The sequence below is a fragment of the Pseudonocardia yuanmonensis genome (assembly GCF_039542425.1).
GTDB lineage: Bacteria > Actinomycetota > Actinomycetes > Mycobacteriales > Pseudonocardiaceae > Pseudonocardia > Pseudonocardia yuanmonensis.
Map to the genome: position 1 here is coordinate 337,341 of NZ_BAABIC010000002.1, position 55,557 is coordinate 392,897.

55 protein-coding genes (1 of these 55 cut by a window edge) are annotated in these 55,557 nt (G+C 75.4%); 28 read left to right on the forward strand and 27 right to left on the reverse strand.

All coding sequences use genetic code 11. The features are described 5' to 3' along the window. Positions 1-111: 111 nt before the first annotated feature. Both ABD990_RS04030 and ABD990_RS04035 read right to left on the reverse strand, forming a co-directional pair. On the reverse strand, positions 112-996 hold the full coding sequence (locus ABD990_RS04030) for a sulfite exporter TauE/SafE family protein (protein WP_345378398.1): 885 nt from the start codon (positions 994-996) through the stop codon (positions 112-114). Beyond that, positions 996-1,337, reverse strand: a complete 342-nt coding sequence (locus ABD990_RS04035; protein ID WP_345378399.1) for a rhodanese-like domain-containing protein — start codon at positions 1,335-1,337, stop codon at positions 996-998. The genes ABD990_RS04030 and ABD990_RS04035 overlap by 1 nt, the downstream gene beginning before the upstream one ends. A gap of 300 nt (positions 1,338-1,637) precedes the next feature. On the opposite strand from ABD990_RS04035, the gene ABD990_RS04040 reads away from it, so the two are divergent. After that, positions 1,638-1,829 (forward strand): hypothetical protein, encoded by a 192-nt coding sequence (locus ABD990_RS04040; RefSeq protein ID WP_345378400.1) that lies wholly within the window; start codon positions 1,638-1,640, stop codon positions 1,827-1,829. Positions 1,830-1,865: 36 nt separating this feature from the next. On the opposite strand, the gene ABD990_RS04045 is transcribed toward ABD990_RS04040, so the two are convergent. Continuing rightward, positions 1,866-3,323, reverse strand: a complete 1,458-nt coding sequence (locus ABD990_RS04045; protein ID WP_345378401.1) for a multicopper oxidase family protein — start codon at positions 3,321-3,323, stop codon at positions 1,866-1,868. A 140-nt stretch (positions 3,324-3,463) separates the two neighbouring features. Beyond that, positions 3,464-4,084 (reverse strand): universal stress protein, encoded by a 621-nt coding sequence (locus ABD990_RS04050; RefSeq protein ID WP_345378402.1) that lies wholly within the window; start codon positions 4,082-4,084, stop codon positions 3,464-3,466. A gap of 368 nt (positions 4,085-4,452) precedes the next feature. On the opposite strand from ABD990_RS04050, the gene ABD990_RS04055 reads away from it, so the two are divergent. Both ABD990_RS04055 and ABD990_RS04060 read left to right on the forward strand, forming a co-directional pair. Next, complete coding sequence (locus tag ABD990_RS04055; RefSeq protein ID WP_345378403.1) at positions 4,453-4,635, forward strand: hypothetical protein; 183 nt, start codon at positions 4,453-4,455, stop codon at positions 4,633-4,635. Positions 4,636-4,669: 34 nt separating this feature from the next. After that, a complete protein-coding gene (locus ABD990_RS04060) occupies positions 4,670-7,150 on the forward strand; it encodes a glycoside hydrolase family 65 protein (protein WP_345378405.1) in 2,481 nt (826 codons plus the stop codon). Positions 7,151-7,213: 63 nt separating this feature from the next. Here the strand turns inward: ABD990_RS04060 and ABD990_RS34285 are convergent, their stop codons facing one another. Further along, entirely contained in the window at positions 7,214-7,501 is a 288-nt protein-coding gene (locus ABD990_RS34285; RefSeq protein ID WP_425569395.1) for a universal stress protein, read from the reverse strand. Here ABD990_RS34285 and ABD990_RS04065 point away from each other — a divergent pair. The 6 genes from ABD990_RS04065 (at position 7,492) to ABD990_RS04090 (ending at position 11,955) form a co-directional block, all read left to right on the forward strand. Beyond that, entirely contained in the window at positions 7,492-7,812 is a 321-nt protein-coding gene (locus ABD990_RS04065; RefSeq protein ID WP_345378406.1) for a hypothetical protein, read from the forward strand. The genes ABD990_RS34285 and ABD990_RS04065 overlap by 10 nt on opposite strands. Positions 7,813-7,881: 69 nt before the next feature. Continuing rightward, positions 7,882-8,460 (forward strand): Rv1733c family protein, encoded by a 579-nt coding sequence (locus tag ABD990_RS04070; RefSeq protein ID WP_345378407.1) that lies wholly within the window; start codon positions 7,882-7,884, stop codon positions 8,458-8,460. Next, positions 8,457-9,446, forward strand: a complete 990-nt coding sequence (locus ABD990_RS04075) for a CBS domain-containing protein (RefSeq protein WP_345378409.1) — start codon at positions 8,457-8,459, stop codon at positions 9,444-9,446. The genes ABD990_RS04070 and ABD990_RS04075 overlap by 4 nt, the downstream gene beginning before the upstream one ends. Further along, the gene (locus ABD990_RS04080; protein ID WP_345378411.1) at positions 9,443-10,147 is read left to right on the forward strand and encodes a CBS domain-containing protein; all 705 of its coding nucleotides are present in this window, start codon (positions 9,443-9,445) and stop codon (positions 10,145-10,147) included. Before ABD990_RS04075 ends, ABD990_RS04080 begins: the two co-directional genes overlap by 4 nt. Positions 10,148-10,304: 157 nt before the next feature. Continuing rightward, positions 10,305-10,637 carry a helix-turn-helix transcriptional regulator gene (locus ABD990_RS04085; protein ID WP_345378412.1) on the forward strand — a complete coding sequence of 111 codons (333 nt, stop codon included), beginning with the start codon at positions 10,305-10,307 and terminating at the stop codon, positions 10,635-10,637. A gap of 247 nt (positions 10,638-10,884) precedes the next feature. Beyond that, entirely contained in the window at positions 10,885-11,955 is a 1,071-nt protein-coding gene (locus ABD990_RS04090; protein ID WP_345378413.1) for a TerC family protein, read from the forward strand. 238 nt (positions 11,956-12,193) lie between these two features. On the opposite strand, the gene ABD990_RS04095 is transcribed toward ABD990_RS04090, so the two are convergent. Continuing rightward, positions 12,194-12,661: an Hsp20/alpha crystallin family protein gene (locus ABD990_RS04095; RefSeq protein WP_345378414.1), complete on the reverse strand. Its 468-nt coding sequence runs from the start codon at positions 12,659-12,661 to the stop codon at positions 12,194-12,196. Positions 12,662-12,777: 116 nt separating this feature from the next. Beyond that, the gene (locus ABD990_RS04100) at positions 12,778-13,902 is read right to left on the reverse strand and encodes a CapA family protein (protein ID WP_345378415.1); all 1,125 of its coding nucleotides are present in this window, start codon (positions 13,900-13,902) and stop codon (positions 12,778-12,780) included. 245 nt (positions 13,903-14,147) lie between these two features. Here ABD990_RS04100 and ABD990_RS04105 point away from each other — a divergent pair, with 245 nt between their 5' ends. After that, positions 14,148-15,017: a universal stress protein gene (locus ABD990_RS04105; protein WP_345378416.1), complete on the forward strand. Its 870-nt coding sequence runs from the start codon at positions 14,148-14,150 to the stop codon at positions 15,015-15,017. A gap of 28 nt (positions 15,018-15,045) precedes the next feature. On the opposite strand, the gene ABD990_RS04110 is transcribed toward ABD990_RS04105, so the two are convergent. From ABD990_RS04110 to ABD990_RS04120, 3 genes are read right to left on the reverse strand one after another with little or no spacing between them, the layout of a single operon-like run. Further along, a complete protein-coding gene (locus ABD990_RS04110) occupies positions 15,046-16,794 on the reverse strand; it encodes a SulP family inorganic anion transporter (protein ID WP_345378417.1) in 1,749 nt (582 codons plus the stop codon). Then, the gene (locus ABD990_RS04115; RefSeq protein ID WP_345378418.1) at positions 16,791-17,768 is read right to left on the reverse strand and encodes an Acg family FMN-binding oxidoreductase; all 978 of its coding nucleotides are present in this window, start codon (positions 17,766-17,768) and stop codon (positions 16,791-16,793) included. Before ABD990_RS04115 ends, ABD990_RS04110 begins: the two co-directional genes overlap by 4 nt. After that, positions 17,768-18,331: a flavodoxin domain-containing protein gene (locus ABD990_RS04120; RefSeq protein WP_345378419.1), complete on the reverse strand. Its 564-nt coding sequence runs from the start codon at positions 18,329-18,331 to the stop codon at positions 17,768-17,770. Before ABD990_RS04120 ends, ABD990_RS04115 begins: the two co-directional genes overlap by 1 nt. A gap of 255 nt (positions 18,332-18,586) precedes the next feature. Between ABD990_RS04120 and ABD990_RS04125 the strand changes: the two genes are divergently transcribed. The 4 genes from ABD990_RS04125 to ABD990_RS04140 are packed head-to-tail and all read left to right on the forward strand — an operon-like array spanning position 18,587 to position 22,387. Then, on the forward strand, positions 18,587-19,477 hold the full coding sequence (locus tag ABD990_RS04125; RefSeq protein WP_345378420.1) for a universal stress protein: 891 nt from the start codon (positions 18,587-18,589) through the stop codon (positions 19,475-19,477). Between the two features lie 38 nt (positions 19,478-19,515). After that, a complete protein-coding gene (locus ABD990_RS04130) occupies positions 19,516-20,436 on the forward strand; it encodes a universal stress protein (RefSeq protein ID WP_345378421.1) in 921 nt (306 codons plus the stop codon). Further along, a complete protein-coding gene (locus tag ABD990_RS04135; protein ID WP_345378422.1) occupies positions 20,433-21,347 on the forward strand; it encodes a universal stress protein in 915 nt (304 codons plus the stop codon). Before ABD990_RS04130 ends, ABD990_RS04135 begins: the two co-directional genes overlap by 4 nt. Before the next feature lie 38 nt (positions 21,348-21,385). Then, positions 21,386-22,387: a zinc-dependent alcohol dehydrogenase family protein gene (locus tag ABD990_RS04140; RefSeq protein WP_345378423.1), complete on the forward strand. Its 1,002-nt coding sequence runs from the start codon at positions 21,386-21,388 to the stop codon at positions 22,385-22,387. A gap of 31 nt (positions 22,388-22,418) precedes the next feature. Here the strand turns inward: ABD990_RS04140 and ABD990_RS04145 are convergent, their stop codons facing one another. The 5 genes from ABD990_RS04145 to ABD990_RS04165 form a co-directional block, all read right to left on the reverse strand. Continuing rightward, complete coding sequence (locus ABD990_RS04145; RefSeq protein ID WP_345378424.1) at positions 22,419-22,604, reverse strand: hypothetical protein; 186 nt, start codon at positions 22,602-22,604, stop codon at positions 22,419-22,421. 166 nt (positions 22,605-22,770) lie between these two features. Beyond that, on the reverse strand, positions 22,771-23,772 hold the full coding sequence (locus ABD990_RS04150; protein ID WP_345378425.1) for an Acg family FMN-binding oxidoreductase: 1,002 nt from the start codon (positions 23,770-23,772) through the stop codon (positions 22,771-22,773). Between the two features lie 136 nt (positions 23,773-23,908). Then, complete coding sequence (locus ABD990_RS04155; RefSeq protein ID WP_345378426.1) at positions 23,909-25,363, reverse strand: bifunctional aminoglycoside phosphotransferase/ATP-binding protein; 1,455 nt, start codon at positions 25,361-25,363, stop codon at positions 23,909-23,911. Next, positions 25,360-26,220, reverse strand: a complete 861-nt coding sequence (locus ABD990_RS04160; protein ID WP_345378427.1) for a universal stress protein — start codon at positions 26,218-26,220, stop codon at positions 25,360-25,362. The genes ABD990_RS04155 and ABD990_RS04160 overlap by 4 nt, the downstream gene beginning before the upstream one ends. Beyond that, a complete protein-coding gene (locus ABD990_RS04165) occupies positions 26,217-27,221 on the reverse strand; it encodes an Acg family FMN-binding oxidoreductase (protein WP_345378428.1) in 1,005 nt (334 codons plus the stop codon). Before ABD990_RS04165 ends, ABD990_RS04160 begins: the two co-directional genes overlap by 4 nt. 158 nt (positions 27,222-27,379) lie before the next feature. Between ABD990_RS04165 and ABD990_RS04170 the strand changes: the two genes are divergently transcribed. Beyond that, complete coding sequence (locus ABD990_RS04170; protein WP_345378430.1) at positions 27,380-29,140, forward strand: sensor histidine kinase; 1,761 nt, start codon at positions 27,380-27,382, stop codon at positions 29,138-29,140. A gap of 6 nt (positions 29,141-29,146) precedes the next feature. Here ABD990_RS04170 and ABD990_RS04175 read toward each other — a convergent pair whose 3' ends face one another. After that, entirely contained in the window at positions 29,147-29,794 is a 648-nt protein-coding gene (locus tag ABD990_RS04175) for a response regulator (protein WP_345378431.1), read from the reverse strand. Between the two features lie 223 nt (positions 29,795-30,017). Between ABD990_RS04175 and ABD990_RS04180 the strand changes: the two genes are divergently transcribed. The 4 genes from ABD990_RS04180 (at position 30,018) to ABD990_RS04195 (ending at position 35,351) form a co-directional block, all read left to right on the forward strand. After that, the gene (locus tag ABD990_RS04180) at positions 30,018-32,369 is read left to right on the forward strand and encodes a phosphoketolase family protein (protein WP_345378432.1); all 2,352 of its coding nucleotides are present in this window, start codon (positions 30,018-30,020) and stop codon (positions 32,367-32,369) included. Continuing rightward, complete coding sequence (locus ABD990_RS04185; protein ID WP_345378433.1) at positions 32,366-33,457, forward strand: acetate/propionate family kinase; 1,092 nt, start codon at positions 32,366-32,368, stop codon at positions 33,455-33,457. The genes ABD990_RS04180 and ABD990_RS04185 overlap by 4 nt, the downstream gene beginning before the upstream one ends. A gap of 2 nt (positions 33,458-33,459) precedes the next feature. Next, positions 33,460-33,918, forward strand: a complete 459-nt coding sequence (locus ABD990_RS04190; protein ID WP_345378435.1) for a pyridoxamine 5'-phosphate oxidase family protein — start codon at positions 33,460-33,462, stop codon at positions 33,916-33,918. Positions 33,919-34,040: 122 nt separating this feature from the next. After that, on the forward strand, positions 34,041-35,351 hold the full coding sequence (locus ABD990_RS04195) for an acyl-CoA dehydrogenase family protein (RefSeq protein WP_345378436.1): 1,311 nt from the start codon (positions 34,041-34,043) through the stop codon (positions 35,349-35,351). Positions 35,352-35,414: 63 nt separating this feature from the next. On the opposite strand, the gene ppk2 is transcribed toward ABD990_RS04195, so the two are convergent. Together ppk2 and ABD990_RS04205 are read right to left on the reverse strand one after the other, a co-directional pair. Next, positions 35,415-36,245, reverse strand: a complete 831-nt coding sequence (gene ppk2, locus ABD990_RS04200) for a polyphosphate kinase 2 (RefSeq protein ID WP_345378437.1) — start codon at positions 36,243-36,245, stop codon at positions 35,415-35,417. Positions 36,246-36,267: 22 nt separating this feature from the next. Further along, positions 36,268-38,706 (reverse strand): HAD-IC family P-type ATPase, encoded by a 2,439-nt coding sequence (locus ABD990_RS04205; protein WP_345378439.1) that lies wholly within the window; start codon positions 38,704-38,706, stop codon positions 36,268-36,270. Positions 38,707-38,867: 161 nt separating this feature from the next. Between ABD990_RS04205 and ABD990_RS04210 the strand changes: the two genes are divergently transcribed. Then, positions 38,868-40,238, forward strand: coding sequence for a PQQ-dependent sugar dehydrogenase (locus ABD990_RS04210; RefSeq protein ID WP_345378440.1), 1,371 nt, complete (start codon positions 38,868-38,870; stop codon positions 40,236-40,238). Between the two features lie 34 nt (positions 40,239-40,272). Here the strand turns inward: ABD990_RS04210 and ABD990_RS04215 are convergent, their stop codons facing one another. Together ABD990_RS04215 and ABD990_RS04220 are read right to left on the reverse strand one after the other, a co-directional pair. Beyond that, on the reverse strand, positions 40,273-40,470 hold the full coding sequence (locus tag ABD990_RS04215) for a hypothetical protein (protein ID WP_345378441.1): 198 nt from the start codon (positions 40,468-40,470) through the stop codon (positions 40,273-40,275). Positions 40,471-40,584: 114 nt separating this feature from the next. Next, positions 40,585-41,328, reverse strand: a complete 744-nt coding sequence (locus ABD990_RS04220; protein ID WP_345378442.1) for a GAF and ANTAR domain-containing protein — start codon at positions 41,326-41,328, stop codon at positions 40,585-40,587. 111 nt (positions 41,329-41,439) lie between these two features. On the opposite strand from ABD990_RS04220, the gene ABD990_RS04225 reads away from it, so the two are divergent. The 6 genes from ABD990_RS04225 to ABD990_RS04250 all read left to right on the forward strand — a co-directional run bounded on the left by ABD990_RS04225 (position 41,440) and on the right by ABD990_RS04250 (position 51,029). Beyond that, a complete protein-coding gene (locus ABD990_RS04225) occupies positions 41,440-41,802 on the forward strand; it encodes a DUF1330 domain-containing protein (protein ID WP_345378444.1) in 363 nt (120 codons plus the stop codon). Positions 41,803-42,043: 241 nt separating this feature from the next. Further along, positions 42,044-42,742: a response regulator transcription factor gene (locus tag ABD990_RS04230; RefSeq protein ID WP_345378445.1), complete on the forward strand. Its 699-nt coding sequence runs from the start codon at positions 42,044-42,046 to the stop codon at positions 42,740-42,742. Between the two features lie 51 nt (positions 42,743-42,793). Next, positions 42,794-44,167: a sensor histidine kinase gene (locus tag ABD990_RS04235; protein WP_345378447.1), complete on the forward strand. Its 1,374-nt coding sequence runs from the start codon at positions 42,794-42,796 to the stop codon at positions 44,165-44,167. A 96-nt stretch (positions 44,168-44,263) separates the two neighbouring features. Next, on the forward strand, positions 44,264-45,550 hold the full coding sequence (locus tag ABD990_RS04240; RefSeq protein ID WP_345378448.1) for an MFS transporter: 1,287 nt from the start codon (positions 44,264-44,266) through the stop codon (positions 45,548-45,550). A 181-nt stretch (positions 45,551-45,731) separates the two neighbouring features. After that, a complete protein-coding gene (locus tag ABD990_RS04245) occupies positions 45,732-50,492 on the forward strand; it encodes a Pls/PosA family non-ribosomal peptide synthetase (protein ID WP_345378449.1) in 4,761 nt (1,586 codons plus the stop codon). Positions 50,493-50,621: 129 nt separating this feature from the next. Continuing rightward, positions 50,622-51,029 (forward strand): STAS domain-containing protein, encoded by a 408-nt coding sequence (locus tag ABD990_RS04250; RefSeq protein ID WP_345378451.1) that lies wholly within the window; start codon positions 50,622-50,624, stop codon positions 51,027-51,029. Positions 51,030-51,264: 235 nt separating this feature from the next. Here the strand turns inward: ABD990_RS04250 and ABD990_RS04255 are convergent, their stop codons facing one another. From ABD990_RS04255 to ABD990_RS04270, 4 genes are read right to left on the reverse strand one after another with little or no spacing between them, the layout of a single operon-like run. Beyond that, a complete protein-coding gene (locus ABD990_RS04255; RefSeq protein ID WP_345378453.1) occupies positions 51,265-52,125 on the reverse strand; it encodes an energy-coupling factor ABC transporter ATP-binding protein in 861 nt (286 codons plus the stop codon). Next, the gene (gene cbiQ, locus ABD990_RS04260; RefSeq protein ID WP_345378454.1) at positions 52,122-52,862 is read right to left on the reverse strand and encodes a cobalt ECF transporter T component CbiQ; all 741 of its coding nucleotides are present in this window, start codon (positions 52,860-52,862) and stop codon (positions 52,122-52,124) included. The genes ABD990_RS04255 and cbiQ overlap by 4 nt, the downstream gene beginning before the upstream one ends. After that, positions 52,862-53,179 (reverse strand): energy-coupling factor ABC transporter substrate-binding protein, encoded by a 318-nt coding sequence (locus tag ABD990_RS04265; RefSeq protein WP_345378456.1) that lies wholly within the window; start codon positions 53,177-53,179, stop codon positions 52,862-52,864. The genes cbiQ and ABD990_RS04265 overlap by 1 nt, the downstream gene beginning before the upstream one ends. Then, positions 53,176-53,886 carry an energy-coupling factor ABC transporter permease gene (locus ABD990_RS04270; RefSeq protein ID WP_345378457.1) on the reverse strand — a complete coding sequence of 237 codons (711 nt, stop codon included), beginning with the start codon at positions 53,884-53,886 and terminating at the stop codon, positions 53,176-53,178. Before ABD990_RS04270 ends, ABD990_RS04265 begins: the two co-directional genes overlap by 4 nt. A gap of 139 nt (positions 53,887-54,025) precedes the next feature. Between ABD990_RS04270 and ABD990_RS04275 the strand changes: the two genes are divergently transcribed. Beyond that, positions 54,026-54,181, forward strand: coding sequence for a hypothetical protein (locus ABD990_RS04275; protein ID WP_345378458.1), 156 nt, complete (start codon positions 54,026-54,028; stop codon positions 54,179-54,181). Here the strand turns inward: ABD990_RS04275 and ABD990_RS04280 are convergent. After that, positions 54,178-54,675, reverse strand: coding sequence for a MarR family winged helix-turn-helix transcriptional regulator (locus ABD990_RS04280; RefSeq protein WP_425569403.1), 498 nt, complete (start codon positions 54,673-54,675; stop codon positions 54,178-54,180). The two genes, ABD990_RS04275 and ABD990_RS04280, sit on opposite strands and share 4 nt — an antisense overlap. A gap of 48 nt (positions 54,676-54,723) precedes the next feature. On the opposite strand from ABD990_RS04280, the gene ABD990_RS04285 reads away from it, so the two are divergent. Next, positions 54,724-55,122, forward strand: a complete 399-nt coding sequence (locus ABD990_RS04285; RefSeq protein ID WP_345378459.1) for a DUF5313 family protein — start codon at positions 54,724-54,726, stop codon at positions 55,120-55,122. A 55-nt stretch (positions 55,123-55,177) separates the two neighbouring features. Here ABD990_RS04285 and ABD990_RS04290 read toward each other — a convergent pair whose 3' ends face one another. Beyond that, positions 55,178-55,357 (reverse strand): zinc transporter Slc39a7, encoded by a 180-nt coding sequence (locus ABD990_RS04290; RefSeq protein ID WP_345378460.1) that lies wholly within the window; start codon positions 55,355-55,357, stop codon positions 55,178-55,180. Between the two features lie 160 nt (positions 55,358-55,517). Further along, positions 55,518-55,557, reverse strand: partial view of a helix-turn-helix transcriptional regulator gene (locus tag ABD990_RS04295; RefSeq protein ID WP_345378462.1) — the final stretch only. 782 nt of this gene lie beyond the right edge of the window; only the last 40 of its 822 coding nucleotides appear in the window; the start codon falls outside the window, past its right edge — the gene reads right to left on this strand; it ends in the stop codon at positions 55,518-55,520.

The window sequence follows — 55,557 nt, forward strand, 5'->3', positions numbered from 1 at the left end:
GCGGCGTGCGACGGACCCTGCGCGGGGTGTGGCCGGAGGGCCCCGTCCCGGCCGGACCGGCCCGCGAGCTCCTGCGTCTCGCCGGCGCGCACCTGACGGGTCGGCGGGTGGTCAGAGGGCCAGCAGGTTCTGGACGCCGACGAACGACCCGACCGCGACGAGCAGCCACGCGAACGCGATCCCGAGCGTGCGCCCGGAGAGCCGGTCGGAGATCCGCTTGCCGAGGAGCGTGCCGACCACGGCGGCCAGGGCGAACGGTACGACGACCCGCCAGTCGAGGTGCAGGGCGCCGAGGCGCGAGACCATCGACGAGGCCGAGTTCACCGCGATGATCAGCAGTGATGTGCCGATCGCGAGGGACATCGGCATCCGGAGCATGATCACCAGCACCGGCACCACGAGGAACCCGCCGCCGACGCCGAGGAAGCCGGTGAGAAAGCCGACCGACGCCCCTCCCACGGCGATCTTGGCCGAGGTGGCGAGGAGCGGACCGGCCCGCGATCGCCTGTCCGTCGCCAGGGCCGTTCCGGCCGTCCCCGGTTCGGGGGCGGGTGCCGTCGCGGCGTCGCCGCGCTCGTCCGGGTCGTCGCCGGTCGGGTCCGCCGCGGCGGGCTCGGCGGGCTCGGCGGCTCGTCGCCTGCCGCGGGCGTCGAGCAGCATCGCCACCGCGGCGACCAGGGTCAGGCCGGCGAAGGCGAGCATGAGGGTGGGGTGGTCGACGCGCTGGTTGAGGGAGGTGCCCAGCCAGGCCGCCGGGATCCCGACGACGCCGAACATCACGCCCGTCCGCCAGTCGACGCCTCCGGACCGGCCGCGCGCGATCACGCCGACGGTGGCCGTGACGCCGACGATGACCACGCTGGCCGTGGTCGCGGCCTGGGCCGACTGCCCCAACAGGTAGACCAGCGCAGGCACCGTGAGGACCCCGCCACCGCCGCCGAGGCCGCCGATGACGGCGCCCATGACGAGCCCAAGCAGCGCCGCCAGGACGACCATCAGGCCACGCTGCCCGGCGTGCCGTCGTCCCGGACGACGGCACCGCCCTGCGCCGCCCACGCCTGCATGCCCCCGGCGAGGTTGCGGACGTCCCTCCCCGCGGCGGCGAGCAGCCGCGCGGCCTCCGCGGAGCGGCGGCCGGAGCGGCACACCGCGACGACGACCCGGTCGGTGGGGACGGCCGCCGGATCGACCGCGGCCAGTGGCAGGTGGACCGCGCCGGGGATGTGGCCGGCCGCCCACTCGGCGGGCTCGCGGACGTCGAGCAGGAGGGCCCCCCGCGCGGCGAGTGCCTGCGCCTCGGTGGGGTCGACCTCGCCGACCGGGTCTGCTGCGCTCATGATGCGGTCCTCAGTCGTGTCTCAACAAATGAGAGAACGTCTCTTTAATGTACGGTCATTTGACGGGTGCGGCAAGCGCCGAGACCCGGATCGTCACATCCCCTTGTCGTCGGGTGGTGGCGGATGGTGAGCTGGTCACGTGAGTTCCCGGGGCAGGTCGACGCCGCACGCGTTCTGCGTGTGCCTCCTGGCGGCGGACCAGCTCTCGGTCGACGACCGGCGCTGTCGCCCGCAGTCGTAGCGCCGCTCGAGCCGGGCCGGCGCCCGTCGTCCGTACCGACCAGACCCCGAGGACCCGCCGTGCCCGCCGACGCCCGCTCCACCGCCACCCCTCGCGTGCCCGTTCCGGGCGCCGGGCGGGACCGCCCGACGCCCGACCACCACACCACCGTCCCCGAGTCGTCCCGTGGCCTGCCGGCCCGGTGGGTGTCGCTGCTGTGGCGCATCGGCGCCGCGGTCCGGGCGGCGCACTCGTCGTCCGTCCCCTTCTGACCGCCCGACCCGGAGCGGCCCCGCCCGGTCGAGGTCTCACCGGACCACGACCGTGGCCATCATCCCGGCGTCCTCGTGATCGAGGATGTGGCAGTGGTACACGCTGCGGCCGGTGTGTGTGGTGAAGGCGATGCGCACCTTCACCCAGCCGCCCGCCGGCACGAGCACCACGTCCTGGGGAACACCGGCAGTCGGTCGGCCGTCGCTGGCGGCCACCACCGTGAACGGCCAGACGTGCAGGTGGAACGGGTGGGCGAGCGGACCGGAGTTGAGGACCGTCCACTCCTCCACGGTGCCGGCCGCCACGATCTGGTCGTCACGGTCCGGATCGAACGGGCGCCCGTCGATGGTCATGACCGCCTGCCCGCCGCCCATCATGGGACCGCCCATGCCCATCCGGAACGTCGTCGAACGCCGCGCGGTGGCGGGCGCGACCGCGGACTCGGCGGGCAGCGTGACCGGCAACGCGGGCGCGGGGGCCGCCTGCCCGTCCACCACGAGGGTGGCGAGGGTGATCGGGCCGCCGGACCGGGTGCCGCCCATCATGGCGTTCCCGCGGTCGAACGGGTCGAGGATCAGTGCGAAGCGCCCGGCCACCACGGGCGAGACGACGACGTCGATCCGGTTGCCCGGGGCGAGAACCGCGCGCCCTTCCGCGACCGGGCCCGGGAGGAAGGTGCCGTCCTGCGCGATCTGCGCGAGCGTGTGGCCCTCCAACCGCAGCGCGAGCACCCGCGAGGTGCAGGCGTTGACGATCCGCCAGCGCTGGGCCTCGCCGGACGTGGCCGGCACCACCGGACGGTGCTGCCCGTTGACCAGCACCAGGTCACCCTCGCGTCCCCGCATCCGGTCCATGGGGCCGACGGCGGCGACGGAGCCGTCCGGTTCGAGCGTGATGTCGGTGACGAGCAGGACCCGGTCGTCGGCGACGGGGAGCGCCGGACCGCCGTCGACGAGCAGGGCGCCCGCGAGGCCACCGAAGAGCTGATCGGCGACCGTGCGGTGGTGGTGCGGGTGGTACCACTGCGTGCCGGGCGGGTGGTCGGGGGGAACGCGGTAGCGGTAGTCGAACGACGCGCCCGGCTCGATCCGGACGAAGGCGTTGTCGCCGTCGCCCTGCGGGGAGACCCGCAGGCCGTGCGTGTGCAGGTTGGTGGGCTGGTCCAGGTGGTTGGTCATCCGCACCGCCAGCTCGTCGCCCGGCCGCACACGCAGCGTCGGCCCCGGTGACGAGCCGTTGAACCCGAGGGCCCGGGTGTCACGGCCCGCGATCCGGACCCCCGCAGCCGCAACCAGCTCGACGTCCAGCCGGCCGTCCCGCCCGACCAGCTCCGCAGGCCGGGCGAGCTCCTCGTCCGGGGAGCCGCCCTGGACCCGGTCGCCGACCGGGGTGATCGGGCCGTCGGTGGCCACCCAGCCGGCGGCGCCGGCGATCGTGGCCGCGACCCCCGCACCGCCGAGCGCCAGTGCCCGGCGGCGGCTGATGCGTGTCATCGCACGTGCTCCCTCCACCCGCCACGGTGTCCGCGGATCGAGTCCCGGAGCAGGGGAGAAGGGCCCGGATGCCGACCCTGTCCGGTGCGCCTGACGCCGCGGTGCGTGACGTCCTCGCCACCCGGGAGGGCGCTACGCGCTCAGCACGCCCGCGGCACGACCAGCACCGAGCAGGGCGCGTGGACGACGGCGGCGCGGGCGGTCAGCCCGAGCTCGTCCGGGCCGTGCGGGCGCGGACCACCGACGACCAGGAGATCGGCGTCGAGGGTCTCGTCGAGGACCTCGTGCGGCCACGCACGGACGAGCTCGCGGCCGACGGGCACACCCGGCTGCTCGACCGTGCCGACGGAGGTCACCAGTCGGCGCCCGCGCTCCACCGCCTCGGCGAGGCCGATGCTGCGCTCACCGAAGGAGCGGGGCACGGCGTGGACGATCCGCAACCGCGCGCGGCAGGCCGCCGCCGCGGAGGCCGCCGCCGCGACGACGGGCCGGTCCGCGTCGTGCTCCTGGACCGCCGCCACGATCCGGCGAGGCGGGGAACCGCCGTCGTGACGCAGGAGCAGCACCGGTCCGCGGCGGGTCCGGTACGCCCGCGCGATCGCGACGTCGTGCGCGCCTGCGGGGGCCAGCTCCGCCGTCGCTCCCGCGTGGTCCACCCAACCGCGGACCCAAGTGGGGAGCGCGGGCGTGTCGACCTCGTCGGCGGGCAGCACGAGCATCGTGCCCAGGCCTGTGGGGACGGACTGGTCCAGCACGGTCATCGGGCGCTCCGGGGCGTCGGTTCGGTACGGGTCCAGGGTGGGTCACCGGAGGCGGTCGTGGCAGGGCCGGTGGGCCCGTCCACCCCGATCGGGGACGGGGCCGCCCTGCCGGGTCCAACGTCCCGTCACGACGGGTCGATGCGCAGCGGCGCCCCGACGACCGGACGTCGCATCCTCGGATCCACGGAACGGAGGCGGCCATGACGGAGCGCGCCCGGCAGTCCCCGGGACCGGGCGGTCGTCGCGGGGATCGACGGCTCCCGGACGTCGATCGACGCCGCGACCCGGGCGGCCCGGGAGGCGGACCGGCGAGGCGCCCCTGCGTCCGGCACCACGGGGTGACCCGAACAGATCCGGGAGGAGCGGTCATGGTCGAGCTCAGGTTGACCCACGAGGAGGCGGAGACGGTCCACGAGGTCGTCAGCGCGCTCCTCGGACGCATGTCCATGGAGATCGCGGACACGGACAACCCGCGATACCGGACCTACCTCAGGCAGCGGCGGGAGATCCTGCTCCGGGTGCGCGACACCCTGGCGAACGCGGTCCTGTGACCGTGCGTGGACCGAGGGCCGGGCGGTCCCGCTCGTGACCGCCGCCGCGCGGGTGCAGGACGACTGGACCCTGGTCCTCGAGGGGTTCGATCCCGCCGACGAGGGCCGGCGCGAGGCGCTGTGCACCCTCGGCAACGGCTACCAGGCGGTGCGCGGCGCCGCGCCGGAGAGCCCCGCGGGCGGCCCGCACTACCCGGGCACCTACGCCGCCGGGTTCTTCAACCGGCTCCGCGACGAGGTGGGCGGCGCGGTCGTCGAGACCGAGAGCATGGTCAACCTGCCCAACTGGCTGGTGCTGCGGATCGCGGTCGAGGGCGAGTGGATCGACCCGCTCGACCCCGCCCACCTGCTCGACCACCGGCTCACCCTGGACATGCGACGCGGGCTGCTGAGCCGGGTCCTGCGGTTCACCGACGGGGCGGGCCGCCGAACCGCGGTGCGCCAGCGCCGCTTCGTGCACATGGGCCTGCGGCACCTCGCCGGCCTGCAGACCGTCGTGACACCGGAGAACTGGTCCGGGCGCCTGCGCCTGCGCTCCGGCCTCGACGGCCGGGTCACGAACAGCGGCGTCGCGCGGTACCGGGACATGGCGGACCGGCACCTGCGGGTCGCGAGCACGGAGGAGGTCGACCCCGAGACCCTGCTGCTCGTCGCCCGGACCACCCAGTCCGAGCTGCTGGTGGCCGAGGCGGCCCGTACCCGCGTGGACGCCGGCACCGGCATCGCGACCGGCCGCCGCACCGTGCGCGAGCGCGGACGGATCTCCCACGACCTGGAGGCGGACGTCGCCGAGGGCCGCGCGCTGACCGTCGAGAAGATCGTCGCGCTGGTCACCTCCCGGGACGTCGCGGTGTCCCACCCGGCGCTGACGGCCGTCGAGCAGCTCGCCGAGGCCCCGTGCTTCCAGGCCCTGCTGACGAGCCACGAGCTGGCGTGGGACCAGCTGTGGCGGCGCTTCCGCGTCGACCTCACCGACGGCCGGGGGACCGCGACGGCCGAGACCCTCCGCACCCTGCGGCTGGACCTGTTCCACGTGCTCCAGACCGTCTCGCCGCACGACCTCGATCTCGACGCCGGCATCCCCGCGCGCGGCCTGCACGGCGAGGCGTACCGCGGGCACGTGTTCTGGGACGAGCTGTTCGTGCTCCCGGTGCTGACGCTGCGCATGCCGCAGCTCGCGCGGGCGCTGCTGCACTACCGCGTCCGCCGGCTCGACGCCGCCCGCCATGCCGCCCGGGTGGCCGGGCACCGCGGGGCGATGTACCCGTGGCAGTCCGGCAGCGACGGTCGCGAGGAGAGCCAGCGGGTGCACCTCAACCCCCGCTCGGGCCGGTGGATGCCCGACACCAGCCACCTGCAGCGCCACGTCGGGCTGGCGGTGGCCTACGACGTCTGGCAGTACTACCAGGCCACCGGCGACCTGGACTTCCTCGCCGGGCACGGCGCCGAGGTCGTCCTCGAGGTCGCCCGGTTCTTCGCCGACCTCGCCCGGCACGACCCGGCGTCGGACCGTTACAGGATCCGGGGCGTGATGGGGCCGGACGAGTACTCGACCCGGTATCCCGGGGCGGCCGAGCCCGGCATCGACGACAACGCCTACACGAACGTCATGGCCGTGTGGCTGTGGCACCGGGCGCGGGACACCCTCGCCGTGCTGCCCAGCACCCGGCGCGCCGAGCTCGTCGAACGGCTCGGGCTGACCCCGGCGGAGCTGCTGCACTGGGACGACCTGTGCCGGCGCATGTACGTGCCCTTCCGGGCCGACGGCGTCCTCGAGCAGTTCCACGGCGCGAGCCTGCTCCCCGAGCTCGACTGGGCGGACTACCGGCGCCGCTACGGCGACCTGCAGCGGCTCGACCGCATCCTGGAGGCCGAGGGCCGGTCGGTGGACGACTACCAGGTCACCAAGCAGGCCGACGCGCTCATGCTCTTCTACCTGCTCTCGGCGGACGAGCTGCGCGAGCTGCTCGGCGGGCTCGGATACGCGCTCCCGCCGGAGGTCATCCCGCGCACCATCGACCACCACCTCGCGCACACGGCGCACGGCTCGACGCTGAGCGCCCTCGTGCACGCCTGGGTGCTGGCCCGCGCCCACCGCGAGGACGCCCTCGACCACTTCGAGCGCGCGGTGCGCAGCGACCTGGCCGACGTGCAGGGCGGCACCACAGCCGAGGGCGTGCACCTGGGGGCGATGGCCGGATCCGTCGACCTGCTCCAGCGCTGCTTCGCCGGGCTGGAGACCCGTGCCGACGCCCTCTGGTTCAACCCGCACTGGCCGGCCCGCTACGGGGCGCTGGAGTTCACCGTGGAGTACCGAAGCCACACGCTCGACGTCCAGGTCAGCGGCCGCGAGGTCCGGGTCGCCGCCGCCCCCGGGCCCGGCACGCCGGTGCGGGTGGGATGCGGCGACGACGTCCGGCTCCTGCGCCCCGGCGAGGCGCTCCGGTTCGTCGCGATGTCCGGTGCGACCGACCGACCTGCCGCGGCAGGACCGGGCGGCGTCGCCTCCCGATGACGGCCGACCGACCTCATCGAGCACGTCGGCACGGATCTCGTCGTCGAGCGCAGGAACGCGCGGTCAGGCCGGTCGCCGGGCCGGCCGTGTCCTGCGACCGGCGGCCGGGCTCCGGCGCGCGGGCTCCGGCACGACGAGGACCGGACAGCGGGCGGCGGCCACGACCGCGGCGGCGGGCGCGCCCGCGAGGGTCCGGGTGGGCGACCCGCGCTGCGAGCGACCCAGCACGAGCAGCTCCGCGTGGGGTCGGGCGCCGTCCCACCCGAGCGGTACCGATCGGCGCGCGGTCGGCGGACCTTGGGCCCTGCCCGGCTCGTCGGCGGCGCCGAACCCTCGGCGGCATGAACGCACTGCTGTCCGGCCGGCCCGAGCGGACCGGGCCGGAGGACCGCGACGACGGGACCCGCGGGACCGGCGGCGACGGGCCGAGGGGCCACCCGGGAACGGGCAGCACGGCCCTGCCGTCGCGCGCCCCCGAGGAGGAACGTCGGCCGTGGATCGACGCCTCCGACGGCCCGGACGCCTGGGGCGACCTCGACGGTGAAGCCGGCGACGAGGAGCACGTCCTCGCCGCCCTGTACGGGGACGAGGCCGACCTCGACGCCCCGTCGACGCGGCGCTCCTCGCGCAGCCGGACGCGCCGGGGTGTCGACCCACCATGACCAGTACGGACGACAGGACGCGTACCGACCTCGCAGGCCCGGCGGTCACGCGCGGAAGGGTGACCCGCAATGCGCGCCGATGAGCACACCAGCCCGCCCCGGCCGGAGCGCCGCGGCCGCCGGCTGCCCCGTCGCCGGTCCGACCGCGTCGCCGACCTGACGGCCTGGGCGGTCTGTGCCGCGGTCCTGCTCGTGCTGGGCGTCTCCGTCGTGGTCGGCCTCCGGGTGCACGACGGCCTGTCCGAGCGGGTGACCGCGGAGGCCCGGGACCGCACCCGGATCACCGCGGTCCTGACCGAGGACGTGCCCGTCCTGCCCGAGGGCGGCAACCACGTCCCGGCCGACGTGCGCTGGACCGATCGCGACGGGGTCGAGCACGTCGGCCGCACCGAGGTGACGGGCCCGAAGCAGGCCGGCGACCCGGTCGTCGCCTGGGTCACCACGGACGGCCGGCTGGTGCGGTCCCCGCTGACCACGACCGAGGCCTTCTTCGTGACGGCGGCGACCGTGGCCGGCGTCCTGCTGGTCGGCGAGTTCGTGGTGGCCGCGCTCGGACACCTCGCGTTCCTCGGGGTCGGCCGGATGCACGCGGCCGAGTGGGAGCGGGAGTGGGCCGACGTGGAGCCGCGCTGGCGGAGCACCCGATGACCGCCGGTCCGGGCACCGGACTGCGGGCCGACGACGTGATGAGCAGCCCGGTCGTCACCGTGCGGACCGGGACTCCGATCGCGCCGGCCGCCGCGCTGCTGGCCGCGCACGGGTTCACCGCGGCACCGGTGGTCGACGCGGACGGGCACCTGCTCGGCCTCGTGACGGAGGCCGACCTGGTACGGGACCGGTTCCGGCCCGAGGGGTGGCCCGAGGGGGAGGCACCGGAGGTCGTCGACGAGGTCATGTCCGGGACGCCGCTGGCGATGCGTCCGGAGGACGACCTCGCGGACGTCGTGTCGCTGATGCTCAGCTCGCACGTGCGGTCGGTGCCCATCGTCGACGACGGCGACCTGGTCGGCATCGTCACCCGCCGGGACGCCCTGCGGGTCGTCGCGCGCGCCGAGCACGGGGCGGAGGAGGTGCGCCGCCGGCGTGGCCTGCCGCAGCGCCCCACTTCCCGCGTCGAGTCACCGCGGGGCCGCGTCGTCGTGGGCGACGACGGGTCGCCGGGTGCGGCCGCCGCGCTCCGGTTCGCGCTGCACGAGGCAGCCCGGCGGGGGGCCGTGCTCGAGGTGGTGTCCGCCTTCACCGTGCCGGCGCCCTGGCCGGTCGTGTACGGCGTGCCGCAGGTCCCCACGCCCCGCGGGTTGGCCGCGGAGATCGAGCGCGAGCTGCGTGTCCGCGCGGCCGTGGCCGCCGAGGAGCTGCGCGCCGGGCCGGTGTGCGAGGTCGTCCCCGAGATCGCGGTGCGGGCGGTGCCGGGGGATCCCGGGCAGGTGCTGAGCGGTGCCTCGCTCGGTGCGGACCTGGTCGTGGTCGGGTCCCGCGGCCGCGGGGCCGGGGCGAGCCTGCTGCTCGGGTCGGTGGGCCTGCATTGTGTGCTGCACGCATCCTGCACCGTCACGGTCGTGCAGTCGCCGACCGTGCCCGACGAGGCCGCGCGGCGTGCCGCCGCGCCGGCGGCCGTGGAGGTGGCTCGATGACCTCACTACGCCGGACCCTGGTCGCGGAGGTCATGACGACGGACGTCGAGGCGGTCGGTCCGGACGCCCCGGTCGCCGAGATCGTGGCGGCGCTGCGCCGACGCGGTGTGCGCGCGCTGCCCGTGGTCGACGGGGAGTACCTGCTCGGCGTGGTGTCCGAGGCGGACGTGCTCCTCCTGGCCGAGCACGACGACGTGGAGCGGCCCGTGCTCCACCGGCGCCACCGGTGGCACCACCGGCCGGACATCCCGCCGCGCACCCGCGCATCCGACCTGATGACGACGGACGTCGTCGCCGTCTCGCCGGGGACCGGGGTGGCCGAGGCCGCGCGCCTCATGGCGGCGCACCGGCTGGGCTGGCTCCCCGTGGTCGACGGCCCGACGGGTCACCTCGCGGGCCGGCCGGCCCACCTCCGTGGCGTGCTCGGCCGCTCGGACCTGCTGCGGGTGTTCGACCGCCCGGACGAGGACCTGGCCCGCGAGGTCCGGGACGAGGTGCTCGGCCGCATCCTGCTGATCGACCCCGGGGACGTGGACGTGACGGCCTCCGGCGGGGTCGTGACGTTGGAGGGCCGGGTGCCCACGCACGCCGACGCCATGGTCGCCACCGCCCTGACGCGCCGGCTCGAGGGTGTCGTCGACGTGGTGGACCGCCTCACCCACGACGTGGACGAGCGGAAGGTCGACGTGAAGACCCTCTAGCTGCCGGGGCCGTCGTCGTACGTTGCTGCCTACGCGAATCACAGTTCGTCTGTCCGGGGAGACACCGGGAGATGAGCTAGGATCGCCGCGAGCAGCGAGGGGCTCGTGGGTCGTACCGGTCGGGAACGGCCACGGCAGGCGATCCGGGGGTGGCGGCATGAGCTCGCCCGGGCGTCGTCTCCCCGAGTGGACGTTCCTGACCAACCACGGTCACGTCCTGCTCGCGCTGGCCCGCGACCCCCAGGCCCGGTTGCGGGACGTGGCGACCAGGGTCGGCATCACGGAGCGGTCCGTGCAGGCCATCGTGGCCGACCTCGAGGACGAGGGCTACCTCACCCGCATCCGGGTCGGGCGGCGCAACGTCTACCAGCTGCACCCCCATCGCCGCTTCCGGCATCCGGCCGAGGCCCGGCACCGGATCGGCGAACTCCTCGCACTGTTCGCCGACCACGACGGCCCCGCGCCGGGGACCGACCCCGACGACGCCTGAACCGGGCGCCGCGCCGGTCGACGCCCCTCTCCCGTCCGGAGGGCCCGCCGGGACGCGAGGGGTTGCCGAAAAATACGAAGTGCGCTTCACTCGTTGGTGTTGGTGGAGGGGAGTATCCCCAGCCGTCCTCGTCGTCAGTCCGGCCGTGCGCGGCCCGGCGAGCGGGGCCGGGCCGGCGCGTCGACGCGGGTTCCGGCCGGGAGAGACCTCCGGAGTCGCTCGTGCTGCGCTGCCGGAGGTGTCGTCGGTGTCCGTTCCGTTGTGGGCATGGTTCGCCGTGCTCGGTGTCGTCCTCGCCATACTCGCCGTCGATCTGTTCGCCCACCGGCGGGCCCACGTCATCGGGCTGCGGGAGGCCGCGGCGTGGTCGACGGTGTGGGTGCTGCTCGGCGTCGGGTTCGGCGCCCTGATCTGGTGGATCCACGGCGCCGAGTTCGGCCAGCAGTACTTCGCCGGCTACGTGATCGAGAAGTCCCTCGCGGTCGACAACGTGTTCGTCTGGGCGATCATCTTCAGCTGGTTCGCCGTGCCCGCCGAACTGCAGCACAGGGTGCTCTTCCTCGGAGTGCTCGGCGCCCTGGTCCTTCGGGGGATCTTCATCGCCGCCGGCGCAGTGCTGATCGCGAACTTCTCCTGGGTGCTGTACGTGTTCGCGGCGTTCCTGGTCTGGACCGGCTACCGGATGATCCGCCGCCGCGACTCCCACCTCGACCCGGGATCCTCGCGAGTGCTGCGGCTGTTCCGCCGCTGGATCCCCCTGAGCGACGCCTACCACGGCCGGCGCTTCCTCGTCCGGCGCGACGGGACGCTGCTGGCCACTCCGTTGCTCGCGGTGCTCGTGTTGATCGAGGTCACCGACGTCGTCTTCGCCGTCGACTCCATCCCGGCGATCTTCGCGGTGACGGAGGAGCCGTTCCTGGTGTTCACCGCGAACGCCTTCGCGATCCTCGGGCTGCGCGCGATGTACTTCCTGCTCGCCGACCTCGTCCACCGCTTCGTGTACCTGAAGGTGGGGCTGGCGGCGGTCCTGATCTGGGTGGGGATCAAGATGCTGCTCAAGGTGGACCTGTACTACATCCCCACCACGGTCTCGCTGGCGGTCATCGCGACCATCCTCGGCGTCTCGATCGTCGCCAGCCTGCGCGCCACCCGCGGACAGGAACGCCGCCCGCTCGCCGCGCCGACCACGCCCCCGTTCCGCACGGCCACACCCGAGGAGATCGCGGCCCTCGAGCCGGTCCTCACCCGCCGCCACCGCGTCGACCGCCGCACGCCCGGCACGAACACGGAACCGACAGAGCCGAGGCCCCCCGCGTAACCATCGGCTCGCGGCGGGATCGGTGACCGGCGCGGTGCGGCCCTCGACGGTCGGGACCAGTGCTCGACCACGCCGAAGCCGCTGTGCAGCGGGGCCAGGAGGGCCGCGGCGCGCCGGTGCGGACCACGATCTCCACGTCGGCGGCCGCCCTCGATGTCGCGGACGCGCATGGCGGTTCCTCCCGTCCGCAAGCGGGGTGAGACCCCCCGAGGGCGTGGCACCCCGTCGGATCGAGGGGTCAGGAGCTGCTGACCGGGATGGTGGTCGGCTTCTTCGCCTCGGGCTTCGGTGGCATCGGGACGCGGATCTCGAGGGTCCCGTTCCTGTAGCTCGCGGTGATGTCGCCCTCGCTCACGCCCTCCGGCAGTGGGAGGGTGCGGGTCATGGAGCCGTAGCGGATCTCGTGGCGGGTGTAGCCCTTGTCCTCGCGGTCCTTCTCGATGCGGCGCTCGGCCTTGATGCGCAGCATGCCCTCGGCGGCGGTGATCTCGACGTCCTTCGCCGGGTCGATCCCGGGCAGGTCGGCCTTGATCACCTGGGTGTCGCCGTCGCGGTACTCGTCGACGCGGATCAGCTCCTCGCCCGTCCAGTCCAGCCCGAACGGGCGGCGCATCGGCAGCGACCGGAACCACTCGTCGAACAGGCGGTCCATGCGGCTGAACGGTGCGACATCGGTGCCCTTGTCGCGGCGCGAGATCATGCTCATGGAAGGTCCTCCTCCTCGTCCGTCCCGGGTCCTCCCCGTCGGGACGTCCCCGACACTCCGCTCCCGTCGCGCCGCTGCGCAGGGCCGTCCGTCCCGGGGCCGGACGCCGGACGTCCTCACACGACCTCGAGGTCGAGCAGCCCGTCGGCGCCGACCCGGATCCGGCATCCGAAGGGTCGGCAGACCCGGTCGAGCGTGTGGGCCAGCCAGTCGGCATCCTCGGCGGGAGCTCGTTCCAGCCGCAGATGGCGGGCCCGCAGCGGGATCATGCGCAGCCGTCGCAGGGCACCGGTGGCCCCGTCGAGCGTGGCCAGGTACGCCGCCCGCAGGTCGGGCCGGTACTGCTCGTAGCCGCTGATGCCCTCGTAGTCGTCGACGAGGTCACCGCAGCCGTGGAGGACGAGCCGGCCCCGGTGGACCTCGATCGGTCGCGGGTGGTGGGAGGAGTGTCCGTGCACCAGGTCGACCCCGGCGTCGACGAGGTCGCGGGCGAACCGCCGCTGCTCGGCGGCGACCTCGTAGCCCCAGTTCGACCCCCGGTGCACGGACACCAGCGTGAGATCGCCCCGGGTGCGCACCGCTGCCAGACTCCGCACCACTGCGTCCACGCCGCGGTCGCCGGACTCGGGGAGCAGGGCGACCCCCGGCGTCGTGCCGGTCGCCGCCCAGCCGGGCGGGACCCCGCTCGAGGTGTGCGCGACGGAGAGCACGACGAGCCGGGCGCCGGTGTGGAGCGGGAGCACCGCGGGGCGCCAGGCCTCGGTCGCATCCCGCCCCGCGCCGGCGGTCCGCAGCCCGGCCGCGGCCAGGACGTCGAGCGTCTCCCGCAGACCGTCGGCACCGAAGTCCAGGACGTGGTTGTTCGCGAGGCAGCACAGGTCGGGGTCCAGGGCACGCAGGGTGGATAGGTTGGCCGGGTGCATCCGGTAGTGGACCGCCTTGTGCGGAGCGAACGCCGATGCGGTCGTCACGGCGTTCTCCAGGTTGACGATGCGCACGTCCGGGCCGGTCCTGTCGAGCAGCGCGAGCAGGTCGCCCCACGGCCATCCGGGAGCAGCCTGCCGGGGCACCGCGCCAGTCGCGGCCTCGGCGAGCTCCACGTACGTGCGGGCGTCGCGCACGAACCGTTCGCGCAGCTCCGGGCTGCCGGGGTGGGGGAGGATCTGGTCGATGCCGCGTCCGAGCATCACGTCGCCGGTCAGGAGGATCGTCACCTCGTCGTGCGCCCGCGCTGCGCCCATGCCCGGCACACTCGCCGCACCGGGCGGGCAGCGGCACGGGCGAAGGTCCCCGGGGTCGACCGGGTGCCACGCGGCTCGCCACAGGGCGGTCCGCCCACCGCGGGCGCCCGATGAGCGGGCGCCCGGTAGGGCCGGACGCCCCTGGTTGCCGGGTGAGGTCCGGAACGGGCACCGTGCCGCCGTGCCCTGTCGCACACGGCCCCGCGCTGTCAGCCTGGTGGGGACCGGGAGACGAGGGGGACACCGTGGCGGACTCGGAGAAGGGCGCAGCCGGGCGTCCGGTGGTCGTGGGTGTCGACGCGACGCCGTCCGCGGAGGCCGCCGCCACGTGGGCGGCCGAGATCGCGGACGCCCGCGGCGCACCACTCCACCTGGTGCTCGTCGGGGCCGACACCTCCGCGCCCGGCTGGTTGACCGCACTGGCGGCGAGCCTCGGCGCGCACGCCGACGTGGTACCGGGGCCGGGTGAGCCGGAGACCGTGGCGGACACCCTGCTGGCCCGGGCCGACGGCGCCGACCTGCTGGTGGTGGGGAGCCACGGCACGGGGAGTTCGGGGGGACTGCTCGCCGGCACCGCCGCCCTGCGGCTGGCCGGGTCCTCGCCCTGCCCGCTCGCCGTCGTGCGGGGTTCAGAGACCGACCGGACGCCGCCGACGACCGGGCCGGTCGTGGTCGGGGTCGACGGCACCGGGGCGGGGAACGACGCCCTCGACCTCGCGGCCGATCTCGCCCGCGACCTCGGCGCACCCCTGCTCGCGGTGCACGTGTGGTCGGACGTCGTCGCCGGCGCCGGGGGCGGTGCCCACCGCCGCCCCGAGGACTGGTCGGAGCTGGCGGCCCGCGGGGAGGGCATGGCGGCCGAGGCACGCCGACGGGTCGCCGCGCGCGTCCCGGATCTCGCCGTCGAGGCGCGCTCGGTGGAGGGCACGGCCCTGCGCACGCTGCTCGACCTCGCCGAGTCGGCCCGGATGGTCGTCGCCGCCCCGCGCTCCGCGTCCCGCGCACCCCGGCCCGACGACGGCGTGCTGCTCGGCTCGACGAGTCGCGGGCTCGTCGGCTTCGCCCCCTGCCCGGTCGTGCTCGCCCCGGTCCGCGTCCCGGCCCGCACCGGCTGAGCGCGGTGCAGATGGTTGTCGGTGGGCGTCACACCGCGGGCGGCCCGCCGCCCCCGACGGGACCCGGCGGCCCGGTCGGCTCGCCCGTCGCGGCCCGGTAGGCGGCCACCGCCGTCGGCAGCGTCGGGTACAGCCGTTCCGGGGGGATCGTCTCCAGTACCCCGCCGGCGGCGAGGTCCTCGACCAGTTCGCGCTTCGCCCGCGCGACCGCGACGACGACACCGCGCTCGGTGAGCTCGCGGGCCAGGCCGCAGAGCATGTCGGCCGCCGTCACGTCGAGCTCCGTGACCGCCTCCAGGTCCAGCAGCACCCAGCGGGCGGGCGTCGTGCCGTCGGCGACGGCGAGCACGCTGCGGCGGAAGTCGTCCGCGTTGGCGAAGAACAGCGGAGCGTCGTACCGGTGCACGACCAGCCCGGGGACCGGCTCGGTACCGGGCAGGTCGTGGACGTCGTGCATCCCGGGGACGCCGGGGGCGAAACCGAGCACCGCCGAGTGCGGCCGGGCGATCCGGCGGACCAGGTCGAGCAACGACAGCCCGACGGCGGCGAGCACCCCGTACAGCACACCGAGGGCGAGCACGGCCGCGACGGTGGCGACGGCGAGCAGCAGCTCGCTGCGCCGGAAGCGGGCGATCCGGCGGAACTCCCCGACGTCGATCAGGCGCAGGGCGGCGTAGACCACCAGGGCCCCGAGGGCGGCGCGGGGCAGCGCCTCGAGCACCCGGCCGCCCGCGAGGAGGACGACGACGACGGCGAGGAGGACCACCACCGAGTGCAGCTGGCTCCGCGCACCGGTGGCGTCGCCCAGGGCGGTCCGGCTCCCGCTGCTGCTGACCGGGAACGCCCCGACGAGGCCGGACGCGAGATTCGCCCCGCCCAGCGCGAGCAGCTCGCGGTCCGCTCGGAGCGGGACCGCCGTGCGGTCGGCGAAGGCGCGCCCGGTGAGGACGACGTCGGTGTAGCCCACCACCGCCACCCCGAGTGCGGGCAGCATCAGCGACCCGACGTCGGCGAGGCCGAGGTCCGGCAGGCCGGGGACGGGGAGACCGGCCGGGACCGCGCCGATCGTGGCCACCCCCCGCTCGTCGAGCCCGAGCGCGGCGACCGCGCCGGCGGCGAGCAGCACCGCGAGGAGGGGGACCGGGGCCCGGGGCGCCAGCAGGGCCCCCAGCCCGAGGAGCGCGAGCACGGTGAGCCCGACGACGAGGGTCGGCAGGTGCGTCTGGCCGAGCCGGGTCGCGAAGGAGACGACCTCGTCCGTCGCCCCGTCGCCCTCGACCGTGACGCCGGTGAGGGGGCCCAACTGGCCGATGATCATGATCACGGCGATGCCGGCCAGGTAGCCGACGAGGACCGGGCGGGACAGGAGGTCGGCGAGGAAGGCGAGCCGGGCCGTGCGGGCCAGCACGCACACGACGCCGACGACGAGCGCGAGCCCGGCCGCGAGGGCGGCGTAGCGACCCGGGGCACCCCCGGCCAGGGGCGCGATCGCGACCGCGGTGAGCAGCGCGGTGGTGGACTCGGGGCCGATCGACAACAGCGGCGAGGACCCGAGCAGGGGGTACACGGCCAGCGCGGCGGCGGCCGCCCAGAGCCCGGCCACCGGTGGGAGGCCCGCGACGGCGGCGTAGGCCAGCACCTGCGGCACGAGGTAGGCGGCCACGGTCAGCCCGCCGACGAGGTCACCCCTGAGGGCGGGCCACCGGCGCCGGCGCAGGGCCTCGACGCCGGGCGCGAGACCCGGCGGCGAGCGCGGCGGCCGGACCTTCCGTGTCACGGACGCAGCAGGACCGAGGCCAGCGGACGGCGTGGCGTCGGCGCGAGCGGCGGGGCCTCGGGCAGGGGGAGGCCCAGACGGATCACGATCTGCGGCTGGTCGGGTGTCCCCAGGACCGCGCGCAGCCGTTTCCGTGCCAGGGGCAGCTCGACGGCCTGGCTGAGCGGTGCGGTGGCCAGCCCGACGCGGGTGGCGTGGAGCAGCACGGCGCTGGTCGCCTCGCCCGTCGCGAGCCGGGACGCGGTGTCGTCCTCGGCCGTGGCGAGGACCAGCAGCGTCCCGCCGTCGGGGCCGAGGTCCCGGCCCGGGGCCAGCGTCCCGGAGGGGAAACGCTGGAGATGCGGCACGTCCCACTGCCCCGTCCGCACCGGCACCGCGACGCGCGGGACGCCGTCGTGCGCGTCGGCGTAGCGGTGCGTCCAGATCAGCAGCTCGGCGAGGTAGCCGGGCTCGTGCCGCTGCTCGCGGGCGGCGAGCCGCAGGACCTCGTTCATCCGTTGCAGGACGCCCGGATCGGTCACCGGGTACGCGACGACCCCGAAGCCCCGGGCGCGGTCGACGAGTGCGGCCAGCCGTGCCGCGGGAACGGGCTCGGCCGAGTAGCGGCGGCGGTCGGTGTGCCGGCGGGCGATCTGGCCGAACAGCGCGGCCGCGGAGCGGTCCGGCGGCCCGTCGACGACCCGCACCGTCGCCAGGTGCCCGGACTTCTCCGGATCGGGCAGGACGTCGACCTCGGCGGCGACCCCCAGTCCCGCCAGGGCGACGCGCAGGTGGTGCAGCGCCGCCCCGCAGCTGATCAGGAGGTCGCGGCGGTCCGGATCGGTACCCGGCAGGTGCCGCGCCGGGTCGGCGTGCAGCTCCACCTCCGCGCGGCGCAGCCGCCAGCGCCAGGGCTGGGTGTTGTGCACCGACGGCGCCCGCAGGGCGAGCCGGACGGCACGCTCGAGGAGGGCGGTGTCGACCTGGGTGGACATCACGGGCTCACGTGCCCGACGGGCTGCAGGCTCTGCGCGATGGTGCGCGCCCAGGCGCGGATCCGCTCCGGGTCCCGGTGGTCCCCGGCGAGGTCGCCGCGGGCCATCCACCGTGCGAGGCCGTGCGCGGTCGCCGGGTCGAGCACGCCACCGAAGGTGACCGGCGGGTCCGCGTCGATGTCCTCCCGCAGCCGCCGGACCGAAATCGGCTCGGCCGCGCCCTGTTCGGCCTGGTGGGCGGCGTCCGGTCCGCACGGACCGGACTGGAACAACCAGACCCGGCGCCCGCGGAGCATGACGGCGTGCCGGCGCAGGAAGCGCACGGCGTCGTGGCGCCAGCGTCCGGCGTACAGCGCGCTGCCGAGCACGACGGCCCGGTAGCCGGCCAGGGTGACGTCGTCGGCGGCCGCGTCGGTGGCGGTGGCGACGTCCACCCGCAGGCCCTGGGCTCGCAGCTCGTCGGCCACCACGGTGGCGATGCCGGCCGTTCCGCCGGCCTTCGACGCGTGCACGACGAGCACGTCGGCGTGCCGGTCCGGTCCGGTCCGGTCTGATGTGGACATCTCGCTCCCTCGACGTGTCGATGCTCCGCCCAGCGTGCGCCCACCCGCGCGCCGGCAGGAGAGCCCGCGGACCCCGCGCCGGCGGGCCTTCCGCCCTGCGACCGCCCCGGCACCCGCCCCCGTCCGTCCCCCGGAGCAGGGGCCTTCGGCCTTCCGGCGCCGGGCCGGAGAGCCGATGTGGACACCGGGACCCGCGAGGGACCCTCGGTTCCGGCTCCGGAGGCCTTCCGGGGGAGACGCCTTCGAGGAGGAACGATGACCAGTGGCCACGCCGGAGCGGTCGTGGTGGGCGTCGACGGCTCGGACAGTGCCCTCGACGCCACGCGGTGGGCGGCCGCGGAGGCGGCGCGCCGGGGCTGCGGGCTCCGGCTCGTGGCCGCCGTCGCCCACACGATGTTCCGCCCGATCGGGGTTCCGCAGCTCGGGCAGGAGTACCAGCGCCGGGTGTGGGAGCGGGCGGCCGACGAGCACCTGACCGCCGCGGTGGCCGCGGCACGCGAGGCCGCACCCGGGATCGACGTGCAGCACGAGGTCCGCGACGGCGAGGCGCGGCGGGTGCTGTGCGCGGAGTCGGAGCGGGCCGCCCTGCTGGTGCTGGGGAGCCGGGGGCGGGGCGGGTTCACCGGCCTGCTGCTCGGGTCCGTCGCCGTCTCCGCCGCGGCCCACGCCTCCTGCCCCGTGGTCGTCGTGCGCGGCCAGGCCCTCCCGCACGGTCCGGTCCTGGTCGGGGTCGAGGGCCGGGGCGACGAGGACGAGCAGGCGCTCCTGTTCGCCTTCGAGGAGGCCGCGCTGCGGGCGGTCCCCCTCGTCGCGGTGCACACCTGGAGCAGCGCGGTGCTCGATCCCTTCCTCGTACCGACCCTGGACCCCAAGGCGGTGCTCGCCGAGGAGGAGCAGCTGCTCGAGGAGCGGGTCGCCGTGTGGCGGGGCAAGTACCCCGGCGTCGAGGTGCACCTCGCCGTCGCCTTCGACGGCGCCGCGGGCGCGCTCGTCGCCCGGTCCGAGGGGGCCGGCCTGGTCGTCGTCGGGGCCCGGGGGCTCGGCGCGGCCGGCGGGCTGACGATGGGCTCGGTGAGCCAGGCCGTGCTGCACCACGCCGCCTGCCCGGTCGCCGTGGTGCGCCCCGAGACCACCGACCACGCCTGACGGCTCCCTCCGCCAGGACCCCCCGAGAGGACACCTGCATGAACGAGAAGCACCCCGGCGGCCCGGTCGTCGTCGGCGTGGACGAGTCGGAGTCGGCGCGCGACGCCGTGCGCTGGGCCGCCGAGGAGGCGGTGCTCCGGCATGCGCCGCTGCGCGTCGTCCTCGCCTTCGCCCCGATCCCGGCCGGACACGTCGGCAACCCGGGGCTGGGCACCGCCTACCGCCACACCATGACCGAGGCCGCCCGGGCGGTGCTCGACGCGGCCGCCGAGCAGGCCCGCCGGCTGGCCCCCGACGTGGCCGTCGAGTCCGAGCTGTGCCAGGGCTTCCCCGTCCCGGTACTGCTCGACGAGTCCGACCACGCGCAGCTGACCGTGGTCGGCAGCCGGGGGCTGGGCGGCTTCACCGGCCTGCTGCTCGGTTCGGTGGCCGGCGCCCTGGCCGCCCGGGGCGGGTCACCGATGCTCGTGGTCCGGGGGAGCCGGGACGAGCGGACCGGCCCGGGGACGGGGGAACCGGACACCCGGCCCGTCGTCGTCGGGGTCGACGGGTCACCGACCAGCGAGGCCGCGGTCGCCCTGGCGTTCGAGGAGGCCGCGCTGCGGCGGGTGCCGCTGGTGGCGGTGCACACGTGGCTCGACGACATGATCGAGCCGACCCTCGCCCCGGTGGTCGACTGGGACGCCCTCGAGACCGAGGAACGGTCCCTGCTCGCCCAGCGGCTGGCCGGCTGGTCGGAGAAGTACCCGGACGTCGAGGTCCGCCGGCTGGTGGAGCGGGACCGCCCGGCCCGGGCGCTGCTGACGGAGACGGCGCAGGCACAGCTGGTGGTCGTCGGCTCGCGGGGGCGGGGGAACGCCACGGGCCTGCTGCTCGGCTCGGTGAGCCATGCACTCCTGCACCACGCGCACTGCCCGGTGCTGGTCGCCCGCCCGGACCGCGCGGAGAAGAACCGATGAGCGGTGCGGGCAACGGCGTCGTCGTCGCCGGGATCGACGGGTCGGACCTCGCCGCGGAGGCCGCCCGGTGGGCCGCGGCGTACGCCGCCCGGCACGGTTGCGTGGTGCGGCTCGTCCGTGCGTACCAGCTGCCCCGGTCCTCTCCGCTCGAGGCGGTGGAGCGGATGCGCCACCACACCGAGCGGCAGCTCTGGGTCGCGGCGCGCCTGGCCCGGGGCGTGGCGCCGGAGGTCCCCGTGGACCAGGCCGTCGTCGAGGGTGACCCGGCCGAGGTCCTCACCGCCGAGTCCGCCGCCGCGCGGGCGCTGGTCGTCGGGACCCGGGGGGTGGGCGGCTTCGCCGGCCTGCTCGTCGGCTCGGTCGGCGACACGCTCGCCCGGTCCGCGGAGTGCCCCCTCGTGGTGGTCCGCGGCCCGGTCGAGTCCGACGCCGCGCTGGCCGACGGCGACCGGGTCCGTCCGGTCGTGGTGGGCGTGGACGGCTCGCCGGCGGGCGAGGCGGCCCTGGCGTTCGCGTTCGCCGAGGCCGACGCCTGGTCCGCCCCCCTGGTCGCGGTGCACGCCTGGGCCGAGTTCGTCGAGGATCCCGCGGGCATCACCCGGTCCGAGCTCGAGAGCCTCGAGCAGGAGGAACACGAGGTGCTCGCCGAGCGGCTCGCCGGTTGGGGCGCGAAGTACCCCGGGGTCCGGGTGTCGCGGGAGGTGGTCCACGGCCCGGCCACCCGGTCGCTGGTCGCGCGGTCGGTGAACGCGCGCCTGGTCGTCGTGGGCTCGTTCGGCCGCGGCGGGTTCGGCCGCGTCCTGCTCGGCTCGACGAGCCGGGCCCTGCTGCACCACGCCCACAGCCCCGTCGCGGTCGTCCGGCCGGACGCCGCCGCGGGCCGCTCGGACGGACGCGAGGAGCCCCGTTGACCACCCCGGGCGGCGCCGGGCGGTGAGGGGAGGCCCGGATGAAGGCGTGGATCGTCCGCAGGCCGGGGCCCGTCGTGGCGGGCCCGCTGGCCCGGGTGGACCGGGAGGACCCGGAGCCCGGCGCGGGTGAGGTCCGGGTGCGGGTGTCCGCGTGCGGGGTGTGCCGGACGGACCTGCACCTGGCGGAGGGGGACCTGCCCCCGCACCACCCCGGCACGGTGCCGGGGCACGAGGTCGTCGGCGTGGTTGACGCGCTGGGCACGGGGACGCGGCGGTTCGCGATCGGGGACCGGATCGGCATCGCGTGGCTGCGCGGGACGTGCGGACGCTGCCGGTTCTGCCGGACCGGCCGCGAGAACCTCTGCCCGGACGCCCGCTTCACCGGCTGGGACGCCGACGGCGGCTACGCGGAGTACGCCGTCGTCCCCGAGGCCTACGCCTACGCGCTGCCCGCGCAGCTCGACGACGCGACCGCCGCGCCGTTGCTGTGCGCGGGGATCGTCGGCTACCGGGCTCTGAAGCGGGCCGAGCTGCCGCCGGGCGGCCGGCTGGGGATCTACGGGTTCGGGGCCTCGGCGCACGTGGTCGCGCAGGTCGCGATCGCGCAGGGGGCCACGGTGCACGTGCTGACCCGCTCGGCGGAGGCGCGGGAGCTCGCGCTGGCGCTGGGCGCGGCGTCGGCCGGGCCGGCCGACGGGATGCCGCCGGAACCGCTGGACGCGGCGGTGACCTTCGCGCCGGTCGGGGAGCTGGTGCCGGTGGCGCTGCGGGCGCTCGACGCGGGCGGCACGCTCGCGATCGCCGGGATCCACCTCACGGACGTCCCGGCACTGGACTACGAGCGCGAGCTGTTCCGGGAGCGGCAGCTGCGCAGCGTCACGGCGAACACCCGGGCCGACGGGGAGGAGTTCCTGCGGCTCGCGGCCGCCCTGGGAATCCGGCCCACGGTCGACCCGCGGCCGCTGTCGAGCGCGGACCGGGTCCTGGCCGACCTGGCGGGGGACCGGATCACCGGCGCGGCCGTGCTGCTGCCCGACTGACGGGGACGGCCGGCACCGGCGCCGCGGGGCCTCAGCCCGCGACGTGTCCGAGCCGGACCCCGGAGAAGTCGACGACGGCGCCGGATCCGTCGTCCCGGACCGAGCCGATGTGCACACCGGCGAAGTCCCGCACCTGCCCGTTCGCGTCGACGGTCCCGATGCGGACGCCGCTGTCGTTGACGACGAAGGTGGTCGACGGGGCGAGGGTCGTGGTCATGGTCGCTCCTGGTGTCGGTGGTGTCGGTGGTGTCGGTGGTGTCGGTGGTGTCGGTGGTGTCGGTGGTGTCGGTGGTGTCGGTGGTGTCGGCTGGTGTCGGCTGGTGTCGGTGGTGTGGGGGTCCGTCGGGCGTGGGGACGGTGAGGTGGTCGAGGCGTCGTCCCGGTCAGGACTCCTCGAGGCCCTCCACCTGGTCGGACAGCGGGCGCCGGGGCGACTCCGGCACGGCCTCGCCGGGCGGGGCCCATCCGACGCGCAGCACGACCTGCGGGGACAGCGTGCCGTCGAGGACCTGGTCGCGGACGAGCGCGCGGGTGCCCGCGAGCTCGAGGGGCTCGGACAGCGGACAGGTGGCCAACCCGAACGACGTGGCCCGCAACAGGACCGCGCTCATGGCCTCGCCGGCCCGCAGCTGGGAGAGCCGGTCGTCCGAGGAGGTGCCGAGGACCAGCAGGGTGGCCCCGTCGGCCGGTGCGCCGCCCTCGGCCATCTCGCCGGCCGCGAAGTGGCGCGGCGGCACGCCGCCCTCGGTGTCACCGGGAACCGGCACGGCGCTCACGGGCACACCGTCCTCCGAGCTCTGCAGGCCGGACCACAGCGCGAGTTCGGTGTCGTAGCCGGGGACCGCCGCGTGCTCGGCCGCGGCGGCCCGCACGGCCAGCGCCAGGGTGCGCAGGGCCCGGCCCTCCGGCACCACGCGGAGCAACGCCCCCCGTTCGGCGGCGCGGGCGGCCAGGTCGGCGAGGTGCTCGGCCGGGACGGGCCAGTCGGTGTAGCGGCGGCGGTCGGTGCGGCGCCCGGTGACGGCCGAGGCCGCGTCCACCTCGGACCTCTCGTCGGCCGGGCTGCTGCCGGTGTCCGCCACGCCGAGGCGGACGGTCGCGAGCAGGTCGGGCCGCTCGGGGTCCGGCAACCGGACCACGGTGGCCGGCACCTCCAGAGCGCGGAGCGCGACCTGCAGGTGGTGCAGCGCGGCGCCGCAGCTCAGCACGAGATCGCGCCCGTCGGTGTCGGTGAGGGGGAGCCACCGGGTGAGGTCGGCGTAGAGGTCCACGCGATCGTCGCCGACCCGCCAGCGCCACGGCTGGGAGTTGTGCACGGAGGGGGCCCGGGCGGCCAGTGCGAGCGCGGCCCGCACGGTGCCGAGGTCGACTCGGGTCGTGGTCATGGTGTTCGGTCCTCCGACGGTGTCCGGTGCGTCTCGTCCCATCCAGCCAGAGCGTGGGTGCCGGCCCCAGGTGTCGCTGGTCGTCGCCGTGGGGGACTTGGGTCCCGCCCCGACGGGTCCTGCGTGCCGGCCGTGCTCACCCGGCCGCCTCGTCCCACACACGGGCGGCCTGCGCCACGCTGTGGGCGAGCGGGGCGTCGGTGCGGACGACCACCGCGTCGGGCCAGCGGTCCGCCACGGTCGCCATCCGTCGTGCGACGGCGACGGTGGCGTCGGAGGCCGAGCCGCGGCGGGTGCGGATCCGCTCGGCCGCCACGGCCGCGGGTGCGGCACACGACAGGGCGACCAGTTCGACGTCGGCCGCGCGGGCGACGTCGGCGGCCCGCGCGCGCGGACCCGCGGCGGTCCACGAGGCGTCGAGGACGACGGACTCGCCGAGCCCCAGCAGGCCGGCCGCGCGGTGCAGCAGGTCGGCGTAGACGTCGGCGGTGTGGGCGGGGTCGTAGAGCCCCGCGCCGAACTCGGCCGCCGCGGACGTCGTGGGGTCGAGTCCCGCGCGCTCCTTGCGCAGCCGGTCGCTGGACAGCAGCACGGCGCCGGTCCGGTCGGCCAGCTCGCCGGCCACGGTGGACTTGCCGGTGCCGGGCAGGCCTCCGACCAGCGCGAGCCGGGGAGCGCCGCGCCGCAGGTGCGTCGCGGCCAGGGCGAGGTGGGTGCGGGCGTCGTCGGCCGCGCGGGGATCGTCGTTCTGCGCCCACCGCAGGCAGGCGACCTTGGCCCGCACCCCGGCCCGGTAGGCGACGTAGTGGTGGGCGAGGGTGGCCGGTGCCGGGTCGCCGGCGAACTCGGCGTAGTCGGCGAGGAACCGCTCCGCCGCGGCGCCCGCCCCCAGGCGTTCGAGATCCATCGCGAGGAAGGCGGCGTCGTCGAGGCCGTCGACGTACCGGAGGCGGTCGTCGAAGTCGAGGCAGTCGAGGATCCGGGGCCCGTCGTCGAGGCAGAAGACGTCGTCGGCGATCAGGTCACCGTGCCCGTCGACGACGCGGTCGGCGCGGCGGGCGAACAGCGGGCCGCGCCCGTCGAGGAAGCGCAGTGCGAGCCGGCGGACCGTGTCGAGCGAGCGGCCGGGCAGCGGCGCGTCGCGGTACGGCTCCAGCTCGTCCAGGTTGCGCCGCCACCGCTCCCGCAGTGCGTCCCGGCCGCCCTCGGCGGCGACGACGACCGACCGGCGTGCGCCGGCGTGGAAGGCGGCCACGGCCCGGGCGACCTGCCGGAGCTCGTCGGAGACGTCCGCGCCCCCGGCGAGCAGGGCCGAGAGCCGCCGCCCGTCGGGCATCCGGCGCATGACGAGGACCGGCTCCGCGCAGCCCGCGCCGGTGAGCTCGGCCGCGCCGAGGTAGACGTCCGGCGCGAGACGACGGTTCAGCTCCAGCTCCCGAGTGATCGCCGCGTGTCGCCGCTCCGGGGTCGAGAAGTCGCAGAAGGCCGTCCGCACCGGCTTCTTCACCTTGTAGGCGCGGTCGCCCACGAGGACGACGACGCCGACGTGGGTTTCGCGGACGGCGGCGCCGGGCCAGGGTGACGACGTCACCGCGGCCCGTCGGCCGTCTCGGGAGCGGGGACGGCGACCAGCACCGGGCAGCCGGCCAACCGGATCGCCGTCCGCGTGGTCGAACCGAGCAGGCGCCGGTGCCCGCGGCCGGGCCCGACGACGAGCAGGCCCGCCGATCCCGAGTGCTCGACCACGGCCTCGTACGGCCGTTGCCGCAGCACCTCGACCGAGGTGACCACGCCGGGCTCGGCCAGGGCGAGGGTCCGCAGGACCCGTTCGATCGCGTCCCGGGTGTCCGCGCCCTCGGAGGCGTTGTGGGCGGCGTGGACGACCTCCAGGCGCACCCCGCGCCGGGCCGCGGCCCGGTGGGCCACGGTGAGCACGCCCAGGTCCGCGGCGGGATCGCCGACCGCGGCGACGACGGGGCCGTCGGTGGTGCCTCCGCGCGGCACCACCACGACGGGCCCGTGTGCCCCGGCCACGAGGTCCAGCGCGAGCGAGCCGACCAGCGCGTCGCCCACGTGGCCGGTGCCGGCGAGCCCGACGACGAGCAGGCCACCGAGCCGGCCAGTCTGCTGCGAGGTCTCCACCAGCGCGGCGAGGGGGTTCTGGTCGAGCAGGACGGTGTGGGCCGGAACGTCCGGTGCGAGGCGGTGCGCGACCGTGTAGGCGCGGGCGAGGATCCGGGAGGCGTGCGCGCGCAGCGAACCGGCGGAGCCCGCCGCGTACGGGGCGGCGTGGACGAGGGTGAGGGGACCGCCCCGGGCGGCGGCCTCCGCGACCGCCCAGCGGACGGCCCGCAGACCCGCGTCCGTGCCGTCGACGGCGACCGTCACCCCGTTGCGTTCGGCCGTCGGTCCCGGGCCGGGGTGCGGTGCGGTCGTGGGGGCGGTCATGACGGGTCCTCCCGGGTCGGGTCGTCGGCGTCGACCAGCAGCTCGGACAGCGGCCGGCGGGGGGTGCCGGGCACCGGCCAGCCGTGCCCGATGCGCAGGACGACCTGCGGCGGGCGGGCGCCGCTGATCAGCCGTCGCATGTGCTCGCGCACGTCCGGCACCTCCACGAGCTGGGAGAGGAAGGAGGTGGCGAGCCCGTGGGCGGTGGCGGTCAGCAGGACGCGTTGCATCGCCTGGCCGGCCCGGATCTCCTCGTGCAGCCCGTCGCCGTGGACGCTCAGGACCGCGATCAGCGGGTCCGCCTCGTAGCCGTGGTCCGGACCCGAGCCGGCGCTGAAGTCGCGCATGACCCAGGCCGCGTTGGGCCAGGGCACCGGGCCGGCCGCCGACAGCGGGACCCCGTCGGCGTGCCCGCGCTCGCGGGCGGTCCACCGCTCCAGCTCGGCGACGAAGCCGGGATCGGCGATCTGGCGCTCGTGCGCGCGCCGGGCGAGGTGGCTGAGCGCCGCCCGCGTGGCGGGGTCGGTGACGAGGTCGAGCCAGGCGCCCTCGTCGAGCGCGGCGCGGCGCAGGGCGTGCCGGGCCGGGTTCGCGACCGGGTCCGCGGTGAAGGGACGCCGGTTGGTGTGGCGGTGCGGCATCGCCGCCAGCAGCCGGCGCTCGGCCGGGGTCGGCGGGCGGCCGCCCCCGCGCCGCACGACGGCGACCAGGTCGGGCTCGAGGGGGTTCGGCAGCACCGTGACGAGGGGCCTGACCCCGTGCCCGGTGAGGGCGAGCCGCAGGTTGAACAGGGCGGCCCCGCAGGCGAGGCGCATCTCCCGGCCGGACGGGTCGGCCACGCGCGGCCGGCGTTCCGGGTCGGCGTGCAGCTCGATGCCGTCGGCCGTGACGCGGAAGCGCCAGGGCTGGGAGTTGTGCAACGAGGGCGCGAGGGCCGCCGCGTGCAGGACGTCCTGCAGCTCGGGCCCGCCCAGTCCCAGTCCGCCACTCGTCTCGATCATCACCACGGTCCGCCGTCCCTCCTGTCCGGGACGAGACTCCGGCAGGGTCGGCCGGTGGGACCAGCGACGAAGGTCCCTGGTGGTGAGGGTGTTCGGCCTCGCCGGACGGGACCACCGCACGGGTGCCGGTCCGCGGTCGGCATGGCACCGTTCCGGACGTGGACCAGGCGAGGGTGATCCCCGAGGAGCCGGACGCGCGGACGGGCCCGGTGGTCTCGGGCGTGCTCGCCGGGCTGCGGCTCGACGAGCTGCTCGGCGAGGTGCAGGAGCGCCTCGGGCAGATCGTCGCCGCCCGGGACCGGATGCAGAGCCTGCTCGACGCCGTGCTCGCCGTCGCGGCCGGGCTCGAGCTGGAGACGACCCTGCGCCGGATCGTGCAGGCCGCCGTGGACCTGGTCGACGCCCGGTACGGCGCACTCGGCGTGCTGGCGCCGGACGGGTCCATCTCGCGGTTCATCGACGTCGGCCTGCACCCGGGGGAGCGCGAGACGCTGGGCCCTCCGCCCACCGGGAAGGGCCTGCTCGGCCAGCTGATCCTCGATCCCGAGCCGCTGCGGCTCGCCGACCTGACCGCGCACCCGTCGTCCGTCGGCTTCCCGGCGAACCATCCGCCGATGCACAGCTTCCTCGGTGTTCCGGTCCGGGTCCGGGACTCGGTCTACGGCAACCTCTACCTGACGGAGAGGATCGGCGGCGGCGAGTTCACCGCCGATGACGAGGTCGTCCTGCAGGCCCTGGCCGCCGCGGCCGGCATCGCGGTGCAGAACGCCGACCTGTTCGAGCAGGGCCGGGTCCGGCAGATGTGGCTCGAGGCGCTGGGCGAGGTGCGGGGCGAGGTGCTGGCCGGCGCACCGGACGCGGACGTCCTGCGGCTGGTGGCGACCCGCACCCTGGAGCTGACCGGGTCGGTCGCGGCGGTGGTGCTGCTCGGCCCGGACGACGACGGCTGTTTCCGTTTCGCGAGCGGCGCGGGCGCCGCCCTGGGGATTCCCGCCGGCACCTTCCACCCGGGCGCCGAGCTCGAGGAGGTGGCCGAGAGCCGCAATCCCGTGCTGGCGGAGTCTCCGGCGGCGTTCCTCGACGGCCTCGGCACCGGAGTGCCGAAGGGCTTCGGGCCGTCGGTGGCCGCGCCGATGCGCTTCGGCGAGCGGGTGACCGGAGTGCTGATGGCCCTGCGTGCGGTCGACGCCGAGCCCTACCTGCCGTCGGCGGTACCGCTGCTGACCTCCTTCGCCGAGCAGGCGGCGCTGGCGTTGGACCTCGCGGAGAAGTCGCGGGCGCAGCGGCAGCTCGACGTGTACGCGGATCGGGACCGGATCGCCCGGGACCTGCACGACCACGTCATCCAACGGCTCTACGCCACGGGGCTGAAGCTGCAGAGCACCGCCCGCCGGGCGGCGCACCCGGACGTGCAGGAGCGGATCCAGCAGGCCGTCGGCGAGCTCGACGAGACCGTCCGCGAGATCCGGACCTCCATCTTCGACCTGCACACCGCGGACCAGGGCGACGCCGGCCTCCGGCGCCGGCTGCTGGACACGGTCGAGGACGTCGTGGCGGACTCGGGCATGGCCTCGTCGGTCCGCACGTCGGGTCCGGTCGACACCCTGGTGCCGGTCGACCTGGTGCCGCACGTGCTGGCGGCGGTGCGGGAGGCCACGAGCAACGCCGTGCGGCACTCGGGCGGGCGTTCGGTCACGGTCACCCTGGAGGCCGCCGCCGATCTGGTGCTGCAGGTCGTCGACGACGGCACCGGACTGCCGGACGACGTCGCCCGCAGCGGGCTGCGCAACCTCGCGGACCGCGCCGAGGAACTGGGCGGCTCGCTCGAGGTCCGCCGCCGCCCGGGTGGCGGTACCCGGCTGACCTGGTGCGCCCCGCTCCCCGAGGAGTACGACGGCCGATCTGCGAGCGCCGGGTGACCTCGCTCAGTGCGCCGCGCGCCGCCGCTCGGTCGCGTAGACGGCGGCCTCCGTCCGTCGCGAGAAGCCGAGCTTGTGCAGCAGCGAGGAGACGTAGTTCTTGACCGTCTTCTCGGCCAGGTAGAGCTCCACGCCGATCTGTCGGTTGGTCAGGCCGTCGGCGATCAGGTCCAGGATGCGCCGCTCCTGCGGCGACAGCGTCGTGTAGCGGGGGTCGTCCTCCTCCTTGCCGTGCCGCAGCCGGTCGAGGACCAGGGCGGTCGCCCTGGGGTCGAGCAGGGAACCGCCGGAGGCGACGGTGCGCACCGCGCCGACGAGGTCCGTGCCGGCGACCTGCTTGAGCAGGTAGCCCGAGGCGCCGGCCATGATCGCGCCGAACAGGGCCTCGTCGTCCGAGTAGGAGGTGAGCATCAGACAGGCCGGCGGCGGGTCCATCGTCGACCGGACCTCCCGGCACACGGACACGCCCTCGCCATCGGGCAGGCGGACGTCGAGGATCGCGACGTCCGGCCGCGCCGCCGGGATGCGGGCCAGCGCCTGCGCGGCCGTCGCCGCCTCACCCACGACCGTGATGTCGTCCTCGGTCTCGAGCAGCTGGGCGATCCCCCGGCGGACGATCTCGTGGTCGTCCAGCAGGAACACGGTGATGGTCACGGGACTCCTCGTCGTCGGTCCCGCCGACGGTAGCGGGGCCTGATCCACTCCGAACGATCACTTGGTCCCTGCCGGTAGGGCCGAAGGACCCGGTCCGTCGGCAGGACGGCCGGGTCGCGGGGGGCCGCCGATCCCCTGCCGGACACCGGCGGATCCGGCACGATCGGTGTCGATCCAGTGCCGCTCCGGGGACACCTCCGGAGCCGACCCCCGGGAGCCGCCCGTGTCCTCCGACCCGTCCGATCCGAGGGTGCTCGACGCCTGGTGGCGCGCGGCGAACTACCTGTCGGTGGGGCAGATCTACCTGCTGGACAACCCGCTGCTGCGCGAGCCGCTGGCCGCCGAGCACGTCAAGCCGCGGCTGCTGGGTCACTGGGGCACCACACCCGGGCTGAACCTGCTCTACGCCCACATGAACCGGGTGATCAGGGAGCGGGACCTGAACGCGCTCTACGTCACCGGGCCCGGGCACGGCGGGCCGGGGCTGGTGGCCAACGCCTACCTCGACGGGACCTACAGCGAGATCTACTCGGGCATCGGCGAGGACGTCGAGGGGCTGCGGGCGTTGTTCCGCCAGTTCTCCTTCCCCGGCGGGGTGCCCAGCCACGTCGCCCCGGAGACGCCCGGCTCGATCCACGAGGGCGGCGAGCTGGGGTACGCCCTGGTCCACGCCTACGGCGCGGTCTTCGACAATCCGGACCTGCTGGCGTTGTGCGTGGTGGGCGACGGCGAGGCCGAGACCGGCCCGCTCGCCACGAGCTGGCACTCGAACAAGTTCCTCGACCCGCGCCGCGACGGCGTGGTCCTGCCGGTCCTGCACCTCAACGGCTACAAGATCGCCAATCCGACGGTGCTGGCCCGGATCCCCGAGGAGGAGCTCGCCGCACTGATGCGGGGCTACGGCCACACGCCCCGGTTCGTCACCGCCGGGCTCGACACGGACCACACCGCGGTGCACGAGGAGCTCGCCGCGACCCTCGACGCGGCGCTCGACGACATCGCGGCGATCAAGGCGGACCCGCCCGCCGGCCGCCCGGCGTGGCCGATGATCGTGCTGCGCACGCCGAAGGGCTGGACCGGGCCGCGGGAGGTCGACGGGAAGCCGGTCGAGGGCACCTTCCGCGCCCACCAGGTCCCGCTCGCCGGCACCCGCACGGACAAGCGGCACCGCGCCCTGCTCGAGGAGTGGATGCGCAGCTACCGGCCCGAGGAGCTGTTCGACGGGACCGGCCGGGTCGTGCCGGAGATCCGCGCCCTCGCCCCGGCGGGGGAGCGGCGGATGAGCGCCAACCCGCACACCAACGGCGGGCTGGTGCTGCGCGCGCTCGCCATGCCGGACTTCCGCGCCCACGCCGTGCCCGTCGACAAGCCGGCGGTGGAGATGAGCGAGGCGACCCGGGTGCTGGGGGAGTTCCTGCGGGAGGTGATGCGCCGCAACCCCGACCGCTTCCGGCTCTTCGGGCCGGACGAGGTGGCGTCGAACCGGCTGCAGGCGGTCTTCGAGGAGACCGACCGGGCCTGGGACGCGTCCGTCGAACCGGGCGACGAGCACCTGGCCCCGGACGGGCGGGTCATGGAGGTGCTGTCCGAGCACCTGTGCCAGGGCTGGCTGGAGGGCTACCTGCTGACCGGCCGGCACGGGCTGTTCACCAGCTACGAGGCGTTCATCCACATCGTCGACTCGATGCTCAACCAGCACGCCAAGTGGCTCAAGACCACCCGTGCGATCCCGTGGCGGGCGCCGCTGGCGTCGTTGAACTACCTGCTGTCCAGCCACGTCTGGTGGCAGGACCACAACGGCTTCTCCCACCAGGACCCCGGCTTCCTCGACCACGTCGTCAACAAGAAGGCCGAGATCACCCGGGTCTACCTGCCGCCGGACACCAACACCCTGCTGTCGGTGGCCGACCACTGCCTGCGCAGCCGGCACTACGTCAACGTGATCGTCGCGGGCAAGCAGCCGCAGCTGACCTACCTGTCGATGGACGAGGCGATCGCGCACTGCACCCGCGGACTCGGCATCTGGGACTGGGCGTCGACGCACTGCTCCGACGGCGCCGAGGAACCGGACGTCGTGCTGGCCTGCTGCGGCGACATCCCGACCCTGGAGACGCTCGCGGCGGCGGCGCTGCTGCGCGAGCACCTGCCCGAGCTGAAGGTCCGCGTCGTCAACGTCGTGGACCTGATGCGGCTGCAGCCCGACCGCGAGCACCCGCACGGCCTGTCCGACCCCGAGTTCGACGCCCTGTTCACGCCTGACCGGCCGGTGATCTTCGCCTTCCACGGCTACCCGTGGCTGATCCACCGACTGACCTACTCCCGCCGGGGGCACCACAACCTGCACGTGCGCGGGTACATCGAGGAGGGCACCACCACGACGCCCTTCGACATGGTGATGCTCAACGACCTGGACCGCTTCCACCTGGTCATGGACGTGATCGACCGGGTGCCCTCGCTGGGCAGCCGGGCCGCGACCCTGCGCCAGCGGATGGCCGACCGCCGCCTCGCCGCCCGCGCCTACACGCGCGAGCACGGCGAGGACGACCCGCAGATCGCGAACTGGCGGTGGGAATGAGGGTGCTGGTGGTCAACGCGGGCTCGTCGAGTCTCAAGCTCCGCCTCCTGGGGCCGGACGACCAGGTGGAGGCGAGCGCGGACGTCGAGCCCGGCGCGGAGCTGGACGGCGTACTGCGCGGCTGGCCCGGGCCGGACGCCGTCGGCCACCGGGTGGTGCACGGCGGCACCCGGTTCACCGACCCGGTGGTGATCGACTCCGGCGTCCGCGAGGAGCTCGAGGACCTGACCGCGCTGGCGCCCCTGCACCAGCCGAAGTCCCTCGCCGGGCTGGACGCGGTGACCGCGCTGCTGCCCGAGGTCCCCGCCGTCGCCTGCTTCGACACCGCCTTCCACACCACGCTCCCGGGGGCGGCGGCGACCTACGCCGTGCCGAGGCAGTGGCGCGAGCGGTACGCGATCCGCCGCTACGGCTTCCACGGCCTGTCCCACGCCTGGTGCTCGGCCCGCGTCGCCGAGCTGACCGGGGCCCGGCGGATCGTCACCGCGCACCTGGGGGCGGGCGCGTCGCTGGCCGCGGTGCTCGACGGGCGCAGCGTGGACACCACGATGGGCTTCACGCCGCTGGAGGGGCTGGTCATGGCGACCCGCTCCGGCACCGTCGACCCCGGTCTGGTGCTGTGGCTGGAGGAGCACGAGCACCTCAGCCCGCACGAGGTCGCCGAGACCCTGGAGAAGCGCTCGGGGCTGGCGGCGCTGGCCGGCACGGCGGACATGCGGGAGGTCGTGGCGGCCGCCGCCCGGGACGAGCCCGACGCCGCCCTCGCCCTCGACGTCTACGTGCACCGGCTGGCGGCGGGGATCGCCGCGATGGCCGCCGCGGCCGGCGGGCTGGAGGCGCTGGCGTTCACCGGTGGGGTCGGCGAGCACGCCCCGGTGGTCCGGGCGCGGACCGCCGAGCGGTTGTCCTTCCTCGGGGTGGCCGTCGACCCCGCCCGCAACGACACCAGCGACGGCGAGATCACCGCGCCCGGCGCCGCCGTCCGGACGCTCGTCGTGCCCGCCCGGGAGGACCTGGAGATCGCCCGCGGCACCCGGAGCGTCCTGGTGCGAGGATCCCGGGACCGAACCGTCGCCGACAGGAGGTAGCGATGTCCGGAGCCGAGGAAGGCCGGGAGCTGCAGGTGCTGGACCCCGACGAGTGCTACCGCCTCCTCGCGGAGGAGGAGATCGGGCGGCTGGGTGTCAACGCCGAGCACTACCCGTTGATCTTCCCCGTGAACTACGCGCTCGACGGGGAGACGATCGTGATCCGCACGGACGTGGGGACCAAGCTCGGCGCGGCCGACCACGCCAACGTGACCTTCGAGGTGGACCGGATCGACCGGCGGACGCGGTCCGGGTGGAGCGTGCTGGTGCGCGGACTGGCCGAGGCGGTCACCACGGAGCACCGCGCCGAGCTCGTCGAACGCACCCGCGCGAGCGGGGTGGAGCCGTGGGCCCCTGGGGAGCACGGGCACTGGATGCGCCTGATCCCGCAGGGCATAAGCGGGCGCCGCATCGTGCCCGGGCAGCTCCCCCCGGCGTTCGGGCCGGAGGGCTACCTCTGAGGAGGCGAAGGGGCTTTCGAACCTAGGGGCCGGCGCTCCCACGGCGTAGCGTCTCCCGCCCGCTCCGCCCGCGGAGCGGGACAGCACCACCAGTGGACACTGCCGCGCCATTCGGAGTTCCGATGACCATCAACTTCACGATGTCCGACGAGCAGAAGAAGTTGCAGCACGAGGTGCGCGCGTTCGCCGAGAACGTGCTCAAGCCGATCGTCGCCGCCGCCGACGCGGAGCCGGACCCGCTGAAGGGCTTCCAGATGACGAAGCCGGCCTACGTCGAGGCGTACAAGGCCGGGATCGCGATGTGCATGCTGCCCAAGCAGTACGGCGGGGGCGGTGTGTCGTGTGTCGACCTGACCGTCGCGGCGGAGGAGCTCTGCGTCGTCGACCCCGGCTTCGCCTGCACCGTCCTGTGCAACGGCCTCGGCCTGATGCCGATCGCCTGGTACGGCTCCGAGGCGCAGAAGGAGAAGTTCCTGCGGGCCGCGACCTCGGACCCGACGAGCGAGTACCTGGGCGGCTGGAGCGCGAGCGAGCCGCCGGGCAACCCGTCCGGCACCGCGAACTTCGACATCCCGCTGCCGCGCCCCGCCGGGGTCGGCGTGACGGCGGTCCGCGACGGCGACCACTTCGTGGTCAACGGCCGCAAGTACTGGCCGTCGTCGGCGGGCTGGGACGAGCGGGGGGTGAACGCCGGGACGCTCATCGTCCGCACCGACCCGGAGAAGGGCGGCACGGAGGGGCTCTCCGCGCTGGTCCTCGAGCGTGACACCCCCGGGGTGACCTACCGGCACATCGACAAGACGGGGCACCGCCTCGCCTCCAACGCCGAGGTCGTCTTCTCCGACGCCCGCATCCCGGTCGCCAACCTGCTGCCGGGCGCCGAGGGCAACGGCGACCTCGTCATCAACCGCAACTTCGCGTGGTCCGGCCCGATCGCGGCCATCGCGGCGGTCGGCATGGCCCGCGCCGCCTACGAGATGGCGCTGGACTTCGCCCGGAACAACACCGCCGGCGCCATCAAGCCGATCATCGGCTTCCAGAACGTCGGCTACGTCCTCGGCGACGTCGCCGGGAAGATCGAGATGGGCCGCTACTTCTCCTGGCGCGCGGCGGACTACCTCGACAAGCACGACCAGCACGCCGAGCTGGTCGGGGCGATGAACAAGATCCAGGTCACCGAGCTGATGTTCGACTGCGTGTACAAGTGCATGCAGATCGTCGGGGTGAACAGCCTGGAGCGGGCCAGCGGGTTCGGCAAGATCCTGCGGGAGGCGTCCGTCCTGCCCATCTACGACGGCGGCAACATGGGCATGCAGCGCCGGCGCGTCCACGGCATCCTGGCCGACCCGATGTTCAACCCGCGGGCGATCATGGAGGACGAGTACGTGAAGTTCGAGAAGCACCACGAGTCGATCGACACCGTCGTCGTCTGACCGTCGCGGACGGCCCCGGCCCCGCCGACCGCGGCGGGGCCGGGACCCGGCCGGTCGCGAGCCTCAGGCGCGGTCCTTCTCGGCCAGCAGCGTGGCGGCGTGGTCGGGGACCTCGCGGTCGAGCTCGCGGGGCGGGCGGACGTAGCCGCGGCCGCGGGGGCGCGCGGGGATCGCCAGCGGGGCGCGCAGCACCGGCTCCCACGGGATGCTGTCCAGCAGGTGGGCGATCATGTTGAGCCTGGCCTTCCGCTTGTCCTCGGACTCGACGATCGTCCACGGCGCGGTCTCGGTGTCGGTGTGCACGAGCATGTCGTCCTTGGCCTGCGAGTAGTCGTCCCACCGGGAGATCGACTCCAGGTCCATGGGGGAGAGCTTCCACTGCTTGAGCGGGTTCTCGACGCGCTCGCGGAACCGCTTCTCCTGCTCCTGCGGACTGACCGAGAACCAGTACTTGCGCAGCACGATCCCGTCCTCGACCAGCAGCTCCTCGAAGATCGGGCACTGCCGCAGGAACCGCGTGTACTCCTGGCGGGTGCAGAAGCCCATGACCCGCTCGACGCCGGCGCGGTTGTACCAGGAGCGGTCGAGCAGCACGATCTCCCCGGCGGCGGGCAGGTGCTCCACGTAGCGCTGGAAGTACCACTGCGTGCGCTCGCGCTCGGTGGGCGCGGGCAGGGCCACGATCCGCGCGACCCGGGGGTTGAGGTGCTCGACGACGCGCTTGATCGCGCTGCCCTTGCCCGCCGCGTCGCGCCCCTCGAAGATCACCACGATCCGGGCGCCGGAGGCCTTGACCCACTCCTGCAGCTGCACGAGCTGTCCCTGCAGGCGCAGCAGCTCCGCCTCGTACAACGCCCGGGGGAAGCGCTTCGCCGGCTTCGGTGTCCTCGCCATGCCGGTCAACCTGCCGGGGCCGTCACGCCGGTGTCGACGACGGCGTCGGCGCCGGGAGCTCGACGGCGGCCGAGCGGGCCCGCACGTACCGCCCGACGAGCTCGATGAGCAGGCCCGCCACGACGCCCAGCCCCACCCCGACGCCCACGCGCAGCCACGTGACGTCCATCAGGAACACCGTGTGCGACAGGGCCGGCACCGCCAGGATCACCACGACGACCAGGACGAGCCCGCCGACCAGCCCGACCTTCCAGCGGGTGAAGGGCCGGGCGAACAGGGTGAGCGCCCACAGCGAGGAGACCAGCACCGTCACGGTCGCCACGGTCTGCCCCGCCACCAGCCCGCCCGCGGGCTCGAGCCAGCGGATCGTGCGGTCGCCCGAGTAGGCGGCCGTCCCGATCACCACCCCGACCGGGACCGCCGACCACAGCACGCGGTGCAGGAAGCCCGGCACGTAGCGCCGCCGGTTGGGCGCGAGCGCGAGGACGAAGCCCGGGATGCCGATGGTGACGGCCGAGATCAGCGTGAGCTGGATGGGCGCGAGCGGGTAGGCGGCCGTGGTCGCGATGACGACCAGCGCCATGAGCAGCGAGTAGACGTTCTTGACCAGGAACAGGTTCGCCGCGCGCTCGATGTTCGCCATCACCCGCCTGCCCTCGGCGACGACCGAGGGCAGGTGCGCGAACCGGCCGTCGAGCAGCACGAGCTGCGCGACCGCGCGCGTGGCGGCCGCGCCGTTGCCCATCGCGACGCCGATGTCGGCGTCCTTGAGCGCCATGGCGTCGTTGACCCCGTCGCCGGTCATCGCGACGACGTGGCCGCGGCGTTGCAGCGCACCGACGATCGCCCGCTTCTGCTGCGGCGTGACCCGGCCGTACACGGCGTTGTCCTCGAGGACGTCGGCGAGCGCGTCGGGGTCCTCGGGCAGGGTCCGGGCGTCGACGGCGTCGGCCGCGGCGGTGATTCCCGGGAGGCCGACCGCGGTGGCCACCGCGCCGACGGTGCGCGGGTTGTCGCCGGAGATCACCCGCAGGGACACGCCCTGCTCGGTGAAGAAGCGCAGGGTGTCGGCGGCGTCGTCGCGGATCCGCTCGGCGAGGACCACGAGCGCCCGCGCCGCCAGCGGCGCCGGGAGCAGGTGCCCGTCCGGCGCCGCCTCGGCGTGCGCGAGGACGAGCACGCGCCGCCCCTCCTCGGCGGTCTTCCCGGCGATCGCCAGCAGGTCGGCGGAGTCGGGGTCGCCGGGCTCCGGGAGGACCATCTCGGGCGCCCCCAGCACCCAGGTGCCGTGGTCGCCGGCGGTCACGGCGGACCACTTGCGGTCCGACGAGAAGGGAACGCTGCCCGTCGCCGTCCACGAGGTCGCACTGAACACCGTGGCGAGGGCCGCCGCGGTGGCGTTGGTGCCCGGCTCCGCGCAACCCAGGGCGAGCGCCTCGCGGACCTCGGCCTCGGCCAACGGGTCCGCCCCGGCCGGGAGCACGAGCCGGTCGAACACGATGTCGCCGTGCGTGAGGGTCCCGGTCTTGTCGAGGCACACGACGTCGACGCGGGCCAGCACCTCCACCGCCGGCAGCTCCTGCACGAGGGTCCGCTTCCGGGCGAGGGTCACCGCGGCGAGCATGAACGCGAGGCTGGTCAGCAGCACCAGGCCCTCGGGGACCATGCCGACCAGCGCGGCGACGGTCCCGGTCACGGCGTCCTGCCACGTGTCCGCGTCGCTCGTGCGGAACTGGCTCCACACGAGCAGCGGCGCGACGACGAGCATCATCAGCGAGATCCACCGCAGCAGGGTGTTCGTGCCGGAGACCAGCTCGCTCGGGGTCCGCGTGAACTTCTTCGCCTCGGCGGTGAGGCGGCTGGCGTAGGCCTCGGGGCCGACGGCGGTGGCCCGGAACCGGCCCTGCCCGGCGACCACGATCGACCCGGACCGGACCTGGTCGCCGGGGACCTTCGCGATCGGGTCGGACTCGCCGGTCAGCAGCGACTCGTCGACCTCCAGCCCGCCCGACGCCGTGACCGTGCCGTCGGCGGTGACCTGGTCGCCGGAGCGCAGCTCGATCAGCTCGTCGGCGACGACGTCCGCCACCTCGATCTCGGCGACCTCGCCGTCCCGGACCACGCGCGCGTGCGGCGCGTTGAGCACGGCGAGCCGGTCGAGCGTGCGCTTGGCGCGCACCTCCTGGACCACGCCGATCGCGGTGTTGGCCACGATCACCAGCCCGAACAGGCCGTTCTGCCAGCGCCCGGTGGCGGCGATCACGAGGAAGAGCGCGAACAGCAGCCCGTTGAACGGCGTGACGACGTTCGCCCGGACGATCTGGCCGACGCTGCGGCTGGTCCGGTCGTCGACCGCGTTGGTCCGGCCGGCGGCGACCCGCTCGGCGACCTCCGCGGCGGTCAGGCCGCGGTCGTCCACCGGGACCTCCACGACCGTGCCGCGACCGACCACGTCCTCCACGCGCGTCCCCCCGCCCTCGCCCCCGCCCTCGCGCGGGCCCGTGAGCCGACCTCGGACCGCGCCCGGGCGGCGTTACGCCCACCCGACGCCCGGCCCGCGACGATAGGTCCGGTTCCCCGTCCGTGGAAGGGCCGGTGGAAGGGTTCGTGGAAGGACTGTCGATGCGGTGGTCCCGCTGGGTGTACCTGCTGGTCGCGGCGGTCCTGCTGGCGGCGTGCTCCGGCGGGTCCGGCGCGCCGACGGGAACCCTGACCCCGGCGGCCGCGTCCGCCGGCGCTCCGACGGCCGCGGTGCCGGCCGGTCTGGTGCCCGCCGGCCTGACCGTGCCGGCGGGTCTGGGCGCCGCGCCGCTGGACGCACCCCGGGAGGCGCTGGTGCCCCCGGGCTGGTCGGTGTCGGTGTTCGCCCGCGTCCCGTCGGCGCGGCTGGCGGTGTGGGCGCCGGACGGCGCGCTGCTGGTCTCGGTGCCCGAGGAGGGCCGGATCGTGCGGCTGGCGCCCGACGGGCGGGGCACGGCGACCGGGACGGAGCTGCTGCGCGGCCTGAACCAGCCGCACGGGATGACGTTCGCCGGGGCGACGCTGTACGTGGCGCAGAGCGACCGGGTCGACGCGTACCCCTACGCCGACGGCCGCGCCGGGGCGCCCCGGCCGGTCGTCACCGGGCTGCCGGACGCGAAGAGCCCCGACCTGCGGGGCCGGTACGCGCACGCGCTCAAGAGCGTGACCGTCGGTCCGGACGGGGCCGTGTACGTGTCGGTCGGCTCGACCGGCAACATCTCGGCCGACGACCTCACGGCGGACCCGCCACGGGCGTCGATCCTGAGGGTGCCGCCCGGCGGTGGCGCGCCCGAGCCGTTCGCCGTGGGCGTCCGCAACGGGACCGGGCTGGCCATCGCGCCCGACGGGTCCGTATGGACCGCGGTGAACAACCGGGACGACATCCCGTACCCCTTCGACCGGCCGTACGGCGAGACCTCGGGGTCCGCGCGCGGGGAGGTCATCGAGGAGTACGTGCGGAATCACCCCGCGGAGGCCCTGGCCCGACTCACCCCCGGGCGCAACCTCGGTTGGCCGTACTGCAACCCCGATGCCGACGTCGAGCCGGGCGTGGCGGGCAGCGCCCAGGACCTCACGGACGTCCCGTTCACCCGGGATGTGGAGACCAACCCGGACGGCGCCGCGCTCGACTGTGCCGCGCTGCCGCCGGTCGAGCAGGCCCTGCCCGGACACTCGGCGCCGCTCGGGCTGGCCTTCGTCGACGGTGGGCTGCCCGGCGACTTCGCCCGCGGCGCCCTGGTCGGGGTGCACGGGTCCTGGAACGCCTCGCCGCCGCGCGCGCCCGAGGTGTCGTTCTTCCCCTGGCGCGACGGCGGGCTCGGGCCGCAGCAGACCCTGGTCGGTGGCTTCCAGGGCACCGACGGCTCCCGGTGGGGCCGCCCGGTCGCCGCCGTCGCCGGCCCGGACGGCGCCGTGTACGTCACCGACGACGAGGCCGGTGCGGTCTACCGGGTCGCCCCTTCGTGGCGGTGAGGAGGGTGGTGAGGGCGGCGCGCGCCCGTCCGGTTCAGCGGCCGACGGCCTGGTCCACCACGGTCGCGAGCCGCGCGAGCAGCTCGTCGGACTCGGCCCGGCTGATCAGGCCGGTCTGCGCGGCCTCCCGCACGTCCGCGCACAGGACGGCGATCAGGACACTCGCCCGGTCGCCGTCGTCGGCGACCGGGCGCAGGTACGGGTGGCCGGGGCCGCCCGAGGGTCGTGCCATCCGTCGCTCTCCCCTCGACGCCGGCGCTGCGGCGCCGGGCGTCCACGATGCGTGCGGCGACACCCGGCGCGCCTCGCCCCGCCGGGGTGAGTGCCGGGTCGCGGACGGCGACGGTCAGAGGTCGCCGCGGCGCTGGGTGAGGGTCTCGGCGACGCGGGCGAGCTTGACGTTGAGCGACTGAGAGGCCGACCGCAGGATCCGGAACGCCTCCTCGGCGTCGACCCCGCGGCGCTCCATGAGGATCCCCTTGGCCTGCCCGATCACGTCCCGGCTGCGGACGGCCTCGGCCAGGTGGGTGACCTGCAGCTCGGCGCGGTTCGTGGCCAGGGAGCCCGCGACCGCGGTGGAGGCGTGCGCGGCCAGGACCAGCGCGGCGTCCCGGTCGGCCTGGTCGAGCCCGCCGCGGCGGCGCGAGTAGATGTTGAGCGACCCCATCCGGGGCGGGTCCTGGGCGGGGAACAGGCCGATCGCCAGGACGCTCTCGATCCCGAGCTCGGCGGCCGCCGGGCCCCACTTCGGGAACTCCTGGCCGGCCCGGAGGTCCGGCGACAGTGCGATCCCCATCCCGGGGACGCGGCTCGCGTCCAGGCACGGGCCCTCGTCGAACTCGTTCTGCAGCTCGTCGAGGCGGACCCCGATCGGGTCGGTCGTGGCCGGGGTGCCGATCGTGCCGTCCTGCGCCCGGAGCGAGACGCTGACGAGGTCGGCGCCGCTCACGACGCGCAGCGTCGCCTCGGCGATGCGGTCCAGCACGTCCTGCACGGTCGGGGCGTCGAGCAGCTTGTCGGCGAGCGCGACGAACTCGACGACCACCGGGGCGGGCGGCCCCAGCTCGCCGTACCGGTCGTGCTCCGACATGGTGTCCCTCCTGCTGGCGTCCGGTGCCTCCCGCAGCCTACGCAACTCGCCCCGCCGTGCTCGGCGGGTCGCTCCCTCGGTACCACGTGCACGGCGGGCCACACTGGCCCCATGGCAGTCGATCCCACGGGTGCGGACATGAAGGCCTTCCTCGCGGAGGCGCCCGACCAGCCCGTTACCATGCTCAACCTCCTGAGGTTCGCCGAAGGTGGGCGCGCGCGTTACGACGAGTACGTCGCCCACTTCCGCGCCACGTCGGCCCGCTTCGGCGCCGAGGTCGTCTACTTCGGCCACGGTCACGCCCCCGTCGTCGCCGAGCCGGGCCAGGACTGGGACGCGGTGCTGCTCGTGCACTACCCCAGCCGCCGCGCGTTCTGCGAGATGGTGCGCGACCCCGAGTACCAGAAGGGCACCCACCTGCGGACGGAGGCGCTGGTCGAGGCGGTGCTCCAGCCGACCACACCGGTCGGCTGAGCGGGGCCGGCGACCGGACACCCGACGTGGCGGGGGCCGGGGCCGCATTTCCGAGGGGGCGGCTCCCGGCCCGTCAGGTGGACGGGGGGAACCTTCCACCTGATCCGTGTGTACGACGAGCGCGGGGCGCGGGCAAGGCCCGCGGGCCCGGATCGGCGAGATTTTGCCGTCGCCTAACCCGCGTCTCAGCCCGGTCACACAATTCGCCGGTGATCCGGCCGTCACCGGGGATGATGGCCCGGTGGGGGCACGCATCCTGCTGGTCGAGGACGACCGGGGGCTGGGGGAGGGGCTGGTCGAGAGCCTCGCGCAGCACGGGCACGAGGTGGTGTGGGCCCGGACGGGCCGCACCGCGCTCGACCACGCCGGCGCGGGCGAGCCGTTCGACCTCGTCCTGCTCGACCTGGGCCTGCCGGACGTGGACGGGATCCGGGTCTGCCGGTCGCTGCGGGCGCTGCGGACGGACGCCGTGGTCGTCATCCTGACCGCCCGGGGCGCGGAGATGGACGTCGTCGTCGGGCTCGACGCCGGCGCGGACGACTACCTGACCAAGCCCGTCCGGCGCGAGGAGCTCCTGGCCCGGGTCCGCGCCCACCTGCGCCGGGTGCGGACCGGGATGCCCGGCGACCCGGTCCGGCTGGGGGACCTCGAGCTCGACCTGCGGGAGCGTCGCGTGGTGGTGGCCGGGCGCGAGGTGGTGCTGCGGGCCAAGGAGTTCGACCTGCTGGAACGGCTGGCGCGCGCCCCGGGGACCGCGCTCAGCCGGAGCACCCTGATGGCCGACGTGTGGGACGACCACTGGGGCGGCTCCACCAAGACCCTCGACGTGCACGTCGCCGCCCTGCGCAGGCGGCTGTCCGGGTTCCCGGCGGGGACCCGGCTGCCGCGCATCCGCACGTTGCGCGGGCACGGCTACCGCCTGGAGCCGCCGACGTCCTAGCCTGCACCCCTCCGCGACGCCGACGACGGGGACACCTCGTGGAGCTGGGGGGTGACGGTGGGAGGGACCGCGCGCGTCCGCACCCGGATCGTCTCGCTCTCGGTGGCGATCGCGGCGATCACCGTGGCGCTCTTCGGGGTCCCGCTCGGCTTCGGGCTCGCCCGCTACGCCGTGGCGGACGAGGGCGTCGCGCTGCAGCGGCTCGCGGACCTCACGGCCGCGGCGGTGCTCACCGACCTCGCCCACGACAAGGTCCTCGCGGGGCTGCCCGGCCCGGGGACGCCGGGGACGACGCTCGGGGTGTTCGACGACGACGGCCTGCTCGCGGCCGGTGACGGCGCCCCGACCGGCGACGAGCACGTCAGGGCCGTGCTCGCCGGCACCGGCCCGCAGGTCGCGGAGACCGGCGGCGAACTCGTCGCGACCGTCCCGGTGACGGGCGAGCACGAGATCGTCGGGGCGGTCCGCGCCGCGCGGCCGGTGTCCGCGGTCTACGGCGCGCTCGTCCCGATCTGGCTGGGGATGCTCGGCCTGGCCCTGCTCGTCCTGGCCGCGGCGTGGGTGATCGCGCGGCGGCAGGCCCGACGGCTCGCGCAGCCGCTGGAGGACCTCGCCGTCCTGGCCGGCCGGCTGGGCGAGGGCGACTTCAGCGTGCGGCCGCAGCGGGCCGGGCTCGCCGAGGTCGACGCCCTCGGCGGCGCCTTCGCCACCACGGCCGCCCGGCTCGACGACCTCCTCGCCCGGGAGCGGGCCTTCTCCGCGGAGGCGTCGCACCAGCTCCGTACCCCGCTGGCGGCGTTGCGGCTACGTCTCGAGAACGCCCGGGCGAACGCCCTCGCGCGACCCGGCACCGACGTCGGCCCGGCCCTCGACGCCGCGGTGGCGGAGACCGAGCGGCTGACCCGAACGGTCGAGGAGCTGCTGGCCCTGGCGCGCGCCCGCGGCGGCGACCGGCGGGGCCCGCTCGACCTGCACGTCGTGCTCGACGAGGTCGCCGAGACCTACCGACCCCGGCTGGTCGCGGAGGGACGGAGCCTCGAGCTCGACCTGGACGGGGCCGGGGAGGCGGACGGTACGCCCGCGGTCGTGGGCTCCCGCACCGCCGTCGAGCAGGTCCTCGCGGTGCTGCTGGACAACGCCCTCCGGCACGGGGAGGGCGCCGTCCGGGTCGGGCTCCGGCAGGTCGGCGACGCCGTGGCGGTCGACGTCGGCGACGAGGGGCCCGGCTTCGCGGACGGCCGGGCCGGGCGCGGCCGCCCGGCCGGCCCCGGCGCGCCGGCCGACGGCCACGGCACGGGCACCGGCATCGGCCTCCCGCTCGCCACCCGGCTGGCCGAGGACCAGGGCGGCCGGGTGGTCGTCTCGCGGGAGAGCCCTCCGGTCATGACGCTCTTCCTGCCGCTCACGGACCTCGACGGCGGGTGAGCGGTCTCCCGCGCCGGGGCCTGGGCCAGTACGGTCGTCCCCGCTCCGCGGCGCGCCGCCCGTGTGGGCCGACGCAGGAAGGGAACGCCGTCGCGCATGGCCGACACCCCCGCCCAGCCCGGCGACCGCCGGGAGACCACGGCCGCGAGCGGTCCGGCCGCCGACGCACCGGCGCCGGCCGCCCCGCCACGCCGGGCCGTGCTCCTCCCGCTGTACGCCGCGGGGTTCGTCACTGCGTTCGGCTCCCACGCCGTGGCCACGGGGGCCGGGGCCGAGACCGGGTCCGGTCAGCTGTCCGTGCTCACCCTCGGCCTGGTCCTCGCCGTGTACGACGGCGCGGAGGTCCTGCTCAAGCCGGTGTTCGGCTCGCTCGCCGACCGGTGGGGCCCGCGGCGCGTGCTGCTGGGCGGCCTGGCCGCGTTCGCCGTGGTCTCCGTGGGCTACGCGCTGATCGCGCTGGTCGCGGGCGTGTCGTCCGGGCCGGGCTCCGCCGTGGCGCTGACGCTGGCGCGGCTCGGCCAGGGGGCCGCCGCGTCGGCCTTCTCGCCGGCGGCCGGGGCGATGGTCGGGCGGCTGGGCTCCGGCGGGCGCCAGGGGCGCGTCTTCGGGTCCTACGGCGCGTGGAAGGGCCTCGGCTACACGGCGGGTCCGCTGCTCGGCGGGGTGGTGATCACGTTCTCCGGGTTCACGGCGCTCTTCGTCCTCCTCGCGGCGGTCGCCGCCGTCGTGACGGTGTGGGTGGCCGTGGCCGTCCCCGCGCTGCCGCCGCTGCCGCGGCAGCGGCAGACGGTGGCCGACCTCGCCCGCCGGCTCGGGGCGCCGGAGTTCCTCCGCCCGACCGCGGCGCTGGCCGGCACGACGGCGGCCCTGGCGACCGCCGTCGGGTTCCTGCCGGCGCTGGGCACCGCGGCCGGCTTGAGCCCGATCGTGACCGGTGCCGTGGTGGCCTGCCTCGCGCTCTCCTCCACGCTGGTCCAGCCGCGCGCCGGCCGAGCCCACGACCGCGGGAGGCTGAGCGCGCGGACGGCGCTGGCGGCCGGATTCGCGCTGATGGTCGGCGGCTTCGTCCTGGCGGCGACTATCCCGGGCATCGGTGCGCTGGTGGCGTCGGCCGTCGTCCTCGGGCTCGGGGTCGGCGTCGCGACCCCGGTCGCGTTCGCCTCGCTGGCCGCGTCCTCCCCGCCCGAGCGCCTCGGCCAGACCATGGGCTCGGCCGAGGTGGGGCGCGAGCTGGGCGACGCCGGCGGGCCCCTGCTCGTCGGGGCGGTCGCCGCGGCCGCGTCCATCGCCGCCGGTCTGGGGGCGCTGGCCGCCGTGCTCGCCGTCGTCGGGATCGCGGGGACGGTCGGGCGGCAGGCGCCCTCGGCCGAGGCTCCGCACTGACCCGCCCCGCTCCTCCGATCGCCTGACCTCGCGCGGGCGGGGGACAGCCCCCGCCGGGACGGGGGTCTGCTCCGGACGGACCGGTGTGTGTCCCCATTGTCCGGGTCCGGCCGCCCCGAGACCCTCGGTGGACCCGACGGGCCGCCCGACGCGGCCCGCGAGGCGGAGCAGTGGGGGACCCATGTCGATCACGCAGTCGGGCGACCACGGGCCACCGGCCCCCGGCCGGCCGGACGTGCCGCTCTCGGAACTGGTCGTCGTCGACCGGCACGAGGCACAGGGCTGGCGGGTGCGCCGTCACGAGCGCCTCGACTCCGTCTTCGAGGAGCGGTGCGACTGGATCCGCGAGTACGGCCGCGCCGGCCAGCTCGCCGTCGACGCCCGCGGGGTGTCGCTGACCTACGACGAGCTCGACGCCCGCGCCAACCGGCTCGCCCGCTACCTGCGGCTGCACGGCGCCGGGGCCGGCGACCGGGTCGCCCTGTTGTTCGACGACCGCGTCGAGGCCTACGTCGCGCTCCTCGCGGTGCTCAAGATCGGTGCCACGTGCGTGCCGCTGGACCCCGACGCGCCGGCCGACCGGCTCGCGTTCGTCGTCGCGGACACCTCCGCGCGGATCGTCCTGAGCCGCTCGCACCTGCGCGGGCGCGTGGGCGGTGCGGACGAGCTGCGCACCGCCGCCCAGGTGCTCGCCGTCGACGACGCCGCCGCGCTGATCGCGGAGATGAGCCCGCAGCGGCTGCAGCCCGCCGAACGCGGCGGGCCCGCCGACCGGCCCGCGTACATCGTGCACGTCGCCGACGCCTCGGGCTGGTCCGAGGGCGTCGCGATCGACCACCGCGGCATCTGCAACGCGGTCCGCATCGCCTCGGAGACCTTCGGCATCCGCGGCCACCGCCTCCACCAGGGCCGCGCGCTGTTCTCCGGCGGCGGCATCGAGGAGGTCTGGATGGCGTGGGCGGCCGGCGCCACGCTGGTGCCCGCGCCCGACGGCCCCCCGCTGCGCGGCCCGGCGCTGCACGCCGAGCTCGCCGAACGCCGCGTCACCGCCCTCTGCACCACCCCCGCGGTGCTCTCCACGCTCGAGCAGGACCTGCCCCGCCTGCGGTTCCTGCTGGTGTCCGGCGAGCCCTGCCCGCCCGGCCTGGTCGCCCGGTGGCACCGCCCCGGCCGCCGGATGCTCACGGCGTACGTCCCGGCCGGCGCGAGCGTGAGCGCGGCATGGGCCGAGGCCCGGCCGGACCGCCCGGCCACCGTGGGCGTGCCGCTGCCGACGTACGCGACCGTCGTGCTCGACCCGGACTTCCCCCTGGCCCTGCCGCACGGGCGCACCGGCGAGATCGGGGTCGCCGGGCTCGGGCTCGCGTGCGGCTACGTCGACTCGGGCGACGCGTTCGTCGACGACTTCCTCGGCATCCCCGGCAACCCCTCCGGCCGGATCTACCGCACCGGCGACCTCGGCCGGGTCGACGCCACCGGCGAGATCGAGTACCGCGGCCGCATCGCGCTGCAGGTGAGCGTGGCCGGCGAGCACATCGACCTCACCGCGATCGAGTCGGCGATGCTGACGGCCCCCGGCGTCGCGTCGGCGGTGGCGGTCGCGCACCGCCCGGCGCCGGACGTCGTCGAGCTGATCGGGTACTACACCCGCCGGTCCGACGGCCCCGCCCCGGACGAGCAGGCCCTCCGGGCCGGGTTGCGCGAGAGGCTGGCCCCGAGCCACGTCCCCGCGCGCCTCGCCCGGCTCGACGCCCTCCCCCTGACCCCGGACGGCCGGGTGGACCGGGCCGCCCTGCCGGCCCTGCCCGCGCCGGACGACGCGGAGATCGCCCGGCTGCGGGCCGAGAACGCCCGGCTGCAGGAGCAGATCGAGGGACTCCGGCCCGCGGACGACGGGCCGGCGCCGGGGGATCCCCGCTCGGAGGAGCCTCCGGGGATCCTCACGCTGGACCAGATCCTGCGTCCCGAAGCCCCGCCGGCCCCGTCACCCGCACCCGCACCCGAGGTCCTGACGCTGGACCAGATCCTGGGTCCTGCGGCCCCGCCTGCGCCGTCACCGGCGCCCGAGATCCTGACGCTGGACCAGATCCTGGGTCCCGCGGCCCCGCCTGCGCCGTCACCGGCACCCGCGCCCGCGCCCGCGCCCGCGCCCGAGATCCTGACGCTGGACCAGATCCTGGCCCCGGTCCCGGTGGCCGAGCCGACCCCGGCGCCCGTCGTCGAGCCGGCCCCGGCACCCGCCGCCGCCCCGTCGACCACCCCGTCGGCCGCCCCGTCGACCGCCGGCCTCGCGGCGGCCCTCGCCGGCGTGCTGGCCGAGGTCCTGGCCGCGGAGCACGTGCCGGTGGACCTCGACGTGTTCGACGACCTCGGCGCGGACTCGATGGTGATGACGCGGTTCTGCGCCCGGTTGCGCCGGCGCGACGACCTGCCGTCGGTCTCGATCAAGGACGTCTACGCCCACCCGACGATGGCCGGGCTCGCCGCGGCGTTCGCCGGATCGGTGCCCGCGGTCGCTCCGGCGCCCGCCGACGGCGACGCCGTCGTCCGCGGGCTGGCGCAGGTCCTGGCCGAGGTGCTGGCCGTGGACCACGTCCCGGTCGACCGCAACGTGTTCGACGACCTGGGCGCCGACTCCATGGTGATGACCCGGTTCTGCGCGCGGCTGCGCCGGTGCGAGGACCTGCCGTCGATCTCGATCCGCGACGTCTACGCCAACCCCACCATCGCGGGCATGGCCGCCGCGGCCGCGCCGAGGCCCACCGAGGTCGTGCCGGCGGCGCCGGTCGCCCCCGTGCGGCACAGCACGGCGGGCTACCTGCTCACCGGGCTCCTGCAGCTGCTGGCCTTCCTGGCGTACTCGACCGGGCTCGGCTACGTGCTGGACCGCGCCTACGTCTGGATCCTGGCGAGCAGCGGGCTGCTGGACATCTACGTGCGCTCGGTCGTCGCCGGCAGCTCCGCGTTCGTGGTGATGTGCCTGCTGCCCGTGGCGGCGAAGTGGCTGCTGATCGGGCGCTGGAAGGAGGGCGAGATACCGGTCTGGAGCCTGCGCTACTTCCGGTTCTGGCTGGTCCGCGTCCTGACCCGGGCCAACCCGCTGGTCCTGATCATGGTGGGGTCGCCGCTCTACACCCTGTACCTGCGAGCGCTGGGAGCCAAGGTCGGCAAGGACGTCGTCGTGCTCACCAAGAACCTGCCCGTCGCGACCGACCTGCTGACCATCGGCTCGGGCACGGTGATCCGCAAGGACGCGCTGCTGCTCGGCTACCGCGCCCACGCCGGCCGCATCCAGACCGGGCGGGTCACGCTGGGCCGGGACGTCGTCGTCGGCGAGAAGAGCGTGCTCGACATCGACACCGCGATGGGCGACGGCGCCCAGCTCGGCCACGCCTCCGCGCTGCACCGCGGCCAGGCCGTCCCGGCCGGGCAGAGCTGGCACGGCTCACCGGCCGAGCCGACCGACACCGACTTCCGCGCGGTGCCCCCGGCCCGGGTGCGGCCGCTGCGCAAGGTCGGCTACGTGACCAGCCAGCTGGCCAAGCTGTTCGGGATCACCCTCCCGCTCGGCTTCGGCGGGCTGTTCATGCTGCTCACCGAGGTGCCGCGGTTCCGGGAGCTGCTCGAGCCCGGCGCGGCGGGGCACATGACCGCAGGCTTCTACCTCAACGCCCTCGTCGAGTCGGTCCTGCTGTTCGTCGGCGGCCTGCTCCTGGGGCTGCTGGTGGTGTTCACGGTCCCGCGGCTCCTGGCACCGTTCGTCCGGCCGGACCGCGTGTACCCGGTGCACGGGTGGCGGTACTCGCTGCACCGCACGATCACCCGGCTCACGAACGTGCGGCTGTTCGTCTACCTGTTCGGCGACAGCTCCTACATCGTGAGCTACCTCTACCTGCTCGGCTACGACCTGGGGAAGGTGGAGCAGACCGGCTCGAACTTCGGCTCGAACCTGGCCCACGAGACGCCGTTCCTGACCTCGGTCGGCACCGGCACGGTCGTCGCCGACGGCCTGTCGGTGGTCAACGCGGACTTCTCCAACACCTCGTTCCGGACCTCGCGCGTCGCCATCGGCGGGAACAACTTCCTCGGCAACAACATCGCCTACCCGATCGGCGGCCGCACCGGCGACGACTGCCTGCTGGCCACCAAGGTCGCCGTCCCGATCGACGGACCGGTCCGGGAGGGTGTGGGCCTGCTCGGCTCGCCCGCCTTCGAGATCCCGCGGACCGTGCAGCGCGACCGGGTCCTGGAGATCGACGTCCGGGACCGCCGGCGCCGGCTGCGCCGCAAGAACGGCCACAACCTGCGCACGATGGCCCTGTTCCTGTTCGTCCGCTGGGGGCACGTCCTCGGGCTGCTGCTGCTCGCCCTGCTGTCCCTGGACCACTACCACGACTTCGGCCCGGCGGCGTTCGCCGTGCAGTCCGTGGCGAGCGTGCTGTTCACGATCCTGTGGTTCGCGTTCTGGGAGCGGGCGGGCACCGGGTTCAGGCGGCTGCGCCCGCGGTCGTGCTCGATCTACGACGTGCGGTTCTGGCGGCACGAGCGCTACTGGAAGCTCATGGTGCCGCCGCTCGACCGGATGCTGGCGGGGACGCCGTACAAGAACCTGGTCATGCGGATGGTCGGCACCAAGGTCGGCGCCCGGGTGTTCGACGACGGCGGCGCCGTCCTCGAGCGCAGCCTCACCACCATCGGGGACGACTGCACGCTGAACTTCGGCAGCATCATCCAGTGCCACTCGCAGGAGGACGGCGCGTTCAAGTCCGACCACATCGCGATCGGCGCGGGGGTGACCCTGGGCGTGGGTGCCTTCGTCCACTACGGCGTGACCCTCGGCGACGCGGTCGAGATCGCGCCCGACTCCTTCGTGATGAAGGGCGAGGAGATCCCGGCCGGGGCGCGGTGGGGAGGCAACCCGGCCCGGGAACTGACCGCGTGAGGGAGTTGCCGGCCAAGCGGTAACACGGTGAGCGATCCTAGCGATACGGAGCGTGACGGGCCGGGCGGCGTCGCCCCCGGCCGCTCGGCCCGTTCCCGTCGACCCAGGAGGCGATCGCTCATCCCCGACATGACGAACCCGCGTGCCGACGGCCGGCTCCGGCTCGAGATCGACGTCGGCGAGCGGACCGTGGTCCGCCTCGTCGGCGAGCTCGACACGACCGACGCCCACAGCATCCGGAAGCTGCTGACCGCCTACATCCGCGCCGGCACCACGATCGCCGCGGACCTGTCCGCGGTGACGTACGTCGGCTCGGGCGGCCTCGCCGTGCTGGTCGACCTGCACGGGCTGGCCCGCCGGCAGGGCTCGCGCCTGGTCGTCCTGACCGGGGCGGACGGGCCGGTGCGGCGGGCGCTGGAGGTCGCCGGCCTGGGGGAGACCCTGGACATCGGGCCCGCTCCCGGGGACGGGCGCTGCCCCGCACGTGGTCCCGGCGGTGTGGACCACGACCGGGGGGAGCGCTCCGGCCGGTCGTGACCCGGCCCGGTCGCCGGCACGGCTCAGCCCGGTCACCGGCACGACTCAGCCCGGTCGCCGACGAGGCGACCGGGCCCCGGAGCCGTCCCGGGGGGCGCCCCGTGCGAGCTCCGTCGCGGGACACCGGCCTGGCCGGACGGCTCCGCACCGACGACGGTCCGCCGTGCGCCGCCGTGCCAGCAGGGGCCAACGTCCCGACGCCGGGGGACGGAGGCCCCTCCGGTGCGGCTCCGCGTCAGGGGCCCGGCGACACCGGGGCGGAGGCCGCCGGAACACCGAGGTCCGCGAGGGCCGCGTACAGCTCGGCCGGGGTGCGCGGGCTCGCGGACGAGCCCAGGGCCTGCAGCAGCCGGCGGACGCCCGGTGCCCAGGCAGGGCCCAGCCGCGCGGTCCGCAGCAGCTCCGCGTCGCCGAGCACGTCGTCGACCGGGGCCACTCGCACCAGGCCCCGCGCGACGACGGCGACCTCGTCGGCCCACCGGTGGGCGAGGTCGACGTCGTGGGTGGACAGGACGACCGTGGTCCCGGAGCGGTGGAGCTCGTCGAGGGTGGCGAGCAGCTCCTCGACCCCGGCGGGGTCGAGCCCGGCCGTCGGCTCGTCGAGCACGAGCAGGCGCGGGCGCATCGCGACGGCGCCGGCGATCGCGGTGCGCTTCTTCTGCCCGAAGGACAGCAGGTGGGTGGGGCGGTCGGCGAGCTCGGCGATGCCCAGCGCGGCGAGCGCCGCGTCGACCCGGGCGGTGACCTCCGCGGGGGACAGGCCGAGGTTGAGCGGGCCGAACGAGACGTCCTGCGCGACGTCGGCGGCGAAGAGCTGATCGTCGGGGTCCTGCAGGACCAGCTGGACCTGCTCGCGCAGCCGGGTCAGGCCGCGGCGGCCGCGGCGGACGGGTTCGCCGTCGAGCAGCACCCGGCCCCCGCCCGGCTCGAGCAGCCCGAGCAGGAGCCGGAACAGGGTCGTCTTGCCGCCGCCGTTGGGCCCGAGCACGGCGAGGCGGCGGCCCTCGTGCAGGGCCAGGTCCGCCCCGACGAGCACCGGGCGGGCGGGGTCGTAGCCGAAGACCAGCGCGTCGGCCTGCAGGATCGGCGGCCTCATCGCGGGGTGAGCAGGGTCGTGGCCGCGACGACGGCGGCGAGCAGCACGCAGGTCGCCGCGACGAAGGCGGGGGAGAGCGGGCGGGCCTGCACCTGGACGCGCAGCGAGCCGGTGTAGCCGCGGGAGGCCAGCCCCTGCTCCAGGCGCCGGGCCCGGTCGAAGGCACGCACGAACACCGCGGCGCCCTGCCCGGTCAGGGAGCGGTAGGACGCACGCCAGGTGCGGAAGCCGAGGCGGCCGGCCTGGGCGTCGCGGACCGCCCGCAGGGACTCGAGCAGCAGGAACAGGAAGCGGTAGGTCAGCGCGGCGACCTCGGTGACCGCGGGCGGCACCCCGAGCCGGTCCAGCCGGGGCAGCAGGTCGGCGAGCGGGGTCGTCGCGGCGAACAGCAGCAGGCACAGCAGGGCGGCGGTCGCGCGACCGGCCAGCTGGGCCGCCTGCGGGAGCCCGGCCGGCTCCCACCGCAGCCACGGGTCCCCGCCGAGGGACACCAGCAGCGGCAGCATCCCGGTCAGCACGAACCCGAGCGGGACGCGGACCGCCCGCCACAGCACCCGCACGGCCAGCCCGGCGGGGCCGAGGACCAGCACGAGGGCGAGGGCGCCGGTGATCGCCGCCCCCGGCCACGTCGGCAGGACCAGGGTCAGGACGAGCAGGCCGAGCGAGAGCAGCGCCTTCTCCCCGGGGTGCCGCGGCCGCCAGCGGTTGGCGTAGGCCGCCGCGTCGAGGGGCAGCATCAGGTGGTGTCCCCGGGGTGCTGAGGCGTCGTACCGCGACCGAGCCTGCGTTTCGTGCGCGCCACGCCGAAGTAGTAGCCGACGATCCCCGCGCCGATCGCGGCCTGCAGCGCGAACAGCCCGGAGGCGACCTCGCCGGACGGCGGCTCGTAGATCGAGGTGAACCAGGGCTCGTAGTCGGGGTGGGACTCGCTGATCGCGTCCTGGGCGACGCCGTCGGCGCCGCCCCACTCGCCCTGCACGACCAGGAGCGGGAGCGCGGCGAGCGCCACGACGGCCAGCACGAGCAGCCAGTTGACCAGCGTCGAGCGCCTCACGCCCCGACCTCCTTCGCGGTGGACTCCCCGGTCGAGGGGGCGACCGGGCGGGGCAGCACCCCGAGGCGGCGCAGCTCGTCCGGGCTGACCCGGACCAGCAGGCGCACGACGAGCAGGGTCAGCAGGCCCTCGCTGACGGCGAGCGGGATCTGGGTGATCGCGAAGATCGAGCCGAACTTCACGATCGCGCCGCCGACACCGGACACGGCGTCGGGGAAGGCCAGGGCGAGCTGCACGCTGGTCACGCAGTAGGTCGCGAGGTCGCCGAGCGCCGCGGCGAGGAACACCCCGAGCCCCAGGCCGCCGCCCGCCCGCCGGGTCAGCCGGTAGACCCCGTAGGCCACCCACGGCCCGACGACCGCCATGGAGAAGACGTTCGCCCCGAGCGTCGTGAGTCCGCCGTGCGCGAGCAGCACGGCCTGGAAGAACAGGACGATCGTCCCGAGCAACGCCATCACGGGTGGTCGGAACAGCACCGCCCCCAGCCCCGTGCCGGTCGGGTGCGAGCACGAGCCGGTGACCGACGGGATCTTGAGCGCCGAGAGCACGAAGCTGAACGCACCCGCCGCGCCGAGCAGCAGCTTCGAGTCCGGGTCCGTCCGGACCTGGTGCACCACCGCCCGCGCCCCGTGCACCACGAAGGGGGCCGAGGCCACGGCCCACGCCGCGGCGTGCAGGGGTGGGAGATAGCCCTCGGCGATGTGCACGTCCCGCTCCTGTCGTCGACGTCCGTGGACCGTCGGACGGTAAGGCGTGCCGCCGGATCAGGTCAACGCTTGAACACCCTTTCAGTTGTGTGCCCGGCCACGTGCTCGGCGGGGCTGTCCTCGGGGGGCCGAGCTCGTCGTGCCCACCGTCCGGGGGCTCGACCTGATCGCCGTCGCCCAGCAGTTGGTGCCCGAGCTCGAGCGCCAGGTCGCGGCGCTGATCGGCGCCGATCGCGTCGACGCCCTGCGCGAGGACCTCGAGGCGATCCGCAGCGCGGGCCCGGCGCCGGACTAGTCGGATTCCGGGGTCGTGCGGCTGGCCGCGATGACCTCGGTCAGCACGGCGTGCAGGTGCTCGAGGTCGGCGATCGGCATCCCCAGCCGGTCGATGATCGCCGGCGGGATCCGCTCGGCCTGCTCCCGCAGCGCCCGGCCCTCCGCGGTGAGGCCGACCGCGAGCATGCGCTCGTTGCCCTCGACCCGCCGCCGCGTCACGTACCCGGCGGCCTCGAGCCGCTTGAGCAGCGGGGACAGCGTGCCCGGGTCCAGTGCCAGGGCGGTGCTCAGGTCGGTCACCGAGCGCGGCGAGTGCTCCCACAGCGCCAGCATCACCAGGTATTGCGGGTGCGTGAGGCCCATCGGTTCGAGCAGTGGGCGGTAGAGGGCGATCACGTTGCGCGCCGCCACGGCCAGCGCGAAGCAGACCTGCCGGTCCAGCGTGAGCAGGTCGACGGGCGTTTGCACGACGGTCGCGAGGTCACCCTCGTCACGTCCTCCGGTACTGCGCACGGGGTTCAGTGTACGATCCTTGGTGCACAAAGTGTTGGGGTGAGGGTGATGTCGCAGATCGTCAGGCCGAATCCGTTGCGGTGGGTCCTCTACGCCTACGGGGCGGGGCTGCCCCCGCGGCACAAGGAGTGGGTGCTGCACGACGTGACCGCGCCGAGCTGGCGGTGGCGGCACTTCGCCCGCGCGACCGTCCAGCTGGCGCCGATCGCGGTGCTGCTCTACGTGTTCATCCCCGGCGAGCCGTGGGTGCGCGCGATGGCGGTGCTCGGCGGCCTGCTGATCGGCTACTTCTACTCGTTCGCCTACATGTACGAGTCGGCCGAGCACCGGGCGGTCAAGGCCGGCTACCCGCAGGGCGGCGCCGCCGCGGTCCGCGAGGAGGCGCACGCCGACGAGCGGCGCGAGCAGGAGGAGCGCTACGCCGCCCGCTGGCGGCAGGACGGCTGACCGGGCACCCGGTCACCAGGGCGCGGTCGGCGCCGTCGGTGCCGGTCGGTGCCGGTCAGTGCGCGTGCTCGTGAACCTGCTCGGCCGCCGCGTCGTGCACGTGGGTGTGCTCGTGCGGCTCGCCGTCGTGGGTGTGGGAGTGCGAGTGCTCGACGTGCTCGTGGTCGTGCTCCACGTGCTCGTGCGTGTGCGCGGTCTGCCCGTGGCTGTGCTCGTGCGCGTGCGGGGTGCTCATGGTCCTCGCTCCCGGTCGGTGACGGTGCGGGCGGGTCGCCCGCCGAGGCCACGGTAGGGCGCCCGGGCGCCGGGCGGAACGGGTGCGGCACTGTCTCCAGATCATTCCTGTTGCCGCGTTTCTGCAGGTGAGAAGGCTCCGTGCGGCACCGGCCCGGTCGTCAGAGCAGGCCGAGCCCCCGCGCCGCGTGGACCGCGGCC

Coding starts and splice junctions, on each gene's coding strand:
- ABD990_RS04030 (WP_345378398.1), bottom strand. CDS start 996: ATGGTCGTCCTGGCGGCGCTGCTTGGGCTCGTCATGGGCGCCGTCATC.
- ABD990_RS04035 (WP_345378399.1), bottom strand. CDS start 1,337: ATGAGCGCAGCAGACCCGGTCGGCGAGGTCGACCCCACCGAGGCGCAG.
- ABD990_RS04045 (WP_345378401.1), bottom strand. CDS start 3,323: ATGACACGCATCAGCCGCCGCCGGGCACTGGCGCTCGGCGGTGCGGGG.
- ABD990_RS04050 (WP_345378402.1), bottom strand. CDS start 4,084: ATGACCGTGCTGGACCAGTCCGTCCCCACAGGCCTGGGCACGATGCTC.
- ABD990_RS04055 (WP_345378403.1), top strand. CDS start 4,453: ATGGTCGAGCTCAGGTTGACCCACGAGGAGGCGGAGACGGTCCACGAG.
- ABD990_RS04065 (WP_345378406.1), top strand. CDS start 7,492: ATGAACGCACTGCTGTCCGGCCGGCCCGAGCGGACCGGGCCGGAGGAC.
- ABD990_RS04070 (WP_345378407.1), top strand. CDS start 7,882: ATGCGCGCCGATGAGCACACCAGCCCGCCCCGGCCGGAGCGCCGCGGC.
- ABD990_RS04075 (WP_345378409.1), top strand. CDS start 8,457: ATGACCGCCGGTCCGGGCACCGGACTGCGGGCCGACGACGTGATGAGC.
- ABD990_RS04080 (WP_345378411.1), top strand. CDS start 9,443: ATGACCTCACTACGCCGGACCCTGGTCGCGGAGGTCATGACGACGGAC.
- ABD990_RS04085 (WP_345378412.1), top strand. CDS start 10,305: ATGAGCTCGCCCGGGCGTCGTCTCCCCGAGTGGACGTTCCTGACCAAC.
- ABD990_RS04095 (WP_345378414.1), bottom strand. CDS start 12,661: ATGAGCATGATCTCGCGCCGCGACAAGGGCACCGATGTCGCACCGTTC.
- ABD990_RS04100 (WP_345378415.1), bottom strand. CDS start 13,902: ATGGGCGCAGCGCGGGCGCACGACGAGGTGACGATCCTCCTGACCGGC.
- ABD990_RS04115 (WP_345378418.1), bottom strand. CDS start 17,768: ATGTCCACCCAGGTCGACACCGCCCTCCTCGAGCGTGCCGTCCGGCTC.
- ABD990_RS04120 (WP_345378419.1), bottom strand. CDS start 18,331: ATGTCCACATCAGACCGGACCGGACCGGACCGGCACGCCGACGTGCTC.
- ABD990_RS04125 (WP_345378420.1), top strand. CDS start 18,587: ATGACCAGTGGCCACGCCGGAGCGGTCGTGGTGGGCGTCGACGGCTCG.
- ABD990_RS04130 (WP_345378421.1), top strand. CDS start 19,516: ATGAACGAGAAGCACCCCGGCGGCCCGGTCGTCGTCGGCGTGGACGAG.
- ABD990_RS04135 (WP_345378422.1), top strand. CDS start 20,433: ATGAGCGGTGCGGGCAACGGCGTCGTCGTCGCCGGGATCGACGGGTCG.
- ABD990_RS04140 (WP_345378423.1), top strand. CDS start 21,386: ATGAAGGCGTGGATCGTCCGCAGGCCGGGGCCCGTCGTGGCGGGCCCG.
- ABD990_RS04145 (WP_345378424.1), bottom strand. CDS start 22,604: ATGACCACGACCCTCGCCCCGTCGACCACCTTCGTCGTCAACGACAGC.
- ABD990_RS04150 (WP_345378425.1), bottom strand. CDS start 23,772: ATGACCACGACCCGAGTCGACCTCGGCACCGTGCGGGCCGCGCTCGCA.
- ABD990_RS04160 (WP_345378427.1), bottom strand. CDS start 26,220: ATGACCGCCCCCACGACCGCACCGCACCCCGGCCCGGGACCGACGGCC.
- ABD990_RS04165 (WP_345378428.1), bottom strand. CDS start 27,221: ATGATCGAGACGAGTGGCGGACTGGGACTGGGCGGGCCCGAGCTGCAG.
- ABD990_RS04185 (WP_345378433.1), top strand. CDS start 32,366: ATGAGGGTGCTGGTGGTCAACGCGGGCTCGTCGAGTCTCAAGCTCCGC.
- ABD990_RS04190 (WP_345378435.1), top strand. CDS start 33,460: ATGTCCGGAGCCGAGGAAGGCCGGGAGCTGCAGGTGCTGGACCCCGAC.
- ABD990_RS04195 (WP_345378436.1), top strand. CDS start 34,041: ATGACCATCAACTTCACGATGTCCGACGAGCAGAAGAAGTTGCAGCAC.
- ppk2 (WP_345378437.1), bottom strand. CDS start 36,245: ATGGCGAGGACACCGAAGCCGGCGAAGCGCTTCCCCCGGGCGTTGTAC.
- ABD990_RS04210 (WP_345378440.1), top strand. CDS start 38,868: ATGCGGTGGTCCCGCTGGGTGTACCTGCTGGTCGCGGCGGTCCTGCTG.
- ABD990_RS04215 (WP_345378441.1), bottom strand. CDS start 40,470: ATGGCACGACCCTCGGGCGGCCCCGGCCACCCGTACCTGCGCCCGGTC.
- ABD990_RS04220 (WP_345378442.1), bottom strand. CDS start 41,328: ATGTCGGAGCACGACCGGTACGGCGAGCTGGGGCCGCCCGCCCCGGTG.
- ABD990_RS04225 (WP_345378444.1), top strand. CDS start 41,440: ATGGCAGTCGATCCCACGGGTGCGGACATGAAGGCCTTCCTCGCGGAG.
- ABD990_RS04240 (WP_345378448.1), top strand. CDS start 44,264: ATGGCCGACACCCCCGCCCAGCCCGGCGACCGCCGGGAGACCACGGCC.
- ABD990_RS04245 (WP_345378449.1), top strand. CDS start 45,732: ATGTCGATCACGCAGTCGGGCGACCACGGGCCACCGGCCCCCGGCCGG.
- ABD990_RS04250 (WP_345378451.1), top strand. CDS start 50,622: ATGACGAACCCGCGTGCCGACGGCCGGCTCCGGCTCGAGATCGACGTC.
- ABD990_RS04255 (WP_345378453.1), bottom strand. CDS start 52,125: ATGAGGCCGCCGATCCTGCAGGCCGACGCGCTGGTCTTCGGCTACGAC.
- cbiQ (WP_345378454.1), bottom strand. CDS start 52,862: ATGCTGCCCCTCGACGCGGCGGCCTACGCCAACCGCTGGCGGCCGCGG.
- ABD990_RS04285 (WP_345378459.1), top strand. CDS start 54,724: ATGTCGCAGATCGTCAGGCCGAATCCGTTGCGGTGGGTCCTCTACGCC.
- ABD990_RS04290 (WP_345378460.1), bottom strand. CDS start 55,357: ATGAGCACCCCGCACGCGCACGAGCACAGCCACGGGCAGACCGCGCAC.